The sequence below is a fragment of the Bacteroidota bacterium genome, from assembly GCA_026391695.1.
In the GTDB taxonomy this organism is placed as follows: Bacteria; Bacteroidota; Bacteroidia; order Bacteroidales; family JAGONC01; genus JAPLDP01.
In genome coordinates this window covers 1-57,671 of the sequence record JAPLDP010000070.1, presented here as the reverse complement: position 1 = coordinate 57,671, position 57,671 = coordinate 1, and the positions used below count along the sequence as shown (strand labels likewise).

General features: G+C 41.5%; 44 protein-coding genes, 1 tRNA gene and 1 pseudogene (1 of these 46 running past the window's edge). 23 read left to right on the top strand and 23 right to left on the bottom strand.

Annotated elements, in window-relative coordinates; all coding sequences use genetic code 11:
* On the top strand, positions 1-123 hold the final stretch of the coding sequence (locus tag NT175_09775) for a tyrosine-type recombinase/integrase (protein ID MCX6234991.1). The gene continues 522 nt to the left of window position 1, outside the view; only the last 123 of its 645 coding nucleotides appear in the window; the start codon falls outside the window, past its left edge; it ends in the stop codon at positions 121-123.
* Positions 110-1,123 carry a site-specific integrase gene (locus tag NT175_09770; protein ID MCX6234990.1) on the top strand — a complete coding sequence of 338 codons (1,014 nt, stop codon included), beginning with the start codon at positions 110-112 and terminating at the stop codon, positions 1,121-1,123. Before NT175_09775 ends, NT175_09770 begins: the two co-directional genes overlap by 14 nt.
* 35 nt (positions 1,124-1,158) lie before the next feature.
* Here the strand turns inward: NT175_09770 and NT175_09765 are convergent, their stop codons facing one another.
* From NT175_09765 to NT175_09755, 3 genes are all read right to left on the bottom strand, one after another.
* A complete protein-coding gene (locus NT175_09765; protein MCX6234989.1) occupies positions 1,159-1,587 on the bottom strand; it encodes an ATP-binding protein in 429 nt (142 codons plus the stop codon).
* A gap of 95 nt (positions 1,588-1,682) precedes the next feature.
* Complete coding sequence (locus NT175_09760; protein ID MCX6234988.1) at positions 1,683-2,639, bottom strand: hypothetical protein; 957 nt, start codon at positions 2,637-2,639, stop codon at positions 1,683-1,685.
* On the bottom strand, positions 2,563-3,213 hold the full coding sequence (locus NT175_09755; protein MCX6234987.1) for a hypothetical protein: 651 nt from the start codon (positions 3,211-3,213) through the stop codon (positions 2,563-2,565). The genes NT175_09760 and NT175_09755 overlap by 77 nt, the downstream gene beginning before the upstream one ends.
* 505 nt (positions 3,214-3,718) lie before the next feature.
* Between NT175_09755 and NT175_09750 the strand changes: the two genes are divergently transcribed.
* The 6 genes from NT175_09750 to NT175_09725 all read left to right on the top strand — a co-directional run bounded on the left by NT175_09750 (position 3,719) and on the right by NT175_09725 (position 11,012).
* A complete protein-coding gene (locus NT175_09750; GenBank protein MCX6234986.1) occupies positions 3,719-5,014 on the top strand; it encodes a phage integrase SAM-like domain-containing protein in 1,296 nt (431 codons plus the stop codon).
* A 31-nt stretch (positions 5,015-5,045) separates the two neighbouring features.
* On the top strand, positions 5,046-5,762 hold the full coding sequence (locus tag NT175_09745) for a hypothetical protein (protein ID MCX6234985.1): 717 nt from the start codon (positions 5,046-5,048) through the stop codon (positions 5,760-5,762).
* Between the two features lie 99 nt (positions 5,763-5,861).
* Positions 5,862-6,155: a helix-turn-helix domain-containing protein gene (locus NT175_09740; protein MCX6234984.1), complete on the top strand. Its 294-nt coding sequence runs from the start codon at positions 5,862-5,864 to the stop codon at positions 6,153-6,155.
* A gap of 170 nt (positions 6,156-6,325) precedes the next feature.
* A complete protein-coding gene (locus NT175_09735) occupies positions 6,326-7,594 on the top strand; it encodes a hypothetical protein (GenBank protein MCX6234983.1) in 1,269 nt (422 codons plus the stop codon).
* A 1,338-nt stretch (positions 7,595-8,932) separates the two neighbouring features.
* A complete protein-coding gene (locus tag NT175_09730; GenBank protein ID MCX6234982.1) occupies positions 8,933-10,255 on the top strand; it encodes a tetratricopeptide repeat protein in 1,323 nt (440 codons plus the stop codon).
* A 79-nt stretch (positions 10,256-10,334) separates the two neighbouring features.
* On the top strand, positions 10,335-11,012 hold the full coding sequence (locus NT175_09725) for a hypothetical protein (GenBank protein MCX6234981.1): 678 nt from the start codon (positions 10,335-10,337) through the stop codon (positions 11,010-11,012).
* Between the two features lie 174 nt (positions 11,013-11,186).
* On the opposite strand, the gene NT175_09720 is transcribed toward NT175_09725, so the two are convergent.
* Both NT175_09720 and metG read right to left on the bottom strand, forming a co-directional pair.
* Positions 11,187-11,258, bottom strand: a tRNA-Arg gene (locus tag NT175_09720).
* A gap of 218 nt (positions 11,259-11,476) precedes the next feature.
* Positions 11,477-13,537 carry a methionine--tRNA ligase gene (gene metG / locus NT175_09715; GenBank protein MCX6234980.1) on the bottom strand — a complete coding sequence of 687 codons (2,061 nt, stop codon included), beginning with the start codon at positions 13,535-13,537 and terminating at the stop codon, positions 11,477-11,479.
* A gap of 165 nt (positions 13,538-13,702) precedes the next feature.
* Between metG and NT175_09710 the strand changes: the two genes are divergently transcribed.
* From NT175_09710 to NT175_09700, 3 genes and pseudogenes are all read left to right on the top strand, one after another.
* On the top strand, positions 13,703-14,605 hold the full coding sequence (locus NT175_09710) for an LD-carboxypeptidase (GenBank protein MCX6234979.1): 903 nt from the start codon (positions 13,703-13,705) through the stop codon (positions 14,603-14,605).
* A gap of 237 nt (positions 14,606-14,842) precedes the next feature.
* A complete protein-coding gene (locus NT175_09705; GenBank protein ID MCX6234978.1) occupies positions 14,843-15,205 on the top strand; it encodes a YraN family protein in 363 nt (120 codons plus the stop codon).
* 255 nt (positions 15,206-15,460) lie between these two features.
* Positions 15,461-16,183, top strand: a pseudogene (locus NT175_09700) (pseudouridine synthase).
* A 145-nt stretch (positions 16,184-16,328) separates the two neighbouring features.
* On the opposite strand, the gene NT175_09695 reads toward NT175_09700, so the two are convergent.
* The 8 genes from NT175_09695 to NT175_09660 form a co-directional block, all read right to left on the bottom strand.
* Positions 16,329-17,786: an alkaline phosphatase gene (locus NT175_09695; protein ID MCX6234977.1), complete on the bottom strand. Its 1,458-nt coding sequence runs from the start codon at positions 17,784-17,786 to the stop codon at positions 16,329-16,331.
* Positions 17,787-17,848: 62 nt separating this feature from the next.
* Complete coding sequence (udk, locus tag NT175_09690) at positions 17,849-18,466, bottom strand: uridine kinase (protein ID MCX6234976.1); 618 nt, start codon at positions 18,464-18,466, stop codon at positions 17,849-17,851.
* A 9-nt stretch (positions 18,467-18,475) separates the two neighbouring features.
* Positions 18,476-18,880, bottom strand: coding sequence for a methylmalonyl-CoA epimerase (mce, locus tag NT175_09685; GenBank protein ID MCX6234975.1), 405 nt, complete (start codon positions 18,878-18,880; stop codon positions 18,476-18,478).
* Between the two features lie 141 nt (positions 18,881-19,021).
* On the bottom strand, positions 19,022-22,381 hold the full coding sequence (locus NT175_09680) for an efflux RND transporter permease subunit (protein MCX6234974.1): 3,360 nt from the start codon (positions 22,379-22,381) through the stop codon (positions 19,022-19,024).
* Positions 22,382-22,450: 69 nt separating this feature from the next.
* A complete protein-coding gene (locus tag NT175_09675) occupies positions 22,451-23,626 on the bottom strand; it encodes an efflux RND transporter periplasmic adaptor subunit (protein MCX6234973.1) in 1,176 nt (391 codons plus the stop codon).
* A 31-nt stretch (positions 23,627-23,657) separates the two neighbouring features.
* A complete protein-coding gene (locus NT175_09670) occupies positions 23,658-25,001 on the bottom strand; it encodes a TolC family protein (GenBank protein MCX6234972.1) in 1,344 nt (447 codons plus the stop codon).
* An 18-nt stretch (positions 25,002-25,019) separates the two neighbouring features.
* Complete coding sequence (locus NT175_09665) at positions 25,020-25,640, bottom strand: TetR/AcrR family transcriptional regulator (GenBank protein MCX6234971.1); 621 nt, start codon at positions 25,638-25,640, stop codon at positions 25,020-25,022.
* 104 nt (positions 25,641-25,744) lie between these two features.
* Positions 25,745-26,401: a TetR/AcrR family transcriptional regulator gene (locus NT175_09660; GenBank protein MCX6234970.1), complete on the bottom strand. Its 657-nt coding sequence runs from the start codon at positions 26,399-26,401 to the stop codon at positions 25,745-25,747.
* A gap of 352 nt (positions 26,402-26,753) precedes the next feature.
* Between NT175_09660 and NT175_09655 the strand changes: the two genes are divergently transcribed.
* Entirely contained in the window at positions 26,754-29,687 is a 2,934-nt protein-coding gene (locus NT175_09655; protein ID MCX6234969.1) for an insulinase family protein, read from the top strand.
* A 20-nt stretch (positions 29,688-29,707) separates the two neighbouring features.
* Here NT175_09655 and agaR read toward each other — a convergent pair whose 3' ends face one another.
* Positions 29,708-30,493 (bottom strand): transcriptional repressor AgaR, encoded by a 786-nt coding sequence (gene agaR / locus NT175_09650; protein ID MCX6234968.1) that lies wholly within the window; start codon positions 30,491-30,493, stop codon positions 29,708-29,710.
* A 178-nt stretch (positions 30,494-30,671) separates the two neighbouring features.
* Between agaR and NT175_09645 the strand changes: the two genes are divergently transcribed.
* From NT175_09645 to NT175_09610, 8 genes are all read left to right on the top strand, one after another.
* Entirely contained in the window at positions 30,672-31,844 is a 1,173-nt protein-coding gene (locus NT175_09645; GenBank protein MCX6234967.1) for an SIS domain-containing protein, read from the top strand.
* 96 nt (positions 31,845-31,940) lie between these two features.
* Positions 31,941-32,891, top strand: a complete 951-nt coding sequence (locus NT175_09640) for a carbohydrate kinase family protein (protein ID MCX6234966.1) — start codon at positions 31,941-31,943, stop codon at positions 32,889-32,891.
* Positions 32,892-32,904: 13 nt separating this feature from the next.
* A complete protein-coding gene (locus tag NT175_09635; protein MCX6234965.1) occupies positions 32,905-33,726 on the top strand; it encodes a class II fructose-bisphosphate aldolase in 822 nt (273 codons plus the stop codon).
* 13 nt (positions 33,727-33,739) lie between these two features.
* Positions 33,740-34,828, top strand: a complete 1,089-nt coding sequence (locus NT175_09630; protein MCX6234964.1) for an amidohydrolase family protein — start codon at positions 33,740-33,742, stop codon at positions 34,826-34,828.
* Positions 34,812-36,890: an alpha-galactosidase gene (locus tag NT175_09625; GenBank protein ID MCX6234963.1), complete on the top strand. Its 2,079-nt coding sequence runs from the start codon at positions 34,812-34,814 to the stop codon at positions 36,888-36,890. The genes NT175_09630 and NT175_09625 overlap by 17 nt, the downstream gene beginning before the upstream one ends.
* Before the next feature lie 56 nt (positions 36,891-36,946).
* Positions 36,947-39,937: a SusC/RagA family TonB-linked outer membrane protein gene (locus NT175_09620; protein MCX6234962.1), complete on the top strand. Its 2,991-nt coding sequence runs from the start codon at positions 36,947-36,949 to the stop codon at positions 39,935-39,937.
* A 29-nt stretch (positions 39,938-39,966) separates the two neighbouring features.
* On the top strand, positions 39,967-41,487 hold the full coding sequence (locus NT175_09615; GenBank protein ID MCX6234961.1) for a RagB/SusD family nutrient uptake outer membrane protein: 1,521 nt from the start codon (positions 39,967-39,969) through the stop codon (positions 41,485-41,487).
* Positions 41,488-41,526: 39 nt separating this feature from the next.
* Positions 41,527-42,393, top strand: coding sequence for a PKD domain-containing protein (locus tag NT175_09610; protein ID MCX6234960.1), 867 nt, complete (start codon positions 41,527-41,529; stop codon positions 42,391-42,393).
* 24 nt (positions 42,394-42,417) lie between these two features.
* Here the strand turns inward: NT175_09610 and NT175_09605 are convergent, their stop codons facing one another.
* The 5 genes from NT175_09605 to NT175_09585 form a co-directional block, all read right to left on the bottom strand.
* Positions 42,418-43,281 carry a DMT family transporter gene (locus NT175_09605; GenBank protein MCX6234959.1) on the bottom strand — a complete coding sequence of 288 codons (864 nt, stop codon included), beginning with the start codon at positions 43,279-43,281 and terminating at the stop codon, positions 42,418-42,420.
* 39 nt (positions 43,282-43,320) lie between these two features.
* Positions 43,321-43,554: a hypothetical protein gene (locus NT175_09600; GenBank protein MCX6234958.1), complete on the bottom strand. Its 234-nt coding sequence runs from the start codon at positions 43,552-43,554 to the stop codon at positions 43,321-43,323.
* Between the two features lie 72 nt (positions 43,555-43,626).
* On the bottom strand, positions 43,627-45,900 hold the full coding sequence (locus NT175_09595) for a hypothetical protein (GenBank protein MCX6234957.1): 2,274 nt from the start codon (positions 45,898-45,900) through the stop codon (positions 43,627-43,629).
* A 54-nt stretch (positions 45,901-45,954) separates the two neighbouring features.
* The gene (locus NT175_09590; GenBank protein ID MCX6234956.1) at positions 45,955-48,060 is read right to left on the bottom strand and encodes a hypothetical protein; all 2,106 of its coding nucleotides are present in this window, start codon (positions 48,058-48,060) and stop codon (positions 45,955-45,957) included.
* A 119-nt stretch (positions 48,061-48,179) separates the two neighbouring features.
* On the bottom strand, positions 48,180-50,114 hold the full coding sequence (locus tag NT175_09585) for a hypothetical protein (protein ID MCX6234955.1): 1,935 nt from the start codon (positions 50,112-50,114) through the stop codon (positions 48,180-48,182).
* Between the two features lie 119 nt (positions 50,115-50,233).
* On the opposite strand from NT175_09585, the gene NT175_09580 reads away from it, so the two are divergent.
* A complete protein-coding gene (locus NT175_09580) occupies positions 50,234-51,556 on the top strand; it encodes an MFS transporter (GenBank protein ID MCX6234954.1) in 1,323 nt (440 codons plus the stop codon).
* 52 nt (positions 51,557-51,608) lie between these two features.
* Here the strand turns inward: NT175_09580 and NT175_09575 are convergent, their stop codons facing one another.
* Complete coding sequence (locus NT175_09575) at positions 51,609-53,195, bottom strand: acyl--CoA ligase family protein (GenBank protein MCX6234953.1); 1,587 nt, start codon at positions 53,193-53,195, stop codon at positions 51,609-51,611.
* 86 nt (positions 53,196-53,281) lie between these two features.
* Between NT175_09575 and NT175_09570 the strand changes: the two genes are divergently transcribed.
* Positions 53,282-54,157 carry an alpha/beta hydrolase gene (locus tag NT175_09570; GenBank protein MCX6234952.1) on the top strand — a complete coding sequence of 292 codons (876 nt, stop codon included), beginning with the start codon at positions 53,282-53,284 and terminating at the stop codon, positions 54,155-54,157.
* Positions 54,158-54,377: 220 nt separating this feature from the next.
* Positions 54,378-54,980, top strand: coding sequence for a YiiX/YebB-like N1pC/P60 family cysteine hydrolase (locus NT175_09565; GenBank protein MCX6234951.1), 603 nt, complete (start codon positions 54,378-54,380; stop codon positions 54,978-54,980).
* 539 nt (positions 54,981-55,519) lie between these two features.
* Here NT175_09565 and NT175_09560 read toward each other — a convergent pair.
* The 3 genes from NT175_09560 to NT175_09550 all read right to left on the bottom strand — a co-directional run bounded on the left by NT175_09560 (position 55,520) and on the right by NT175_09550 (position 57,278).
* Positions 55,520-55,819: a HigA family addiction module antitoxin gene (locus tag NT175_09560; protein MCX6234950.1), complete on the bottom strand. Its 300-nt coding sequence runs from the start codon at positions 55,817-55,819 to the stop codon at positions 55,520-55,522.
* A gap of 11 nt (positions 55,820-55,830) precedes the next feature.
* Positions 55,831-56,112: a type II toxin-antitoxin system RelE/ParE family toxin gene (locus NT175_09555; protein MCX6234949.1), complete on the bottom strand. Its 282-nt coding sequence runs from the start codon at positions 56,110-56,112 to the stop codon at positions 55,831-55,833.
* A 398-nt stretch (positions 56,113-56,510) separates the two neighbouring features.
* Positions 56,511-57,278, bottom strand: coding sequence for a tetratricopeptide repeat protein (locus tag NT175_09550; GenBank protein ID MCX6234948.1), 768 nt, complete (start codon positions 57,276-57,278; stop codon positions 56,511-56,513).
* Positions 57,279-57,671 lie beyond the last annotated feature (393 nt).

Sequence of the window (57,671 nt, the reverse complement as noted above, 5' to 3'; positions counted from 1 at the left end):
TCAATAAGCTCAACTAATACTTATGTAAGGCTGACTGCAGAGATGTATCCAGGACTGCTCAAAGACGTTGATATGGTTTGTTTGAATGTGTTTCCTAATGTAGAAAACTATGAAGCCGACTGATTTTTCTAAATATCTGACAGACTACCTCACAAGATATCTGTCTCACGAACGAGGTTCCAGTTCCAATACGATTATAGCCTATAGAGACACTTTTGTCCTTTTTATAACCTTTATGAATCAAGTAAAGAACATAAAGGCTGAGAAACTATTAATGAAATTAATAACTAAAGCTACAGTTGTTGAGTTCCTGGATTGGCTACAGTCGGAAAGGAAATGCAGTGATACAACGAGAAACCTGCGACTTGCAGCGTTACATTCCTTCTTCAGATACGTTCAATACCAGAATCCAGACAACTTGTTCGAATATCAGGAGATAATGTCTATCAAAGTGAAGAAAGCCAAGAAAATAACGATAAATTATCTCACTGTAGACGGCATTAAGTTACTCCTTGAACAACCATGTGTAACCACAAAAAGAGGGCGCCGGGATCTTGCATTATTATCTCTAATGTACGATACTGGAGCACGAGTGCAAGAACTGATAGACCTAACTTCCTCGGCAGTCCATCTTGACAAGCCTTATACTATACAAATTACTGGAAAAGGTAATAAAACCCGAATTGTTCCTCTGTTGGAGGAACAAGTAAAAATATTACGGAATTACTTGACCGAATTTGGTCTGCTCAAGCCACAGACAAGATCATATCCTTTGTTTTCCAATAGTCGACATGAGAAGTTGACGCGTCCTGGTGTCACTCATATATTGTTAAAATATGCAGATAAAGCGCGAAAAAGGGATCCAAAGCTTATGCCGGGCAAATTAAGTTGCCATTCTTTGCGCCACTCAAAAGCTATGCATCTGCTACAGGCTGGTGTGAATCTGATATATATAAGGGACATTCTTGGACATGTATCTGTTCAAACGACTGAAATTTATGCCAGGGCTGACTCAAAACAGAAGCGGGAGGCACTTGAAAAGGCATATGTTGATGTTTCTCCTAAGGAAGAACCGGTTTGGGAAAACAATGAGAACCTGCTTAGTTGGTTGAAGAGTTTTTAAGTTGCTCTAAAATATTATGCAAAGAGATATGCCCTTTATATGATATTAATGTGCTGATTAATAGCAAAAACAGGAATTTCGCTTTGCATAATCATTTTGTTTGCATAACCGAGTGCAGATGCGATATAACTCTTGCCGATACCTGTGCTTCCCGTAATGAGGATATTTTCACTTTTTTCAATAAAAGTGCATTCAGCAAAACGGTTCATCAGATTTTTTTCCAGGTTGCGGTCTATCGTAAAGTCGATCTGTTCAATATTGGCTTTATATCGGAAGCGGGCAGTACGAATGCGACGTTCAATGCAGCGGTTATTGCGATCATCCCATTCCGATTCGATCAAAAAAGAGATCATCTCATCGGTTGTAAGATGAACGTTCCTGCCATCTTCCAGGCTTGTTTTAAAAGCGCCGGCCATGCCGCGCAGCTTCATCTGTTTCATTTTTTGCAAAATTGTTTCATTCATAACTTATCTGTTTTTAGGTTGATTGTTTTCAAGGAAACTCACCCTATCCGATCAACGATTGATGGATCGGATAAGGTGAGAGAGTCCATCTGACATTATGCATAATAAGTGTTACCACGGATATTACCATGAACTGGCATGGATGCACAATCGTGGTCCGGATCTAACAGAACACTGTCAAGATGTTTATCCAGTATGGCCAGGATGGTCTTATAACTGTAGTCTTCATAGAAGTTTGCCCGGTGACAGGCTGCGTTGAGCCGTTCATTGCCGACTTTAGCTGCATAGTTTAATATCCCCTGACAGGTTTTATAAGCCTGCTCGGGATGCTGTCTCAGGGTGAGTATTTCGGTAATGTATTTTTTAGTTTGCTCTCCGACAGCCTTGGCCCGTTCAATAAACTTCTCCGGAGTCCAGTCTGACTGATATTTATGTTTGGTCGCCAGGTGATCCTCAACCGTGGTGAACATGAATGCCCTGCGGTTGCGATTGTGAGAGGCAATGTGTTCATAGCGGTAATAAATGTCTACTTTGCTCTGGCTGTAAAGGATGCTTACCTTCTTGCCGATATAATGGTACGGGACACTGTAATAATGCTTGTCTTCACCAAGACATACATAGTTGTTCTTTGATACTGTTGCAATCCGCTTGTTTTTCAGTTCGTAACGATACACCGATAAAGGTTGAAGCGTTGACCGTTCGATTTCTTCAAACATCTGGCGTCGACTATAAGGGCGACCCTTAAGCAGGTTGTTGTTATGAATAGCCAGCAGTTCCCAGATCGCATTGTTCAACGTCTCAAGCGAGGTAAAGTCTGTCTCCCTGATGACCGTATAAATCACCTGATAGATAATTTTGACAGCTCCTTCAACCAATGCCTTATGGCGTGGCTTATAGGGTCCTGCCGGAAGGGCAACCATGCCGTAATGCTCCACAAAGTCACGGAATGACTCATTGAGCGTTGGCTCGTACTTATCACTCTTGATAACGGGCAGATTTAAGGTTATCCGGAACAATAGCCTGGGGAGCTCCTCCGAAGTAATACAAGGCATTTTCGCATGCTCCAATAAAGTCTTCCTTACGCTGGGTCATCGTCGCTTTCACATAGGTTAGTTGGCTTGCACCAAGAATGGCTACAAAAACTTCCACCTTGTATATCTCGCCAGTGTCCGGATCTACGAACTGTAACTTCTCGCCGGCATAATCCACATACATCTTGTCACCTGCCTTGTGATCCACATGCATCGTGGCATTAGTTCGCTTAGACCATTGCCGGTAATGCTCATTGAACTGGGTGTGTTTAAAACCATCCGGATACTTTTTCAGGTATTCCTGCCAAAGTTTATATAGCGTATTACCCTTCTTCTTCAGGGCTTTGTCGACTTCCGGAAAGTAGGCTATAAGATCTTTATACCGATGATCCGGCTCTTTGACCTGTTTGGCTAAAAATAGCTTCTCCAGGTCAGAATCTCCTAATCTCAAGAGCTCTTCCAGCGACTTGTCCATCGCGATAAACTGACGAATATAACTCTTGACAGAGTTGCGTGACACGCCTGCTTTTTGGCTGATCTTCAATTTAGGAACACCCTCGGTGTACCATTGCAAAATCTGTTTAACTTTGTTCATAACGATTAAGTTGTTTGGCATAAATAGTTAGTGTTGAGAAATTAGTTGTTCGCAACATTAGCTATTTATGCTGTCCTTAATCGATAAAATCAACGAAAATGTGTGGTCAGTTTCCTCCGGAAACCAGGTGGTCAGTTTCCTCCGGAAAACAACCGGTAAGTATCCTGTTTAGAGGTGGTCAATTTGTTCCGGAATCAGGTGGTCAATTTGACCGGATTCTCCATAATGTCCATAAAACAAAAATCCCTTATAGTAAGGGATTTAGGAGTAAACTAAGTTTAGGTGAAAAATATGTTTTGTAGCCCCACCAGGGGTACAACCTTACCTTGTTTTACTTATTCTCTATTGTTAAGTTATACCGTTAATATTCACAAAAACAGCAATATGTTAATTTTTATAATTAAACTGTGTAAAGGAAAAATTAAGAAAAATAAAGAAAATTCGTCACCTGATTCGTCACCTCTATAAATATTAACTATCTTTGTATTGTTCAAACCTAACTTACATGGCAAACATCAACCCCTATTTCAGATTAAAAAATCCCAAATTTGAAAAACCGACTTTAATTTTCCTTGTCGCAAATTCCAATTATCAGAAGCTCATTTATTCGACAGGTGAAAGTATATTAACTGAATACTGGGATCAGAAAAACCAACGCGTTAAGCAAGTCAAAGACGACATGGCAAAGAACCAGTCACACAAGGAGATAAATAAGACGTTAACAAGGTATCTGTCCAAAACGGATGAAATCTTGACCGACTTTAAAAAATTAGGTATTTCTCCCACCTTTGAGGAGGTACGAAAAGAATTGGATAAAGAATTTAAAAAGAACATACAAACAAAAATAGACTTTGTCAGTTTTATTGAAACGTTAATCAAAGAATCCGAAAACGGTGAAAGATTAACTATTAAAGGAAAAAGGATTAGTCCTTATACTATCAAAGGCTATTACACAACCCAGAACCACCTGAAAGAATACCACACCACGACAAAAAACCCCATTGACTTTAGATTTATTGATCAAAAATTCTATGTTCAATTTGTGAAATACTTTCAGAGTAATAAAAAGTCAACGAACACAATCGGAAAGAACATAAAGAACATAAAGGTTTTCATGCACGAGGCACTCATAAGAGGGCTAACAGATAATAGGCAATTCCAGGAAAAAGAATTTAGAAAACCATCAGAAGACACCGATCAGATTTATTTAAACTTTGACGAACTGGATAAAATTCACAAATTAGACCTCCAGAGTAAACCAAGACTTGACAGGGTTAGAGATATTTTCCTGATCGGTTGTTATACTGGATTGAGATTTTCAGACCTTGCACAACTACGACCGATAAACATTATAAAGGACGGCACTCAGTTAAAAGTCCAAACCCAAAAAACCGATGAAATTGTAGTTATTCCTTTACATCCTATCGTTAAGGAAATACTGACTAAATACATTGGAATCCCTCCGCGGGTAATATCAAACCAGAAATTTAACGTATATCTGAAAGAGATCGGAGAGCTGGCAGGAATTAACGACCAGGTGGAGGTATCAATAACTAAAGGAGGGATGACTGTTAAGACTACACCCCGGAAATATGAACTGATCACAGTACATACATCCAGGCGATCCTTTGCGACAAATGGTTTTTTAATGAACATTCCAACCCTTGCAATAATGAAAATAACAGGACACCGCACCGAAAAGGCATTTTTGACTTATATACGCGTATCTGCGGAGGAAAACGCAGACAAGTTAATGGAACACCCATTTTTTCAAGCTCACTCTAATTTAAAAGCAATCTGATAAATCAATTATTCATACCAGAATAAATACTATGGAAAACAGTGAAATACAGCTTACACCCTTTGACATTAGTTCTTTTGAAAGGATTTACCAAAAAAGTAGAAATGAGTTTTTTAATAACATATTTTCTGCATTCCTTGCTAAACCATTAACAGACAAAACTGAACACTTGTTATATATTGTTCAAAAAAAATTAAGCGGGAATTTAATGGAAGAAGATGAACAAAAAACATTTATAGAATGGGAAAAAGATTCAGAACTTGACTTTATATCTGTGAATATAACTTATTACGAAAAGGAAATTAATAGATTAGAAGATAAACAAATGGAAATGTTAATGGATGGATTTCCCGATGCAAAAACTATGCAGGAACTTGAATCAAATTTGAAAAACCATGAATTGTACAAGAGGAAATTTTTAGAGGTGAAAAATGGAGATTTTTACGGACAAAATAATGAAATTGAAAATCCCACTAACAAACCAACAAAATATGAAAAAATAATATGGAAGGGAACACCTTCAGTATTTGGATATTTATTTCATGAATTAATAGCTAAGGGATTTATTGAACCACCATTGCATAATGGGGAGATAAATTATACAAAATGTGCAAGATTATGTCTTAAATATTTTGATATTAAAACAACTGAAGGTACATTAATTAATATGATAAATCCAGAGAAATGTAATCTTTCAGAAACTAAAAAAGCAAAATTCACCATTCCAGAAATTAATGATTTATCCTAAAGAGTGAATAGTCCGGAATGTTTACGGAATGTTTACGGATCGTAAAGAGCGATAAAACCAGAATAATTTAGCGACATTAAATTCATTAATTATGTCGCTATGAATACAATTCAAATTACGGATTTATCTGTTAATGAACTCCGGGCGATCATTTCCGAAACCTTAAAAGAGGGATTAAAGGAACAGCTCCCTTCTCCCGAACCTCCACAACCTCGGTATCTTACTCGAAAAGAAGCAGCAAAACTTTTACAAATATCACTGGTCACCCTCCATAACTGGTCAATTAAGGGAATTCTAAAGGGGTATCGGATAAATTCCAGGATCAGATATAAATCTGAAGACATTCAGGCAGCACTCAAAGAAATCCATTCGTTAAAATACCGGCGTGATTAACCACAAAAGGAGCGTTTCCGCCCCCTTCGTGTGTTCAAACCACACTGGCAAATGTCTAATGTGGAGGTACAAAGATAGTGATTGACTTCATAAAAATAGTTATTCGGGATCAGAATTTTACTGATAGCTTGAAAAATAACGGAACTCTGAATTTCCCCTCACAGGCTATTATGGATGAAAATTCAGGTGAACATAAAGGATACAATCCTGTTAAATACCGGAACTTGACGTTTAAAATTATTAACCGTCATACCGTTCTGATCTCCGGCAGTCCGCATAAATACAAATACAACCGCAACGATAATGATTTTTATTTTTCAGAATTATTAGGTTTTATAATTGACCTGTTTACAGAATTCAATTTGAATCCATACCAGACAATAATACAAAATATAGAATTTGCCGTTAATTTAGAAATCCCTATCACTCCCAGACAATTTATTCAAAGAATAATTTCTCATAGAGGAAGTTTTCCAAATATTCAAACTTTTAATGGGAAAGGGTATTTTGTAGAATTCACTCACCAACAATATTATATCAAAATATACGACAAATATTCATGGGCATTAGCTAAAGGGAAACACCCGTTACCACCGATTAACACCCTCCGCTTTGAAATCAAAGTAATAAAAATGGAATATGTTTCAAAAGTAGGAATCCGAACCCTTGCAGACTTGTTGAACATATCCAAATTGAGACAATTAGGGGCAATTTTGGTGACCATATTCAATGAATTGCTAATAGATGATCCAGGTATTGACCCAGAACAAATAAACGCAACAGAAGGGCAAATTTTAACTAATGGCAGGAATCCCCGGTATTGGGAACAACTCAAACCGGATAGTAAGAAATTCCCACAAAGAAAAGATGATCCAAATTATCAAAGACGTAGAAATATTTATGACTACACCCGGGAAAGATTTATAAAAATCATTCAAAAATATTCAAACAGGAATTTACAGACTGAAATTTCGGAGATGATCCTTAATAAGTGGGATAAATTATTGACTGTTGATAATGAAATATCCGGCAAATTAACCGACTTTTTAAGACAATTTAGAAAACCAGTTTTTCGGCAAATTAATATCTTGACTATAGGATCAGATTGCCAAAATTACATCTCAACAGAAGTACGTATTTGTCAGGTCACCGGAATTAATATTTCTGATCAGAAATCAGGCAGCCATTCATTAAGTGAACAAAGTGTACGAAGGATTTTTTTCATTGACAAAAAAACGTTTTATTTCCTCTACGAAAAATTCTTACCCCAAAAAACAAATTTAGAATTTGCTGAAGTTTGTTATCGGATCGCTCATAACATTAGGAATTCAAAATACAATCCTCACAACAATTTAACGAACCGGATCAAACGATTGAATAAAGATGCATTGTTTGCCTCTGATCCATACATTGTCCTGCAAGCTGCAAACCAATATTAACTGTATTTTGTACCGGGTACTATCTAAAGTAGAATAAAATAGACGAAAAATGGCAAAGGGGGAAAAAACAGGAGGCAGGGAGCAAGGCACGCCTGACCTATTAACAAAAGAAATGAGAGCAATTTTAAAGAGAATCATTGCCAAAGAATTAGAGTAATTTCTGATTTTGCCACCCCATGTTATTTTCAAGACAACTCAAAAGTTGAGGTTTCCGGTTTTTGTGAGGAGATCATCACGAAAGAGTATGATAATAGATGCAAGAATACGTGCATTTATTTGCTTTTTTAATTAAGGATAATGATAAATGCAAGAATACTCGATAAAACTTGCACTATTAATAATGTTGTTAAGAAAACATTGATTTTCTTGCATTTCCTTTATTTACATAATGAATAATATGGAATATTACTTAATTATTGCTCCCTGTATCGAGTTTTCATATCACTCCGTATAGGAGTTGCTATATCATCTGATTTTTGATTGTTATAGAACACGTTTGTAAAATCCTGTATGCACATATTATATAAGTAATGCATGAGATTTATACAGTACTCCGGCACTTTTGAAGCACATTTGCTTATTATAGATGGATAAACATCATCACGGATACCTTGCTATATAATATATTCCGAATTTTTTTTACAAATCAAAATCATGAGTTATGCTTTAAAAGATATTACCCTCAACATCCCACTTCATTTAATTCGATTTATCAGAAGATATTTGCACTTTTAATAAATAATTGATGCCAGGCGGGTTCGTAAAAATACTTTCGGAATTGAAAATCTGACACTCGTAATTAACTATTAAGTGTAGAGCTCGATTCGTTCAGAAAAAAATGCTTAGTTGGCTAGGTGAATTTCTTTTAAAAAGGATTAAATTTTTTGCTTTGATAAATAATATCTTTCAGTTGCTCTCGTAATTCAAAGGATTCCTTTTTTTGATACCACCATTCCAAGTCATACAAGAATTCTTTATTGTTCATAGCCTTTTTATGTTAATCCAGAAAAAGGGAAAATATGACTCTATGCCAGGGTAATGATATTGGAAGAACTGATAAAATTTTGAAAGAGTACCAGAAAATAAAAAATGTAAACATTTAAAAAATATACAAATAGCAGAAAATCAAGCTATCTTTATATCACAAATGATTAAGAAAACCACCTTAGATATTGATCCTTATTTGTACAGAATAGGCAGACGACATACGGAGTAACCTAACAGACTGAATGAAACAGAGGAGTCTAAGGAGCCAGAGAATAGGGAGGTCTATACTAATTACTGAGAATAATATCAGGGAGTTTTTAAATAAAACATAACCTATTTAATTAATCAAAAATGAAAACTACAACCATTATAATTTTTAGTCTTTTGATTATTTTAACAAGTTGCCACCAAACAGAAAAGGAATATTATAATAGAGGAAACGCTAAAGCTGAATTAGAAGACTACAGCGGAGCCATAGCAGATTACAACAAGGCTATTGAAATTAATCCACAGGATGCAATGGCCTATTTTAATAGAGGAAACGCTAAAGCTGATTTAAAAGACTACGACGGAGCCATAGCAGATTACAGCAAGGCCATTGAGATTAATCCACAGGATCCAACAGCCTATGACAATAGAGGAAACGCTAAAGCGAATTTAGGAGATTACAGCGGAGCCATAGCAGATTACAATAAGGCTATTGAGATTAATCCACAGTTTGCAGAGGCCTATTATAATAGAGGTAGCACTAGAGCGAATTTAAAAGACTACAGTGGAGCCATAGTAGATTACAACAAGGCTATTGAGATTAATCCAAAATATGCAGAAGCCTATTATAATAGAGGACTCGCTAATGATGGCCTGCAAGATTACAGCGGAGAAATAGCAGATTACAACGAGGCTATAGAGATTAATCCACAGTTTGCAGCGGCTTATAATAATAGAGGAGCCTTTAAAGCGAATTTAGGAGACTACAGCGAAGCTATAGCTGATTATAACATGGCTATAGACATTAATCCACAGTTTGCAGCGGCATATTATAATAGAGGAGTCGCTAAAGATGGCCTGCAAGACTACAGCGAAGCTATAGCAGATTACAGCAAGGCTATTGAGATTAGTCCACAGGATGCAGAGGCCTATTTGAATAGAGGAGTCGCTAAAGCGAATTTAGGAGACTATAGCGGAGAAATAGCAGATTACAGCAAGGCTATTGAAATTAATCCACAGGATGCAACTGCCTATAACAATAGAGGAAACGCTAAAACGAATTTAGGAGACTACAGCGGAGCTATAGCTGATTACAACAAGGCTATAGACATTAATCCTCAGTATGCAAAGGCCTATTTTAATAGAGGAAACGCTAAAGCTGATTTAAAAGACTACAGCGGAGCCATAGCAGATTACAACAAGGCTATTGAAATTAATCCACAGGATGCAGAAGCCTTTGACAATAGAGGAAACGCTAAATACAACCTGAAAGACTACAAAGGAGCTATAGCAGATTACAGCGAGGCTATTGAGATTAATCCACAGGATGCAAAGGCCTATCTTGGTAGAGGACTCGCTAAAATATTTTCAGGTGATAAAGATAACGGATGTTTAGACCTTAGTAAAGCTGGAGAATTAGGAGATGAAAGCGCTTATGATGCCATTAAGGAACTTTGCAACAAATAATATGAACTTTTATAAATGTTACATTTCTGAAGTAGAAAGTGAGTAATATAGACAGAATAAACACCACCGACGAGCTAATATGAAAACACTAACACTAATTATTGTTATTCTTTTTCTATGCTCTTGCACAGGGAAAAAGGTTGAAAACTCCCTATCACGTGACAATATAAAGGGGAAGGTAAGTACTATTACAGAGTATGAGTATTCTGCCGTTGAAAAATTTGGTGAAGCTCAGACGGATAGTTTAAACGCTAAACATACTTACAAATATGATGACAAGGGAAACATGACACAGGGGAACCGGTATAGCTCAGACGGTAGCTTAGAATATAAATGGACTTCAAAGTATGATGACAAGGGAAACGAGACAGAGGTAAACGTTTATAACTCAGACGGTAGCTTAAGCTCTAAAAGGATTTACAAATATAATGACAAGGGAAACGCAACAGAGGGGAACAGTTATAGCTCGGACGGTAAATTAGATTCTAAATGGATTTATAAATATGATGATAAAGGAAACTTGACAGAGGTAAACGATTATAACCCAGATGGTAGCTTAAAGATGAAAGTGACTTACAAGTATGATGACAAGGGAAACCTGATCGAGACAAATCGGTATAACTCAGATGGTAATTTTGACGCTAAATTGACATACAAGTATGATGAGTACGATAAAACAGGCAACTGGCTAAGAAAAATAAAGTTTATGGATAATAAACTGACAGAAATTTCAGAGCGTGAAATAGAATACTATTAAGACTTAAAATAAAGACCTATAATAAACGATCCCCTTCAAATAATCGATATTATTACCTCCACAACGAAAGTCGATATAAACGAATAAAAGGGTTATTTCGTCACCTTTTACGTCACCTCATAAAAAAACCATGTGTTAACAACCTGTAATACATGGTTTTCTATTTAATACTTGTAGCCCCACCAGGGATCGAACCTGGATTTAAAGTTTAGGAAACTTCCGTTCTATCCATTGAACTATAGGGCCGGTTTCAATGTGCTAATTAGACAATTAGTCAATTAGTTAATTTGAAAATTTGAAAATGGTTTTTTATACCGGAGTGCAAAGGTATTAAGTTTTATTCAGAAATGAAACACAGAGAGTTTCGAGATTCTGTTTGTCCATTCACTGGTATATTGACAAATTAACACTCTAAGATGATACTACCACTCAATGATCATTGATCCTTGGTCATTGATCATTGATTATTTGACCGGGCTTCCATTGTCAAATTTCCCCTCCGGGCCTATCAGGCTCAGCGTGCCATCAGTATTCTCAGCCATAAGAATCATGCCCTGCGATTCGATGCCACGTAAAGGCCGTGGTGCCAGGTTGACCAGGATAAGAACCTGTTTACCGATGATATTTTCGGGGCAGAACTGTGCTGCAATGCCGGCAACAACCGTCCTCTGGTCAATGCCGGTATCGACCTTCAGCTTCATCAGCTTATCGGATTTCGGCACCCGCTCAGCTTCAAGGATGGTGGAGACCCGGATATCAATTTTCGCAAAGTCATCATAGGCGATGATCTCCTTTTGCGATGGCAGCTTACTGGCTGCAGCAGCATTCTGTATTTTGGTGTCCATAAGTTTTTTCACCTGTTTTTCAATGACACTGTCTTCAATTTTTTCAAATAAATATTCCGGTGTTTTCAGCATGTGACCGGGACTCAATAGATCGGTGGCACCGGCGTTGTCCCATTTCAGATCGGGCAGATTCAGCATCTTCACCATTTTTTTCGCTGTGAAGGGGAGAAATGGAGCTGCCAGCACAGCCAGATTGGCGCATATCTGCAATGAGATGTTAAGGATGGTTTTTACCCGTTCTTCGTCGGTTTTAATGAGTTTCCATGGTTCGGCATCAGTGAGGTATTTATTACCCAGACGGGCCAGGTTCATCATTTCGCTGAGTGCTTCGCGGAACCGGAAACGATCGAGGCTGTCGCCGATCCTAGCCGGGAACTCCGGTATTTCTGACAGCACATTTTTATCCAGGTCGGTCATAGTGGATATTTCCGGTGTCTTACCCTCAAAGAACTTGAATGCCAGCACCATGGTCCGGTTAACGAAGTTGCCAAAGATGGATAGAAGTTCATTGTTGTTACGTGCCTGGAAATCTTTCCATGTGAAGTCGTTGTCTTTTGTTTCGGGAGCATTGGTCGTGAGGACATACCTGAGTACATCCTGTTTGCCGGGAAATTCCTCCAGATATTCATGCAGCCACACAGCCCAGTTCCGTGACGTGGATATCTTGTCGTTTTCGAGGTTCATAAACTCAAAAGCGGGGACATTGTCGGGCAGGATATATGTTCCCTCTTCTTTCAGCATAGCCGGGAAGATGATGCAATGGAAGACGATGTTATCTTTTCCGATGAAGTGGAGGAGCCGAGTTTCCTTGTCTTTCCACCACAGTTCCCAATTCTGGTCATGTTCCCGGGCCCACTCCCTGGTGGCGGAGATATACCCAATGGGTGCATCGAACCAGACATAGAGAACCTTGCCTTCGGTGCCGGGCAGAGGCACCTTCACACCCCAGTCAAGGTCGCGTGTGACAGCCCTGGGTTGCAAACCCTGATCGAGCCATGATTTACACTGTCCATAGACATTGATTTTCCAGTCATCTTTGTGGTCTTCGAGGATCCATTTTTTCAGCCAGCCCTCATATTTATCGAGAGGCAAAAACCAATGTTTTGTTTCTTTCATCACCGGAATATTGCCGCTGAGAGCAGACTTCGGATTAATCAGGTCGGTGGCATTTAAGGAAGTGCCGCAGTTCTCGCATTGGTCACCATAGGCTTTGTCATTTCCACAATGCGGACAGGTACCGGTGATGTAACGGTCGGCCAGGAATTGCTGGTGCTCCTCATCATAATATTGTAATGAAGTTTTTTCAATAAATTCACCTTTATTATAAAGGGTCAGAAAAAATTCAGAGGCGGTTTCATGGTGAATCTGATTTGAAGTCCTCGAGTAGATATCGAAGGATATGCCGAATTTCTCAAAAGAATCCTTAATCATGACATGGTACCTGTCGACGACCTGCTGCGGCGTGATGCCTTCCTGGCGGGCTTTGATGGTAATAGGTACGCCATGTTCATCAGAACCGCCGATATAGATGACCTGCTGGCCTTTGGAGCGCAGATAGCGGGCATAGATGTCGGCCGGGACATATACACCTGCAAGATGACCTATATGGATGGGGCCATTGGCATATGGCAGTGCAGAAGTGATCGTCGTACGTTTGAAGCGGGAAGGAGAATCGTTCATAAGAGGCTGATAATTAAAAATTCATATTTAAATTCACCGGCAAAGTTAAGAATTTATGGGTATGTACAGTGTCGATATTGTATCTTTAAAGGAAAGTAGTCATTGTAGTGCCGATAATCTGCGGTGATGTAGTACATTTGCTGCAACGGCATAAATCTGAACTGAATGATAACTCCGGCGTATTTAAAAGAAAATGACAAAGTGGCCATCGTGGCTCCTGCAAGAAGGGTATCAAGGGATGAACTGGAACCGGCAATAAAGATTTTAAAGAGCTGGGGACTTGAAGTTATCCCAGGTAAGAACCTTTTCAAGTCATTCCATCAGTTTTCCGGCACTGATGAAGAGCGCGCTTTCGATATACAGCAGATGATGGATGATGCATCTATAAAAGCTATATTTTGTGCCAGGGGCGGTTACGGAACAGTCAGAATCATCGATAAACTGGATTTCAGGCAATTCGTCAGGGATCCCAAATGGTTTGTCGGATTCAGTGATCTGACGGTCTTGCATTCCCATATCCAAAGTCATTTTGGTATTGAGACACTTCATGCAGAGATGATGGTAAACCTAGGCCGGGCAGATGTCACAGCCGATACTCTTGAATCCTTGCGAAAAGCATTATTTGGTGAGAATATCAATTACGAAATTGCCGGATTTAACTTAAACCGAAGAGGACGTAGAGAAGGTGTTTTAACCGGGGGTAATCTTTCGCTGCTTTGCAGTCTGGTGGGGACACCATCAGATATTGACACCAGCGGGAAAATCCTCCTCATTGAAGATCTGGATGAATACCTGTATCATATTGACCGGATGATGATGAACCTGAAACGGTCGGGTAAGCTGGAGAGGCTGGCAGGATTGATAGTTGGGAGCATGAATGATATAAAAGACAATGATGTACCATTTGGAATGACGGCATATGAGATTATCGCTGATGCGGTTGCATCGTATGATTATCCGGTTTGTTTTGGATTCCCCAGTGGCCATACCGATAACAATTATGCAATGATACTCGGTAGAAAAATTTCTTTGAATATTGATGATACTGTGAAGATTCAATTTTTATAGTTGCTGGATTTGTAATGAGGTTGTCTCAAAAGCCCTTAGTGTCTCCTGGTGATTACCTTCGTGTTCCTTTATGGTTAATCTAATTAATTGTATCACAAAGGATCACAAAGGATACACAAAGTCACACAAAGACAGAAAAGCAATTTTCAAGCACTTTTATTAAAGCCTTTTAATTTTATGGGTCACATTTTTTGTGATTTCTGATAAATATATAAACGCTGGTTATCCGGTTTATATATGTCAGAGATTCACGAACTGGGCAAGCAGGGGGAACAGTTTGCCATCAGCCATCTCCTGAAGCAGGGTTACAGGATCCTTGAACAGAACTGGAGGATAGGAAGGAATGAGATTGATATCATTGCCAGGGATGGTAATTTTCTGGTTATTGTTGAGGTGAAGACCAGGAGCTCATCCTATTCCGGCGAGCCGGAGATGTTTGTGACACGACAGAAGCAAAAAACCCTGATAAGGGCTGCTAATGCTTATATTAAATGGCATAAGATCGATCTTGAAACGCGGTTTGATATTGTAGCCATCATTATTTCATCTGCAGGCATCGAGATCAATCATATCAAAGATGCGTTTTATCCTACCTTATAAATCAAAATGTCCCGATAATGCCTACCTTTGAACCCTTATAACACAGATATGCAAAGACATTCTGAAAAAGGGAAAATTGTCAGGAAGAAATCCATAGCGCCCAAATCCGGATTTGACCGGGATAAAAGCAAAAAAAAAGGACCCTCTAGAAATGAATCTGGAGAAGGTTATAAGGAGAAAAGGTCTTTTTCGGCAGGGACAGTTAAAAGATTTCAGAAAAAGAAAATTCAAAAACCGGGATCCTCGCCGAAGGCTGATGACGGCTTGATCCGGCTCAACAAATTCATTGCCAATGCCGGCATCTGTTCACGTCGTGAGGCCGATCAGCTCATTGTTGCCGGAGCAGTCAAGGTAAATGGAAAGATTGTAAAGGAGCTTGGCACCAAGGTATCTGTTGACGACAAAGTGCAATACGGTGACATGACCATTCGTCCTGAGAAGCCTGTTTACGTTTTGCTTAACAAACCAAAGGGATATATCACCACCACCGATGATCCGTTTGAACGTAAAACCGTGATGGTGCTGGTCATGGATGCCGGTAAGGAGAGGATATATCCCGTGGGCAGGCTCGATCGAAACACCACTGGTTTACTTCTTTTTACAAATGATGGTGAGTTGGCAAAGAAACTGACTCATCCCAGTCATAATATTGAAAAGCTCTACCATGTCGTGCTTGATAAGGCGTTGAAAAAGAGCGATATGGTCGCGATTGTCAAGGGGATAGAACTGGAGGACGGATTCATTCAGGCTGATGAGGTTGCTTATGTGGAAGGACTTGATGATAAAAAACAGATTGGAATACGGCTTCATTCGGGGAAAAATCATATTGTCCGCCGCATCTTTGAACACCTTGGCTATACAGTATCCAGGCTCGACAGGGTTGTTTTTGCAGGGCTCACCAAAAAGGACCTGCCCCGGGGCAAATGGCGCTTTCTGAAACAGGAGGAGATCAACAGGTTAAAGATGTTGCGCAAATAGTCAGGCGCATAATTACATGCCCCTCATCCATTCCTCTCTTAAACCGGTATTACAATGAAGTGGCTTCACTGGGAGGCCTGTAAACAGGGTAATCATATTGGACAGGAAACCACATACCCGATAAAGGTATAATGAAAACTATGTATCAGAGTCCGGCAGCTGTTAAGATATTTTTAGCCACATCTGTATTATCCTGAAAGCCCATAAACAGTTCCTGCCCTCTGCCAAGAGCCCTTAAAGGAACCGGAATGGCGGTATGGCCGAAGGTGGTCCATCCTATGCCGGATTTGGAGGCCAGAAGTTTTGCCGCTGCTATGGCCAAAGGTTCCTTTTCGTCATATAAAATATTGTTTTGTTCATTATTTGGCAGTGATGACGGGAGCTGCATGCTAAGCTTGAAAGCATCTTCAAGTTGTTTTTTCTCATAATCTGAAAGCTTTAATGTCTCAGTTCCCAGACCAAAATTATCCTTTATGATACCGAGCATCTCATCGAAATTTGCTTTTCCCCCCGGATGATCCTCGCGATATTTCTTAACGATAAGGGAAAATGCCTCCATCGACATTTTCTGTTCCTGAAGCGTTGAAAATGCCTGCTCTTCATTTGTGATAGTGGTTCCCATGGTCATCCCTCCTGTTTCATGGTCGGCAACGACAATGATAAGTGTTTCATCGGGATGGAGCCTATAGAATTTCACAGCCTCTCCTATTGCTTCATCAAAATCAATGACTTCTCTGACTTCACCTGCTGCATCATTGGCATGGCACAACCAGTCGATACTTCCTCCTTCAACCATAATGAAAAATCCATTTTTATTATCCAGCATTCCAATAGCTTTTGATGTAAACAGGGTCAGCGTGATATCATCTTCATTCTGATCGATGGCATAGGGTTCAGATTGTCCCGGGATCAACCGTTGATTCATGACAATCACTTTACCGGCAGAAGGTTCAAGTTTTTCAAAATCGGTTTTCTGGTTTATAATGTGATATCCATTTTTTTTCGCCAGATTAATTATGTTTACAGTATCTCCATTTTGTACTTTAACAGGATTTCGCAGACCACCGCCACCGAAGAATTCGAAATTGCTGTTTACAAGGTCTATGGCAATTTCATGGTAATTGTTTCGCGAGGGTTGATGAGCATAAAAGGCAGCTGGTGTTGCATGGTCGATGGAAACGGTGGTGATTATACCTACTTTCATGCCGGCCTGGTATGCAATTTCTGCTATCGTTTTCAGAGTGTCGACATGGCTGGAATCCATTGATAGAGTGCCATTGGAGGTCTTATAGCCTGTTGCCAGTGCAGTAGCGGCAGCAGCAGAACAGGTATAAAAATTATCCTGGCTGTATGTTGTGCAAAATGTCTGAACCGGAAACTGGCTCATATTCAGTTTTTTGAAGCCGATGATACTATCTTTTGCACCCAGAAAGGCTTCAGCCGCTGATGTTTGGGCCAGGCCCATCCCATCGCCGATGAAAAGAAATATATATTTTGCTTTCCCGGTCTTCTGAAAATCCTGCCCGAAGGAATTCAGAGAAAACAAAATAGTAATCAATCCCAGAAGGGCGAGTGATTTTAAATAAAGTGACGGTTTGCTCATGATGGAAATATTAAAATTCTTGAGGTTCATACCTTTTATTGAAACGAAATTCAGATCAGTATTCAGATTTTTGCATCGAGTTTTATTTTTATCCTGGATGCCAGAATATCAATAGCCACCAGATTTGTACCTCCCTGCGGGATAATGATATCGGCATACCGTTTTGAAGGTTCGATGAATTGAAGGTGCATAGGCTTGACAAAATGCTCATAATGATTCAGCACATCAATATATGATCGTCCGCGTTCCTGGATATCGCGATGAATGATACGCATCAGCCGGTCATCGGCATCGGCGTCGACGAAAACCTTGATGTCCAGACACTTCCTTAATCTTGGATTGGTCAGGATAAGTATACCTTCGATGATGATTACTTTGCAAGGTTTAATGGGTATCGTTTCTTTTGCACGTGTGCAGGTCAGGTAGGAGTAAATGGGCATGTCGATCTCCTGATTTTTTTTGAGCTTACCGATATGGTTGACCAGCAGGCTGAATTCGATGGAGGAGGGATGGTCAAAATTGATTTTTTTACGTTCTGCCAGCGGGAGATGGCTGTTATCCTTATAATAGGCATCCTGCGGAATGATGGTGACAGAATCTTCGGGCAGAAGGCTGGCAATCCTATTGACGACTGTTGATTTTCCGGATCCTGAGCCTCCGGCAATGCCAATGATGAGCATAGATGTCAATTACTTCTTTTCGCACAACTCTATTAACACCCCGTAAGTCGACTTTGGGTGCAGAAACCCGATATTCAATCCCTCAGCGCCCTTGCGGGAGGTTTTGTCGATAAGTTGTATCCCTTTTTCTTCCGCTTCTTTCAATGTGGCATCCACATCTTTAACGGCAAAGGCAATATGATGAACGCCTTCCCCTCTTTTTTCCAGAAATTTGCCAACAGGACCTTCCGGGTCAGTGGATTCGAGCAACTCGATCTTGGTTTTGCCGATCATGAAAAAAGCGGTTCTCACCTTCTGGTCTTTTACTTCTTCGATGGCATAGCACTTCAATCCCAGAATGTTTTCATAAAACCTGATGCTTTCGTTTAAGTTTTTTACGGCTATACCAATATGTTCAATGTGAGATGAAATCATATAACTGATTCTTTCATTTTTCTGAAAAAACAAATGTATTAGTTTTTCACCTTACTTTAACATGATATTCCCAATCCCATGCACTATTTTACCATCAACTGCTGGACATTCAGAATCATCCCAAAGGAATTATTCTGAAATTTAGTTCCCGCTTTTCTTGACCTTAACGAATACCGAATACATACACGGCACCAATATCAGTGTAAGGAAAGTGGCGAATGAGAGGCCAAAGATGATCGTCCATGCCAGAGGTTTCCAGAAGGTGGCGCTGGGGCCGCCAAAGAAAATTTCAGGATCCAGTTCAGTGAAGAATGTCATGAAGTTGAAGTTCAACCCTATAGCCAGTGGCAGCAAACCCAAAAGGGCAGCTCCCGCTGTCAGCAAAACAGGCGTGATCCTGACAGCTCCGCCCTGTATGATAGCCTGTTTCCTCTCCACGCCCCGGCTGATCAGCACATTTGTGAAGTCGATGAGCATGATACCGTTTTTAATCACAATACCTCCAACTGCAATGATCCCCATACCGGTCATCATGATGGAAAAATCAATTTTGAATATAATTGTACCCAACAAGACGCCTATCATGCTGAAAATAATCTGGGTCATGATGATCAGTGGTTTGACAATAGAATTGAACTGTGCTACCAGGACGATCATGATAAGGAATATAGCCATCAGAAAGGCCATTGATAGAAACTGGGCATTCTCCTGTTGTTGCTGCTGTTCGCCAGTAAACTTGATCGCATAACCTTCTTCGAGTTTAAAGCCCTTAAGTTCTTTTCTGAGTTTGGCGACAATTTCGTTGGCGTTGTATCCGGTCAGCACATTTGAGCTGAGTGTGATCACACGTTTATAATCCTTACGGAGGATACCACCATACGTGGATGCATAATCGGCATTAACGACAGAGGAGATGGGAACCATTTTTGGTCCGCCGCCGCCCCGGTTGCCATTGCCTCCCTGTCCGTTGCCACCACCTTGTTGTGCGGCCACATTTACATTCAAGAGGGTTTCCAGATTCTCGCGATAGGGTTTCTGGAGCCTGAGCCGGATATCATACTCATCTTCACCTTCCCTGATTTTAGAGATATCCTTGCCATACAGGGCTGTCCGCAGGTTCATACCGATAGCCGCTGTGCTGAGACCCAGCTTATTAGCTTTGGCACGGTCAATATTTAAAACCAGCTCAGGGGTATTTATTACAAGGTCCATCTTCATTTGTTCAATACCCTGAATATTAAGTGAGTCGATATAATGCTGAAGACGGGTGACTGTGGGGATGAGTCTGTCGAAATCTTCCCCGCTGACCTCAATATTGATAGGTTTACCGGCAGGTGGACCCATACGTGCTTGTCCAACAGTGATACCGGCACCGGGTATGTCTTTCAGTTTTTCCCTGATCTGGTCCAGATAATCGGTGGTATGGGGTTTTGCCCTGTATTTATATTCAACAAAGGAGATGGCCACCCGGCCTAATTTCTCCTGAGTTGACCTCTCGAAAATACTTTCACCCGCATTCATAGCTACATTAGAAATAACCGACTCAACATCCGGATTGTTTCTGCCGATGACCTCGAAGACCCGGTTTTCAACAATTTTTGTGACAGAGTCGGTCACTGCAATATCGGTGCCTGCCGGCATTTTCACATATACATAAATTTCATTGGGATCACCACTGGGAAATAAAACAACTTTCGGAGGAAAAACACCCATGAGAAAGAAGGTAAAAAAGAATAGTACGACAACACCCGAGATCAGGTAATATGGTCTTTTCCCTGTCAGGAAATAGCTAAGTTGCTTCTTGTAACTCTCGATGAGAAAAGGATATATTTTTTTCTGGAAGACACGGATCATGGGAATGATGATATATTTTGTCATTACATACATGATCAGAAAGAACAGCAGGATGTGGGTCATGAACCTGACTTTGACAAAGGCAAACAGGATAGCAAATAAAACCAGTACTGCGGATATAATGAGAATTTCCTTATTTCGTTTTTTATTATCCTGCACAGCATCGTCCCGGTATTTCATAAAAGAAGCAGCAAAGACAGGATTGATGAAGAAGGCCGAGACTAATGAAGCCATCAGGCTGATGATGATGGTAATGGGTATATAGAGCATAAATTTTCCAGCCACGCCCGGCCAGAAAGCCAGAGGGAGAAACGGGGCGATGGTAGTGATTGTCCCTGTAAAGACAGGTCCGGCAACTTCGGCTGTGGCCAGCTTGGCAGCCGGCCCGATGGGCAGGTTAGGCGTGTGCATAAAGTGCCGGTATGTGTTTTCAACTACCACTATGGAGTCATCGACGACCAGACCAAGCACAAGAATGAAAGCCACGAAAACCACCATATTCATGGTGAAACCTACCAGTGGAATCATGATAAATGTCATTAGCACGGATAATGGAATGGATGTGGCCACAAATAGCGCATTATCAACACCCATGAAAAACATCAGGATCAGTACAACGACCATGAATCCGATAATCATGGTGTTGAAAAGCTCGCTGAGGTTATTCCTGGTCGTGGTGCTTTGGTCACCTGTTGTTGTGATGACAAGATTGGACGGTGCTACTGTTTTGAAATCTTCAAGAATGACCTTAATTTTATCGATAGCGTTAATAAGGTTCTTACCGCTTTTTTTAACGACGTTTAATGTAATGACATCCTGTCCGTTAAGGCGTGAATAACTGGTCCGGTCGGCAAAACCATCCACCACCTCAGCGATATCTTTGAGATATATGCCATTCTTTATCAGGATATTCTGAATATCTTCCACTCCTTTAAATTCACCGAGGATTCTGAGAGTTCTTTTCATGCCTGCCATTTCTACCTGCCCGCTGGAGATGGTCATATTTTCGTAGGCCACTTTCCGGTCAATATCATCAAAAGTGATATCTGCCGCCTGCATTTTATAAAGATCGACATTGATCTGGAATTCTCTTTCAAGGGCACCGACAATATCCACCCTGGTGATCTCTTCCATTCCTTCGATACGGTCCTTGAGATCATCGGCATATTTTTTCATTTGAGCCAGTCCTATATCACCAGAAAGATTAATATACAAAACAGGTATTTCCGACAGATCGATACGAGTGACTTCAGGGCTATTAGGAAGATCGCTTGGAAGATCTTTTTTTGAGCGGTCCACAGCATCCTTCACATCCTGCTGTGCAGTCTTATTATCGACGTTCGTTTCAAATTCGATGAAGATCATGGAGTAATCCTGCAGGGAATTGCTGTATATCTGTTTGATTCCCTTAACGGTTTTCAGTTCTTTTTCGATGTGGCGGGTCACGAGGTTTTCCATATCAGCCGGAGACGTTCCAGGATAAATGGTGGTGATGGAGAAGTAGGGGAACACAATCTCCGGGAAACTCTCCTTTGGAGTCGACCGGTATGAGTAAATACCGAATACGATCAGAATGGCTATAAAAAAATAAACGGTTAGCCTGTTATCGATGGCAAATTCTGTTGGTCGGAATCGTCTGGTTTTCATGCTGCCTGTTTTTCTGATAACATTATATATAAATAATAATCGGATGTAAAAAATATAGAGGTTACCATTTTAATCAACAACGTTTACGGTTTGTCCGTCTGCCAGATCCTGGTATCCTGCTATAACGATTTTTTCACCTGGTGTCAGATTTTCGATAATCTCAACACGGTTGTTGTAATATTGTCCTGTCTTTACAATTTTCTTCCGGACCTTCCACTGATTTCCATCATTAACCGCTACAAAAATGAATTCCTGTTCACCGGTGTTTTGTACCACATTGACTGGGACAGTTGTTGCATTCTGTTTAGCGTAGTCATTGATCTTCAGTACGGTCAGCATATTATTGGCGGCAATATTGTAATCCGGGGGTACCAGGACTTCGATGTTGAAGGTTCGTGTTTCGGGATCAATCACGCTTGAAACCGCAGAGATGTCTTTCTTAAATTCCACGTTTATACCGGGAATATTGATGAAAGCTGTGTCACCAACTTTAATGTCCTGGATGTATTTTTCAGAGACCTGAGCCCTAATTTTCAGGTTTGATTTCTGCACCACACGAATGGTCCCAAAACCAGCTGCAGCAGCTTCGCCTTCCTTTATGGCCACTTTATCGACTACACCATTGATGGGTGATTTTATCCTGGTTTTATCATATTGTTCCTCCATTGTGGACAGCCGGCTTTCAAGGTTCTCCTTGGCATTCTTGGCCTGCAGGAACTGTATCTCGCTGCCTATCTTCTGGTCCCATAACCTTTTCTGCCGTTCATAAACATCGTTGGCCAAAGTGAGGTTTAATTTTATCTCATCAATGGTTTTCTTTAAAATGGAAGCATCCAGTTCGGCTAAGACCTGACCTTTTTTCACAATATCACCTTCTTTGACATAAATCCTCTGTACGATCCCTGGCGATTCAGCCGGAATGAAGATATCCTTATCGGATTCTACAGTGCCTTGAACTTCAATATAATGCAAGAAATTCACCGGCACAACGGTTTCGATTTTAATATTTGGGATATGAGCAGGATCGTTCACAACACCACCCTGGGCTATAATCACTTTTTCCAGTTCGGCAATGGAGGCATCAATGGCGCGAACTTTTTCCTGGTATTGTTCCTTCTGTTTTTGAAGACTCTGCAGTTTTGCCTGGTTATCAATGCTTTTCGTACATGCAAATGCAAATACGACTAAAACCAGGATGAAGAACAGATTTCTCATGAATATGCTTTTCTTTATTATCTTTTTCATATGGCCACTTATTTGTGTGATAGTGTACAAACTAATTTTTTGTCAGCACCTTTTCAAGTGTCGATTTTGCAGCGAGCAGTTCCCTCATGGAGCCAAATAAAGTAGTAAGGGATGTCAGGTACTGATTATATGATTGCTGGATGTCCATACTGGATGCGACACCTTCCCGGTATTTAAGTAAGGTTTTCGTATATATTTTATAGGCAATATCAGTACTTCTTTTTTTATTGGTATAAACCTGTAGCGCATTCTGAAAGTTTGACCGGGCAGTAGAATATTCCAGAAGAAGACCTTCTTTGACTTGTTCGTCCAGTACCATAACCTTATCAACCTCCAGCTTAGCCTGTTGCAATGCAGCATTCCGCATGCCAGAACTTAAAATCGGAATACTCAGGGATATCCCAAACTGGGAAGTACGAAACCAGGGTTCATTTGCTGTAAAAAAGTTGAAGGAGGTACGCTGCGCATTCTCGGAAAGGCTTATATATCCGGCAAGAGATGGCATATAGGCAGCCCTTTTAACTTTCATATTCATAGTTTTCAACACCTGCTGGGTTTGTATTGCACGATAATCGACATTCTGTGTAAAATCAAAAGGTGAATCCAGAAGGATGCTTTCATTCATATTTTGAATAAGGGTACTGATATTATCCGATAATTTGATGAGTTGGGATATTTTCATTCCCATTGTGAATTTAAGGTAATTATAGGCAATATCCAGTTGTTTGTTAATATTGAGCACGCCGGTTTCAAGATCCTGTACAAGCAATTCGATCTGGTCAACATCCGTGTTCTCAATAAAACCGCTTTTAAAAGTCTCCTGAACTTCAAATAACATCTGCTTCAGTGTGGCCAGTGTGCTGTCGGCGATCTTCTTCGATTCTTCGAGGATGATGACATTGTAATAGGCCGAGGATATATCTTCCCTGAGTTGTATCTGGTTTTTATGGAGTAAAGTTTTTGACATGTCAACATATACGCGCGATGCCTTAAGTCCAATAAGGTAGGATCCATCGAAAATCAACTGGGATAAAGTAATATTTCCCTCTGCATTATGCGGAGTTCCAAATTGTATCTCCACAAACGTTCCTGCAGGTTGTTGCAGAAACTCACCGGGTATCAGTGATGTTGGGAGTTCCAGGAAGTTAGTATATGAAGCTGAGGCAGAAATCTGTGGTAAGCCAATGGCTGTCATTTCCTGGACTTTCTTTTTTGAGATGGTGACATCAGTCTGGGAGTTTCTTATCCCATAATTATTGGTCAGCGCATATTGTATGGCCTCTTCAAGTGTAAACGAAGGTATCTGTTGCCCAAATAATAAACTGTCAGAACAGCACCATATAAAGATTGTAATCAAAAAACAGAGTCGTTTCATTCCTCTCAGAATTAAGTCCTAAAAACATTTATTTTGACACTTGGTTTCGAAATATTTTATTCCCGCTTCATTTGATATTCCTCTGATGTGATTTTCAAACATCGTATTGAAAATCTTCCTGAAGGAAAATTTTCCTTCAGGAAAAAATTCCGGGTCGAGAATGTCTTCCATTCTTGTGATATATAAATTGGCAATGAGTTCCGGGTTAAGATCATCGCGGTAATAGCCTTCTTTAATGCCTTGACGGACATTGTCTTTTATATGTTTGATCATTAATTTGTTCCGGCGTTCAGTATGTGTTTTGTAAATCTCGGGATAGTATTTCATGAGATCATGTTCCAGGGTCGGATTGGTTTTATAATCTTTCAGAAGCTGGCCAAGGCTTTTACTGAATTCAAGCAAGGTGTCAATGGCATTTAACTTTTCATTCTGAACCTTCTGAAATAATTCAAGGCCTGTTGAAAACTGGAAATCCAGCATACGGCTGATCAGATCGGATTTTGACCTGACATAAAAGTAAAGTGTCTTTTTTGAGATACCCATATCCCTGCAAAGGTCATCCATTGATATACTGCGTATACCGTATTTATTGAAAAGGCCAATGGCGCTGATCATTATATTACTGAATTTCTCATCCATAGAAAATCCCAGGAAAAAATGAAACGGCAAAATTAGAAAATAAATAATATTAAAATCGAGGGAAACGAAATAAATTTAAAATGTTTCCTCAGATAGGAGTAATGTCAACGAATTTCGAAGTCTACTAATTTAATTTTTTTCTCGAAATACCTAACTCCTTCGGATTTGGCAATACTACGGATGAGATTTTCGAACATGACTTCGAAGAGCATAGAGAAAGAAAATTTTTCCGGCGGGAAAAAGTCGGGATTATGGATATCAATAAGCCTGCTGATATAGAGACGGGCTACAAGTTCAACACTCAGATCATCACGATACATACCCTGATTGATGCCTTTTTCAATGTTGATCTTGATGTTATCGAAGATAAAATCGATCCGTTTCTGAAAATGATCCTGGTATATATCAGGGTAATATTTTTTAAGGTCAAAACTGATAGAAGGGTTGATATTTTTAAAATTCTGGCTGATTTCGCGGCTGACAGTCAGGAGGATATCAATGGCGTTAACGCCATCAAAGTCGTATTCATCAAAAATGACCTTAAAACTTTCACGCTCGAATTCCAGCACTTTTCTTACAAGGTCTGATTCATTTTCAATATAATGAAAAAACTCACTCTTGGAGATGTGAATGTTTTCACATATATCGTCAAATGTGAAATTTCTGACACCTTTCTTTTCCATGAGCTCCCTCACACACTCCATGATATTTTTATAAACCGGATCCACCGGTATGATCTGTCGTTTTTCAGCTTCCTTCATAATATATCTTTAATGATTGGTGAAAAGGTTGATTGGGTTATTAATGTTATTATAAAACCAGGATGGTCCTTTTTTGTGCCACAGCTAATAGGACTTTACAGCATAAAAATAAAAAAAATAAATTTTATCAGATCAGGAAGATCGTAAATTTTATTTCTTTATGAATTATCAGGCAAAGCTCGTAAAATTATCGTAAAATTTTCAAAACAGATTTCTGAAATGGAAGTTAATAGTGTTTTTTAGTTTATATCTGATCCCGACCTTGTATATTTCTAAAATTTCTATATTTTTGATACCTGTTCAGTTCCACCACCTGGTTAATTTACTATTAATTCTAAAAATGTAAACCAACATGAAAAGAGTACTGTTTTTTTTAATGCTGATTATTGTTATCAGTATGTTCTCCTGCACACAGGGGAAGTACAGGACCGTGATGAAAACGGATAATAACGGTTATAAATATGAGACCGTTACCAACGATCCATTGCAGGCCAGGATGTATAGCCTGAGCAATGGACTGAAAGTGTATCTGACCGTCAACAAGGATGAACCGCGCATTCAAACCATTATAGGCATCAGGGCCGGATCGGCTTCTGATCCTTTAGAAACAACGGGGCTGGCACACTATTTTGAGCACCTCATGTTCAAAGGAACACATAAAATTGGTACCATAAACTGGGAAGAGGAGGAGCCATTATTGAAGGAAATTTCTGATCTGTTCGAACAGCATCGGGCCACTACCGACACAGCAGCAAAATTGGCGATCTATCGCAAGATTGACAGCTTGTCAGTTATCGCAGCCAAATATGTCGCCACCAATGAATATGATAAGCTGGTTTCCAGCATTGGCGCCAAAGGTACCAACGCTTTCACCGACTATGACCTGACAGGCTATATCAATGATATCCCATCCAATGAGCTCGAAAAATGGTTAAAGCTTGAAAGTGAACGTTTCGGACAGGTTGTTCTCAGACTTTTTCATACCGAATTGGAGACTGTATATGAGGAGTACAATATGTACAATGATATGGACCAAACCCGGGCCGAGGAAGCACTTATGGCGAGCATTTTCCCAAAGCATCCTTATGGACGCGATGTGCTTGGCCTACCGGAGCATCTGAAAAATCCTTCCATGGTGAATATTTACAATTTTTATAATACTTTTTATGTTCCTAATAACATGGCTATTGTTCTCTCCGGTGATTTTGATCCGGATGAAACCATAAAGCTTATTGATAAGTATTGGGGTACAAAAGAGAATAAGCCTTTACCTGAAATCACTCAACCAAAGGAAGATCCGATCACTGCACCGATTATCAAAGAGGTGTCAGGACCTGATGCGGAATCTGTCAGATTGGCTTACCGGTTCAATGGTGTAAATTCGGAAGATGAAAAATATATCAGACTTATTGACCAGATCCTCAGCAACAGCCAGGCCGGCCTTATTGATATAGACCTGAATCAGCAGCAAAAAGTGTTACGGTCGGGGAGTTATTCGAATTTCATGAGAGATTACGGCCTGCACGAGTTTTATGGAAATCCACGCGAAGGGCAATCACTTGAAAATGTTAAAGACTTACTCCTTGGTGAAATACAAAAGGTTAAAAACGGAGAATTTGACGACTGGATGCTTCAGGCAGTCATCAACGACTTACGTCTCTCTGAAATACGTCAGCAGGAGAATAACATGAGCAGGGCATTTGTTCTTATGAGTGGGTTTATTGATGGGACTCCCAGGATTAACCAGATAAAATTCCTTGATGATCTGGAAAAGATATCAAAGGAGCAGGTTGTGCAGTATTCCAAGGATAAATTCAAGGACAATTATGTGGTCGTTTACAAACGAACCGGAGAAAAGAAGGATGTTAAGAAGGTGGAAAAACCCCCCATCACTGCTGTTCCAATTAACCGTGAATACCAGTCGGAGTTTTATAAAGAATTTTCTGCCATCTCACCGGAAGAAATTAAACCCGTATTTGTCGATTTTGAAAAAGAAATCGGCAGGGACAAGATCACGGATGGAGTGGATTATTTTTACATGAAAAACAATACCAATGAGCTTTTCAGTCTGAATTACATCATTGATATGGGCAAGAATCATGATCTGAATCTGCCCATTGCCGTTAATTATCTTCCTTATCTGGGGACCGACAAGTACACACCGGCACAGCTCAGGCAGGAATTTTTCAAACTTGGTATATCCATGGGTGTCAGTACAGGTGCCGATCGTTCCTATATCTATATTTCCGGCCTTGAAAAATCATTTGAAAAAGGAATTGAACTCCTTGAGCATGTATTGTCAAATGCCAAGGCTGACCAGGAAGCCTATGATGAATATGTCAAGGGCATATTGAAAAAACGTTCTGATAACAAGCTGAACAAGAATGCGATTCTTTGGAATGCCATGTTCAATTATGGTAAATATGGAACTAAATCACCGACTACGGATATTCTGACAGAAGAACAGTTGAAAAGCCTGAATCCGGAAAATCTGACCAAAATGATTAAGGAGATGTATTCGTACAAACATAAAGTATTTTATTATGGTCAGAACGATATGGCGGCATCCAAAGCCATCATTGAAAAGTTCCACAAAATGCCTGCAGAGCTGAAGGATTATCCAAGTCCAACCCAATATACTGAGCTGGATTCTGATAAAAACAAGGTCTATTTTGTTGATTATGACATGACCCAGGCTAATATCGTTTTCCTGTCGAAAGACCAGCTTTTCAGCAAGGATCTTTTGCCGCCGGCACGGCTGTTCAATGAATATTTCGGAGGCGGGATGGCATCCATAGTTCTCCAGGAGATCAGGGAGTCGAGAGGCCTTGCCTATTCAGCCTTTGCCGCATACGCTCAGCCCGACAGGCCTTTCAAACATAACTTCACTTACGCTTTCGTAGGGACTCAGGCCGACAAGCTGAAGATCGCCACCGATGCCATGCTGGCCATGATGAATCAAATGCCCAGAGCCGAAAAACAGTTTGATCTGGCGAAAGAAACAATCGTCAAGCAGATTAATTCCGAAAGAATCATCAAAGAGGATATTTTCTGGACATATCTTTCACTTTTGGATCTTGGAATCAATTACGACAACCGGAAAGATGTATATAATAATATCCCGGCCATGTCGCTTGACGATCTGAATAAATTCTTCGATGAACACATACAAGGGAAAAAATATACTTTCCTTGTCCTTGGTAAGAAGGGCAGTGTGGATATGAATGTCCTCGGGCAGATCGGGGAAGTGAAAGAGTTGACACTCAAGGAGATATTTAACTATTAATCTTCGGGTTGGTTGTGGTATTAAGCCACAATTACCATTATACCGGCATCTTCAAGGCGTTTTTTATCATCACCTGAGATGCCGGTATCTGTTACCACAGTGTTGATTCGGGTGGTTTTACAAATGAATGCAAGGCTCCGGCGAAGGAATTTGGATGAATCTGTCACAACAATCACTTCTTTGGCTATTTCGATCATGATCTGGTTTAGGGAAGCTTCCTCAATGTTAGGTGTTGAGATACCATGACGTGTATCGAAACTGTCTACTCCCAGAAAAGCTTTATCCACGAAAAAGCTCCTGAAGTTATTTTCAGCGAGAGGCCCAACTAATGAAAGGGATTTTCTCCGGAGTGTACCGCCAGGAATAATCAGATTAATATTTTGGTGAGAACTCAGGTAGTTGACGATATTAAGAGCATTGGTAATCACAGTAAGGTCGCTGATGTCGGGCGACAGGTTTTTTACCACTTCCAGTGTAGTTGTCCCAGAATCGATGATGATGGTATCATGATCATAAATAAGCCGGGCTGCTGCCTGTCCAATACGGTTTTTCTCCTCGTGATGCAGCTTGGCTTTCTCACCCAAATGCTGATCCGTCCCTACCACATGATCAATGTGCATGGCACCACCACGCGCCCTTATCAATAGTCTTTTTAATTCAAGTTGTTCCAGATCATTACGGATAGTCACCTCACTCACACCAAATTCCCTGCTGAGATCCTGTACAAATACCTGATGATCAGTTGATAATATCTTCAGGATTTTCATCCTTCGTTCAACGGTACTCTGTTTATTCCCTCTTACCATTTGCACATGAATATTGGATTGTTAATGAAAATTTATGCAAAGTTACATTTTAACTCGTGTTCATTTTTTTAAAATTAATAATAAAAAGAAATTTTTTATCAATTATTTCGAAACGATTTATAACTTTTTTAAATTTGTATAATAATATAATGAAAGATTAAAAGTATTTTTTTCGATCATGAATATCTGGGGTTATTCAGAGGAAGCCCTCGCAAAAAGAGGAGCCCTTCACACTGCTACTGAAATTTGCAAGCAGCCTCTGGTATGGCAAAGTGTCTATAACAGTATTGTTGCCTCAAGAGATCAGATCAGAAGCTTTATGGACCATGTGCTGTCACATGAGCCACTTCAAATTATACTGACAGGAGCCGGTTCCAGCGCATTTATCGGACTATCACTTCATGGAACCTTTGCCCGGAATTTCGGTAACTGTATATCCAGCATTGCGACAACCGATCTGGTAACACATCCGCAAAATTATTTTTCTGCCGGCAGACCAGTTCTTTTGATATCGTTTTCCCGTTCAGGCGATAGTCCGGAAAGTGTTGCTGCTGTGAGCCTTGCTGATCAGGTTTGTTCAAAGGTCTTTCATCTGATCATAACCTGTGATGCAACGGGCAAGCTGGCCAATTTGGCGACATTATCCGAAAAATATGTATTTGTGCTTCCTCCGGAAGCCAACGACCAGAGTCTGGCTATGACCAGCAGTTATTCAGGCATGCTTCTCGCGGGTTTGCTGATAGCGCGTCTCAGTGAAATCGACCTACTTTCCGGCCAAATGGGTATACTTAACACTTATGCGATAAAATTGCTTGATCATTATGCCAATGATCTCAGACAAATGGCTGATCTCGATTTCCGCAGGGCAGTGTTCCTTGGATCAGGACCCTTATATGGCACTGCCACCGAATCGCATCTCAAGTTACAAGAGCTCACAGATGGGAAAATTATCTGTAAAAACGATACCTTTCTCGGTTTCAGGCATGGTCCCAGGGCTGTGATTAACCCTAAAACACTTTTATTTTACCTGTTTTCAAATCAGGCCTATGTAGCACATTACGAGCACGACCTGGCTGATTCGATAAAAATGAACGGCAAGGCTCTATATGAGGCCGGATTAATGGAAACCAGGAATAGACAGCCTCATCTTGACAAAGAGTTTGTGCTGACCGATAACGACAGTCAGCTTGAAGAAGATTTTATGCCTGTCTGTTGCATTATCCCGGCACAGATGCTTGGTTTCTTTAAATCATTGGAACTGGGATTGACCCCTGACTCACCTTCGTTGAGCGGGGCCATTTCCAGGGTGGTTAAAGGAGTAGTTATTTACCCTTTCAGTCAGAAAGCATGAAACAGAAAATCAGGTTAATAGTTTTTCAACGATTACAAGAACTTATCGCCTTGATATGAACTGAAATAGGAATTGATAATTCATAATTAATAATTGATGAATGCTTTTGATGTAGTAGTCATCGGAGAGCTTAATGTAGACATTATTCTAAACAGGATTTCCAAATTTCCGGAGATGGGTAAGGAGGTCATTGCCCATCACCTTGAGCTGACCCTGGGAAGTTCATCGGCCATTTTTGCTTCCAATCTGAGCTCTCTTGGTTCACGGGTAGCTTTTATCGGTAAAATCGGAAAAGACAGCTTTGCCTCCACAGTGCTTGGAAGCCTTCAGTCAAAAAAAGTCGATACATCGCATATTTTTCAATCGGATATATTGAATACCGGAGCCACCATTGTCCTGAATTTTGATCAGGACCGTGCTATGGTCACCTATCCGGGGGCCATGGAAGACCTGAAATTGGAGGATATAGATTTTGAATTTATTAAGCATGCCCGTCATCTTCATCTCTCTTCCATTTTTCTTCAGCCAGGCCTCCGGAAAGATATTCCCATTCTTTTTCGTAGGGTGAAGGAACTGGGTCTCACCACTTCAATGGATCCACAATGGGACCCGGCTGAGAAATGGCAGGTTAATCTCCCTGACCTGTTGCCGTATCTGGATGTTTTCATGCCCAATATGTCTGAACTATTATTCCTCACCCGTACAAACTCTATGGAAGAGGGCATTCAATGTATTAAGCCCTTTGCTCAGCATTTGGTAGTCGTTGTCAAGGATGGAAGTAACGGTGCCTGGCTCTGGGATGGCAGCACGATTTTGCATCAGCCTGCTTTCCTGAACAGGAATGTTGTGGATTGCATTGGGGCGGGTGACAGCTTTAATGCCGGTTTCATCAGTAAATTCACCAGTGGGGCGTCGCTTCCACAGTGTCTGGCATTCGGGGCATTAACAGGTGCAATATCAACTACAAAAGCCGGCGGGACCGGGGCATTTTCCAGCATGGTAAAAATACGTGAGGTAGCTTTGAAAATGTTTAATGTAAAAATCTAAACTGTACAGAGATATGAAAGTGAAGGATAAACTATTGGAATTCAAAGCTCAGGGCAGGGCATTGCTGGCGGTTAACTTTTACAATTACGAAACCCTGGCCGGAATTGTAAAAGCTGCTGCGGAAATGAAAGAACCCATCATACTGCAGTTATCCGGAAGTTCCATTCAATATTTGGGACTTAACGTTGCGATAAAAATGGCCCATGCAGCTTTGGAACAATATGATGTGGAAGGCTGGCTGCATCTCGATCATGGTTCATCAGTGGAAATGGCACGGCTTTGTCTGGCTGCCGGCTTTGATAGTGTGATGATTGATGCCAGCGAGAAGACATTTGACGAAAATATCCGTATTACCCGAAATGTTGTTGAGATGGCTTCTGCAACAGGTTCTTGTGTGGAATCGGAGCTGGGTTATGTCGCCAAACTTGGACAGCAGCAAAACAGCAGTGGTTTTACCAGACCTGAGGAGGCCATGGAATTTGTCGAAAAAACTGGTGTTGACATGCTGGCAGTTGCTATTGGCTCTGCACACGGATTTTATAAAGAAGAGCCACATCTTGACCTGGATCGGCTGGAACAGATCAGGAAAGTGACGGCTGTTCCGCTGGTTTTGCACGGTAGTTCAGGAATACCTGACCAGATGCTGCGTGATGCTATCAGCCACGGAATTGTCAAGATAAACCTGGCGACAGAATCAAAAAATGCTTTTATGAAAGAGCTGAAAATCGTGTTATTGAATACTAATGAGATCGACTTGCGCAAGACCTTTCCTCCAGCAATAGAAGCGGTTAAAAATGTCATTATACGTAAGCTTAAACTGATCAGCATGACGTAATTATCTCGGAAAGATGAAAAAAAATAGATATATTTTGTTTGTTTTATTTTCTCATGCCCTGTTTTCGGTAGCACAAAACAATGCAGATGATCTTCTGCTGAAAGACTACAAGCCTGTCTCTATATATAATATTCCGGTCACTATTCCTGCAAAGGCCCGTTATCAGGTTATCGATATACATTCTCATCCCTATGCCTCAAGTGAAACTGAAATAAAGCAATGGGTCGAGACCATGGACAGGTTGGGTATCAGTAAAACCATTATCCTGACTGGAACGAGTGGAAGGTCATTTGATTCCCTGGTGGCGGTATATGGAAAATTCCCCGGTCGTTTTGAACTCTGGTGCGGATTTGATTACACCGGCTATGATCAGCCCGGATTTGGCCCGGCAGCAGTAAAAGAGCTGGAACGTTGTCACAGCATAGGCGCACGCGGTGTCGGGGAACTGGGAGATAAAGGAGCCGGAGAAGTGTATTCCAAACCGGTAGCCGGAGTCGGCATGCATATCGATGATCCCAGAATGAAACCATTGTTTGAAAAATGCGCTGAACTTCAAATGCCTGTCAATGTTCATGTCGCAGAACCATTTTGGATGTATCTGCCGCCTGACAGCACCAACGATGGACTGATGAATGCTGCCGATTGGAATGTCGTAATGAAGTCCGGAATGCTTGATCACGGACAGTTGATCACAACTCTTGAAAATGTCGTGCGTAATAATCCAAAGACCGTTTTCATCGCATGCCACTTTGCCAATTGTGAATATGATCTTTCAATCGCAGGAAGGCTTCTTGACATGTATCCAAACCTCTTTTTAGACAATGCTGCCCGTTATGCCGAAACCGCCACTATACCACGGTATATGAGCAGGTTTTATGAGAAATACCAGGACAGGATTCTTTATGGCACCGATAACAACCCGGATTCTCATATGTATCAGACCACTTTCAGAATACTTGAAACTGATGATGAACATTTTTATGAGACGGAAATGTTCAATTATCACTGGGCGTTAAATGGTTTTTGCCTCCCCGACAAAATCTTAAAAAAATTATACCACAGTAATGCACAAAAAATCCTGCATGATGAAATTAAATACTAGGACCAACTGGCTCTTATTACTGTCAGTTTTATTGCCAGTGTTTCTGGCTTCCTGCTATAAAAAGCCCGTTGTCATTGAAACCGGACAGATGACCATCGGTATCAACGGTCAGATGCAGACGCGGATCATAATGACGGGAACACCTGTATATCAGTTTATGGATGATTATCAAACATCGGAATACCTGGTTACAACCTCGGATACCATCAGAAGCTTCAGACTGAATTCAACATTGGTTAAGAGCATAAGCGAATTTGCCGGAAATGGCAAAGCCTGGACATTCAAGGGGAGTTGTGAAGAAGAAAGCAGAAGTATTGTCAAAATCCTTACTATTAAAATGTACAATGATTTCCCAGGGATGGCATTTTTTCTTGTACAATATATAAATGAGGGCAAGGAAAATGTGACTGTGAAAAAATGGGTGAACCATGCCTATAAGATCAAAAGCGCGAAGGATAAACCCGATTTTTGGTCGTTCCAGGGAAGCTCTACCGGTGAACGGAAAAATTGGGTGCTACCCGTTAACTATGGATTTCAGCAGAGGAATTATCTGGGAATGAATGATCCGGATTATGGCGGAGGAATCCCAGTAATTGATCTTTGGCGCAGGGATGCTGGCATTGCCATTGGGCATACCGCATTGGTACCGAAGCAGGTATCCCTTCCAGTGGATATGACAAAGGATTCCCTTGCTGCTGATATTTGTATTGATTATGGATACAGCGAAGAATGTGTGCTTCACCCGGGAGACACCCTGAGCACTCTTGAGACTTTTGTCAGCCTGCATCACGGTGATTTCTTCAAAACTCTTCGCCAATATAGCCTGTTTATGCAGAAAAAAGGCATTCATATGCCCGAATCTGAGCCACTGGCCTTTGAACCAATGTGGTGTGCCTGGGGTTACATGCGGAAGTTTACTGTCGATGAAATTATCGGTACGTTGCCCAAGGTAAAGGAACTGGGATTCACATGGGTAACCGTCGATGACGGATATCAGCAAGCAGAAGGTGACTGGGATGCCACTCCGGTGAAATTCCCACGAGGGGATGCTGACATGAAGAAACTTGTAGAAACCATCCACTCGTATGGCTTCAAAGCGCAGATATGGTGGTCGCCCCTGGCAATTGACCCTGAAAGCAAGCTTTTAGCACAGCAGCCCGATCTGTTATTAAAGAATGCCGATGGCAGTCCACAGCTCATTTCATGGTGGGACAGCTATTATATGTCGCCGGTCTATCAGAAAACACTCGATCACACCAAAGCCATGGTGCAAAAGTTTATAGGGTTATGGGATTATGATGGATTGAAGTTAGACGGTCAGCATCTGAATGCCTGCCCGCCTGACTATAATCCGTTACACGGACTGGCACATCCCGACGATGCACCCGAGAGCGTTCCGGCATTTTTCAAGATGATTTTCGAAACAGCCCGCCAAATAAAACCTGATGCACTGGTTCAACTGTGCCCTTGCGGTGACGCTATGTCGTTCTATAATATCCCATATACCAACCAGTTCGTCGCATCTGATCCTGTTGGCAGCGTGCAGATCAGGTCAAAATGTAAAACCTATAAGGCTCTCGCGCCTCAAACCGCATACTTTGGCGATCATGTGGAACTGAGCGACAATGGCAGTGATTTTGCCAGCACCATCGGTGTTGGCGGCGTCCCTGGCACTAAATTCACATGGCCAAAAGATAATCCCTATTCCGATGAATCCAACCTTTTAACCCCGGAACGTGAAAAAGATTGGAAGAAATGGATATCCCTTTATAAGGAACGGATGCTATCCACCGGCGAGTACCTTGGTAAACTATACGACATAGGCTATGATATACCCGAAACCCATGTTATTCGAAAGGCTGATACCTTGTTTTACGCATTTTATTCCGGTAAATGGCAAGGTACGCTGAAACTGAAAGGTCTTGATAATTACACGTACAGGATTTTTGACTATGTTAACAAACGTGATCTGGGTATCATCAAGCCCGACAATCCTGCCTTGGAGATCACGTTCAATAACTATCTTTTAATCCTGGCATTTCCAGATAAAACATTGAAATAGAATTAATTATATAGACATCATCACACAGCTTAAACATCAAATTAAAACCTACAATTATGAGAAATGTTCTACGAAAACTACATGTGATAATGACAATGCTGCTTGTGACAGCCTTTGCAGCATCGTCATTTGCACAAACTGTTATCCAGGGCAGGGTAACCGATGCCGGTAATAACATGACCCTGCCAGGTGTCAACATTGCCATAAAAGGCACTATGCTGGGCACCGTAACAGATGTAGATGGTAATTACACCATCATTATTCAATCCTCCAATGATGTATTGGTATTCAGTTTTATCGGCTACCGCACTGAAGAGATCGTTGTTGGTAACCAGCTGCAGATCGATGTGGCTATGGAGCAGGATGTGGTCGACCTGGGTGAAATAGTTGTAATGGGTTACAGTGAAAAGACAAAACGTGAGATAGCCAGTGCTGTAACCGTTCTTCCAATGGAAAAGGTGAAAGACATTACCACCAGCAGTGTTGCAAATATGTTACAGGGAAAAGTGGCCGGCGTCGAAGTGGTAAACGCTAACGGGCAACCGGGGAGTGAAGCGGAAATCAGAATCCGCGGTATCGCCTCTGTGAATGCTCCCAAGGGTCCGCTATTCGTTGTAGATGGCATCATCGGTGGAAATTATGATCCCAATGACGTGGAAACCGTGACGGTGCTGAAAGATGCAGGTGCAACCGGTATGTATGGCTCACAGGCCAATGGTGGTGTTATCCTGATTACCACAAAAAAGGGTAAAAGCGGTAAAACCCAATACGATTTCAAGGCTTCTGCAGGGATTAGGATGGCGGATCAAGGACATCTGAATATGTTAAGCGGATCTCTGTTGTACGACGCACAGAAAGAACTTTACCGTGATTATTCTTCAGGAAAGATCGATATCCTGAAGTTTTACAATGAACGCCCTCTGGAACTAAAATCACGGAATTATGACTGGGAGAAAGAACTCTTTCAGACCGCCCCGGTACAATACTATTATCTTTCAGCCAGTAAAAGCACTGATAACTACGCTTATTATATCGGCGGTACATACTTTGACGAAGGCGGTACTTTCGTTAACACAGGTTATAAAAAGGCTAATCTCCGTGCTAATACGACCTATAAATTTTCGAAAAGGGTTACCGTGGATAACAACATTAATATTAGCGCCAATATGGGCACATCTTATGATTATATGGATATGTATTACGCTTACCTGTCAATGCCATGGGATAATCCATATACAGATGGTGGCGATATCAGGTACGTTGATGGCACAAGCACCGGTTGGTGGTCGCGCGACAAGATAAATCCATTGCATACCATCAATAACTCCGACCATAACTATAAGGGAATGGATGTGAATTACGACTTTATCTTTGGCTTACGCATCACTGACTGGCTGACATTCACCTCCTCGAACCGTTTGAGTCTGTTCTCCGGCAAGTCGCATAATTTTGTTTCACGCCTGGCAGCAGGGACCTATCATGACAAAGGGTATATCCAGGAAAGCAGCGACCTGGGATATGGTGGCATCACTACGAACATGCTCAAATTCAATTATGAAGTGAAGGATCATTCATTTAGTGGACTGGCCGGATATGAAGCACAGGGTGACTACTTTGAGACTATGAGTGCGGAAGGCAAGGGCCTGCCTGAAGGATTCGATGTACTGAGCGTGGCATCGGGCGAATACCTGATAGGCGGCCGTAATGATAAATCAATCATGAATTCCTTTATTGCACAGTTTAATTACAATTACCGCGAAAAGTACTTTTTCACTGGTTCATACCGTTTGGATGCTACATCAGCCTTCCCGCCGGATAACCGCAAAGCCAGCTTCCCTTCGGTCTCGGCTTCATGGCTCATGAGCAACGAAAACTTCCTCAAGGAAAACAAAGTCATTGACCTGCTGAAGCTTCGTTTCAGTTATGGCATCACCGGCATGAAAGACATCGGGCCTTATCAGTATCTCGGACTCTTCAGCCTCAGCACACAATACAATAATCAAACGGCTGCTATTCCTTACCAGTTGCCCAATCCAAACCTGACATGGGAGAAAACCCATCAGATGAACTTCGGATTTGACCTCAGCCTGGTGAAAAGGATTTCATTGAATGTCGACCTGTATAATAATACGACAAAAGACTTACTCATACAGGTAGCACAACCACTGTCGATAGGTTTTGAGCAGAAATGGGAAAATATCGGGCAGGTTGATAATAAAGGACTGGAAGTCACACTTTCAACTATTAATGTCAGGACCTCTTCGTTTGAATGGACGATGGATTTTACTTATAGCATGAATTCAAATGAACTCAGTGGCATTGGCAAACCGATATTCAGGACTGTCAACGGCATTGCCCAGATATACAAGGACGGAGGCGAGTTATACATGTTCGTCCTGCCCAAGTGGCTGGGTGTGAATGTCAATACCGGAGCACCTGAATGGGAGCATGTCGAATATGATTCGGAGGGTAATGTGGTCAGTGTTTCTGCAACGAGCGATTATGCCCTGGCCACTCCCCAGGAAATCAAGTCAGCATTGCCAAAATTCCTGGGTGGCTTAAGTACAACATTGAAGTATAAAGGACTTTCGCTTTACATGAATTTGGCTTATATGGATGGGAATTATGTGTATAACTTCACCCGCAGGTTCATGGACAGCGATGGTCACGAACCTTATTACAATCTTATGGAATGGAAGGAGGGATGGACGCGCTGGGCCAAGCCCGGCGATGTGGCAACACACCCCAGCATCCAGAATTCAGCTCTATCCACTGAAAACTCTTCCCGCTATCTTGAAGAGGGCAGCTATCTGAAAATCAGAAATATCACCCTGAAATATGATCTCCCAAAGACCATCGTGAAGAAAATGAAACTTGAGGGGCTTGCGGTTTCATTAAGCGGGGATAATGTTTACACATTCACAAAATACTGGGGTCAGGATCCTGAGGTTACTATCAATCCGTCTGACTGGTCGATGCCCGGTGTTTCCGATTTCAGGTACCCTCCTAACAGGCAATTTGTCTTCAGTGTAGAGGTCAAGTTTTAATTGTCAGATTATTTTAAAATCGTAACATTATGAAAACAAGGATAATATATTTTTTCTCATTCATCGGCCTTCTGGTTGGATTTGCCGGATGTGAGCTCGATGTAGAACCGACGGATGCTATCAATACATCTTCACTGGCCAGCACGTCTGATGGTATACTTAATGTGACTAATGGCTGCTATGCCCTTTTCAAGGATAATGTGGAGTTTGGCGGCTTCGTTGATCAGAATAACAACTACCTGCGTCAATATTTTCAAATGTCGGATTTTGCCAGCGATGATATTGTCTGCGGGCAGGTTACCGAAGATCCCTTATTTTATAGTTTCACTCTGACACACTCACCGGATCAGGCCAATGCCAGGTTTTTCTGGTATATATCATACAAGATTATCAACAGCAACAACACGGTGATAGAGATTTCAAACCAGTTGACGAGCATGGATGACGCTACTCGTCAGCTAATCGGTGAAAATTATTTTCTGAGGGCATTCTGCCATTTCAATCTGCTGCGTTTTTATGCCAAGCCTTACTCTATTGATCCCAATGCTCCGGGTGTGATCATCCGTTCATCAACAAGTGATAATGCCCAGATGGCGCGTTCTTCGGTGAAGGAGTGTTATGATTTCATCATTACCGACCTGAAGATGGCTGCGGTTATGATGAACAGCCCCCGTGGACCACAATATGCTTCAAAGGAAGCAGCCTGGGCCATGCTTTCACGTGTGTATCTTTACATGGAAAATAACCCGCTGGCTATCTCGTATGCCGATTCGGTGATCAATTCAGGTGTGTATTCGCTCGAATCAGCGGAAGGTTTTAAGACCTATTTTCCCAATGCAGCCAGTTCAAGCGAAACCATTTTCCTTATCGCTTTTACACCTGCAGATAACAAGGGGAAATTTGGTTCAATAGCTTCGATGTTATATTCTGACGGTAATTCGGGATGGGGTGAAGAGTTTGCTACACAGACCCTCCGTGACGAGATGTCAGCTAATCCTGAAGATGTTCGCTGGTCTTATATCTCACCTCTTGATGACGGCAGCGGTGGCGTGGCTTTAAAGAATGGCATTGAGATTTATTATATCACCAAGTTCTCTTTCCAGGATGGGGATCCAAATCTCAGTTCACCAGTGATGTTCCGCCTGGCCGAAATGTATCTGAACCGCGCCGAAGCCTATGCAAAATCAGGACAGGATGTTAATGCACTGAATGATGTGGACGAGATCAGAAAGAACCGCGGTTTGGAGAATGCTCTCTATAACGGATCAGTCCCTCAGGGATTTAATGCCCTCGATGTGGTGCTTAAGGAGCGCAGGCTGGAACTGGCTTTTGAAGGACACCGGACATTTGATGTATATCGCAACAAAATGAACATGGACAGAACTTACTGGGGTTATCATCTTCCGGGACTTATCGAATCTGATATCGATCTTTCAGTTAAACCGCAAGGATATCCGAATGAGATTGTGGAATGGACGAATCCCAGGATTATCTATTATATCCCTGTTGACGAGGTCCTGGCAAATCCTCTGTGTATCCAGAATCCGTGATCAAAATAAAATAAATTATAATTGATTAAAAATATGATTATGAAAACATTGTTTAAATATGGTTCGTTAATTTCCCTCCTTGTAGTTTTTCTTGGAGGATGCGATAAAGACGACGAAAGCAATACTCAGGAGCAGGAAGCCTATTTCAGTTACACTTCCGATGGTTTCACCGTCACTTTTACCAACTTGTCAAAGCTTACCGGCATTTATCGCTGGGACTTTGGAGACGGGAACTCATCCACCGAGGGAAATCCTGTTCATACGTATCCGCATAAAGGCAAGTATGTGGTGACACTTTATGTCACCAGCGGAGGCACTTTGGCAGAAGCTTCAACGGTTTTACTGCTTGATAAATCATCACCGGTGAAGATGGATGATGGCACAGTATCCGACTGGGACAATGTGATAAAGAATGTTGTGATTTCAGGTCCTGACGGTGGAGCCGTAAAATTGGGTAAATTCGACTATGATGCCCGCAATATTTATATTTATCTGGAACAGGAGTCCACTATCAACGATCAAACGATATTCAGCATTTTTATTGATATCGATACTCTCCTTGCCACAGGATTTCAGATGGGTGGCTTCCCCGGGATGGGCGCTGAAGATTATTGCGAAGGACAGATTGCCACACCTGATGTATGGCTTGATGCTTATAAATATGTCGGTGATGGGACCAGCTGGGACTTTGCTTATGTTCAGGCCGGTGAGTTTTATCAGGCTGGACATTTTGAAGAAAGCGGCGGATTGCTGAAATATGAGCTGGCACTTTCACGGACAATGCTGACAGGGTTAACCAACGAAGCCGTTAGAATAGCTATCATCATCATGGACAGCGGATGGTCTGATCTGGGTTATATGCCTGATTCGGGTACGAGTGGATTTATGTTGATGATGAATGAATGACCTCGCCCCCGGTAAGGAGTGAGGTTATACTGACAAGATAAAAATTGCTATAACGGCCAGCACCAGCCCGATGGAGAGCATCGCTCCTGGTACAATCCCATAAATTGCCAGTGACAGAATAATAGTGATGAGCGGTGCGAGACCTGTAAGCGGCGTGACAATGATCGCCTTGCCATACCGCAGGGCATAAACCAGCGTAAGCGCACCAACAGAATTTAAAATATGTACCATGGCTGCCAGCCAGGGTCCTTTAAATCCCCAATTGACCGCCACACTGAAGTCGGTCATGAAGAAAGCGACAGGCGAAAGCAGAACAGCAGTAAGCGCCATATAAAAGAAAATGCTTTCGGCCTTCATGGTTTCATTTGAGAATTTCATCACATAAGCCTGCAGCCCCCAGGCAGCAAAGACCAGCATTGCCAGTAACAACCAGAGGTATCCATGTACGATGGATTCGCCAGGTTTCTGGTACGACAGGAAATATATGGCCACCAGGGCAATACTGATACCGCTCCATTTTAATAAGGTGGTTTTTTCTTTGAGCAAGATGACCGACAGCAGTATGGTCAGGGAGGGATAAAGTGAAATGAAAGGGAATATGATATAAGCCGGGCCTTCGCGGAGGGCCTCGAACAGAATCAGCTGTCCTCCAGCGCCAAGGAAACCTATTGTTGACCCAAGAAAAATGGATCGCTTATCATATTCAATTTTCCACCCTGCCAGACGCATAGCCACAACGGCACATGGGATCATTGTAAGTGACCAGACTATATAGCCCAGTGTGGGAGGAAATCCGGCCTTTTGCGGCACTTCAATCAGGGCACCCCATACTCCCCAGAAAACAGTGGTGATGATGGCATACGACAGCCATAAACGGGATGATTTCATGAATTAGTTTTTCAAAATACTAATGCATCAATAATTGGTTCACTCTCTTTTTTGCATTGGCCGGTTCAGGGAGTACCTTATCGGCATCTTGCCAAATGTACAAGAACCGATCTCTTTGATGAATTCGCCGTTGAACCGCCTGAGCGCAACCTGTTGTATCTCCCTGTTTTTGGCAGGGATCTGCAGGGCTACTAATTCATCTTTCGACATCAGAGCCGAATAACCGACAATATCGGTGAACATGATGGCGGCGAGTTTTCTCTGTTCTTTCATGTTTGCAAATTATCCAATCATATTACCGGATAAAAGTCTGTAAAGTGGTCGTTTTTTGTCATATGATATATTTTACTCTTTCGGTTTAAGCAATTCCCTGAAAGGTTGATAATCTTGCAGCGGTTCAAAATCTATGTCTCGGTGTATATTAATATCAAATGCTTTTCCCTGGGCGAAAGATTCCTGCAGCAGTTCCATTGCCTGCGCTAACTCACCAAGCTGGGCAGCTATACGGGCACGCCAACAGGTGTGTTGACCAAATAAATACGGGCGGTCTATGCGCTTCAGTTTTTCCGTAATATTCATGGCTTTTTCCCGTTCCCCTTTTCGTGCTGCCAAAGCTCCAAGATAGCCGAGGTAATCAATGTTTTCAGGATATTCTGCTGCCAATTGCTCATATTCTGTTTGCGCCTCCTCCCAGTTTTCGGAAATATAAAACCCAAATGCAAGGTATTCACGAACATCCACACTGGCAGTCCGGTTCCGGTACCATTCAACGGCTTTGCCGGCATATTCATGTGCTGCCTGAGCATATCCATGCGCACGAAGCTCCAAAGCCGCCTCGATGATCACATCGCCCACGTTTCCGGATCGTGAAGAAATGGTATGACACTTATCAATGACTTTTTTAATTTCCTCAACCTGTCCTATTGCTGCAAGTGCACGCACTTCATCGGCATATAACAAGAGCCAATCGGGATAATATTGCTGTCCTTTCCGAGCTTCCACCAACTCCTGCTGATAGTTGCCCAAAAGGTGAAGCGCCATGGTCAAGACTCCGATTCGCCACACACCTAAATCAGTAGTGCTCTGATAAGAATAGGAGATATCTAATTTTGCATACGTTTCAACAGTAATCCCTGGTTTGTTTAAGTTGACCGCTAAAAATCCAATTTCGTAATTGATTTCCCAGTCACCGGGAGAAATGTTTTCCGCAAGACGTAAATGACGCAGGCATTCAGCCCAATTGCCATTCAGATATGCGATTTGAGAATCAAAGTAGTGGCTTTCAAAAGGTGAAAGCCGCTCTCTGATTCGATTGATGATCTGAAGAATTGAATCAGCCCTGGTATATTCACCTAAATTTATATAGGCATAGGCTAATTCGAACTGTGGTGGACAGAAAAGCGAATCCATATTGATTGCCCGAATTAAGTGCTGAATGGCCCCTTCAATATCCTGGCTGTAAAGCCCCATCCCTGTTATATATTCGCTGTATACATCTTTATTAGGAGGTTTCGAAATAAAGCGAACATTTGAACGGAAATGATACTCCAATCCACCAATGATTTCACTGCTTAATTTTTCAATGATTTCCATCGGCTTCTGCAGCGATCCGGTAACTGCAGGCAGTGAATAAATAAGGCTGCCATCCTTAACATTCTTAACCTCAGCCTGAAATTGCAGTGTTTCTTTCTGCAGATAATAAGATCCGGACACCATAATATCTGCTTTTGCCCCCTCGGCAAGGTGCGATAAATAATTATTATGCTGTTTTCCGCTGGCAGGAGGCGATACCGAAGCTGATATTTGCAAAACCGTTGTAGTCGGTACAACATTGGCATCCACTGATTGCGAAAGACCCTGGGTAATCCAGTCGGCTGCCATTTTGCCCAGATCATCCAACGAGGCGTCACCGGTGCGGTTCTCAAATATTGCCACCACAATTCGTTGCTGAATGGGTTTTGATTTCGGTTTCGGTAAAAGAAACACAAGTAAGCCAACGGTAGTTAATAGTATGACACCGATCCCCAATAGCAGGAGCACTTTCGGGATCCGAATTTTTTTCTCCCCTTCAATTTTAATAGGTTTAGCCTGTTCCGATGGACGGGTGACAGGCTTTTTTATCAGTTCTTGAGCCCCCGTATCAATAGAATAAATCTTTACCGGGTGGTCGATATTCTTCAGCGTCTTCTCTCCGACAAATTCCACCTTGATATTATGCTTATTTTTAATGTCTTCATAAACCCGTTCCGAGACATAAATCCCTCCCGCTTTACCACCTGCCTCAATCCTGGAAGCTATATTGACACCATCACCAAAGACATCATTATCTGAAATGACAATATCTCCGATATGGATACCAATGCGCAGCTGAAAAAAAGATTCACGATTTACTATATTTTGAATATCTATGGCACAACTAACTGCATCCCATGAACTTTGAAAAATAGATAACGTCCCATCTCCGATCTCTTTGATGAATTCACCATTAAACCGGCTGAGTGCCAACTTCTGCAACACCCTGTTTTTGACAAGGATCTGCAGTGCTACTGATTCATCTTTCGACATCAGAGCCGAGTAACCGACGATATCGGTGAACATGATGGCAGCAAGTTTTCTCATAGGGTTAGCTCATACGACGTTTTGTCTTTTTTAAATATAATATGGTTTTACTAATTATTTTTCTAGTCCTACTTTTTTCATCAATTCAACGAACCGCGGATCTCCCCGTATGGGGTCAAAGTTCGGATCAATTTTCAGATACAACATTCCATAATCATGTTTCTCGATTGCCCGATTAAACCAGACAAATGCCTGATCTTTTTCACCAATACCAAGGTAGAGTGCTCCAATGAGATATGAGGATATATATTGTTGTTTTTCCAACTGTTCGAATTTTCTTAATATTTTCTTAGCTTCTTCCTTCTGTCCCAATAAACCGTAAGTATAACCGAGATAAGCGATATATTCAAGACTACTGTCAGAAAGTTCAATAGCTTTTCTAACTTCCAGGATCGCGTCGCCGCCTTTCCCTTTGAGGAGATATAATTGGCCCAACACAGCATGCGCCGTTGAAAAATTCTGATCAATTTCAAATGCCTTCATGATCTGCTGGATCCCTTCATCGTATCGATGCATTCCAGCGAGAAAATAAGCCATGACGACATATAATATAGGTGCCAGAGGATCAAGTTCTTGTGCTTTCTTTATTTCACTTAATCCATCATTAAATCTTCCCATTTCCACAAGAAATTCTCCGTACCAATGATGTCCAGTGGGATAGTTTGGATTGAGTTCCAGTGCGCGTTTAAATTCCTTCTCGGCATTAGTCCAATCCCAATCATTTTTAAATATAGTTGCAAGTGTTGTATGAGATTCTGCAAGAGTTTCATCGAGAGCGAGTGCTTTACGAGCGGCAACCTGGGCTTTATCACCCGATTCTTTTGGTGCCATAAAAAAGTAACCACCCATTGTTATATAAACGTCAGCAAGTCCAGCATATGCAATGGCATAGGATGAATCCTTCTCTATAGCTTGGTTAAAATATTGAATCGCCCTTTCAAAACCTTCTCTATTGCGTTTATTCCAATAGAAGCGCCCTTTGAGATAAAGTTGATATGCTTCCATATTTTCTGTCTGTTTCTTTTCTATCCGTTCCTTCTCTTCAGGTAATAGCCTGTTTTTAAGTGCGGTAATAATCGCTGAAGCAATCTCATCCTGAATAGCAAACACATCTTTCAGTTCACGATTATAGGTCTGCGACCAAAGATGGTAACCATTATTAACATCAATGAGCTGGGCACTAATGCGGAGTTGGTTGCCGGATTTTCGGACGCTTCCTTCAAGAATTGTTTTGACATTCAATTTCTCTCCGATATCCCGGACATCAATCTCTTTCCCTTTGAATGAAAAAGCCGATGTTCTGGCGACTACTTTCAACTCGGGGATTTGTGTCATTACATTGATCAGCTCTTCTGACATGCCATCGCAGAAATATTCCTGATCTTTTTCAGGGCTCAGATCAGTGAAAGGAAGCACAGCAATCGAATTCGTCCAGATAAATTCACCTTCTTTTTTTACTGATTCCTCCGTATCGGATAAGGATTTTTTTATTCCTGGTTTTTTATGGGATAATAAGTACCCCACTGAAAGGATAATAGCAATAATTATGGCAGCAGCAATTCCAATGTAAAGTTTACGGCCTGAGCTTACACGAGGGATATTGTGCTGAACCTTTTTAAATTGAGAATGGGTTTCTTTGGCTGACTTCTGCTGCTCTAAAATGCTTTCGGCACATTCGGAAGTAATTGTATAAATATTAACAGGCTGATCAATGTTTTTCAGCGATTTTTCCCCAATGCATCTTGCTTTTATCCCGGTTTTGTTTTTGATATCATTATATACTATTTCAGAAATAAAGATGCCTCCGGGCTCACATAAAGCCTGAATCCGGGATGCGATATTGACACCATCACTAAAGACATCATTATCTGAAATGACAATATCCCCGATATGAATTCCGATGCGCAGTTGAAAAGAAGATTCACGATTTACTATATTTTGAATATCAATGGCACAGTTCACCGCATCCCAGGAACTTTGAAAAATTGATAACGTCCCATCACCGATCTCTTTGATAAATTCACCATTAAACCGGCTGAGTGCTGACTTATGTAACTCCCGGTTCTTCTTAAGGACTTGCAGAGCTAAAGATTCATCTTTCGACATCAAGGATGAATAACCGACTATATCGGTGAACATAATGGCAGCGAGTTTACGCATTGTTTAATTTTTCAGACTTGCTTTGTCTTTGAAACCTGAAAGTCTAATATTAACTGCAAGTATTGAATCAGTTATAAAGATATGAATTTCCTCAATTGTAATAAAAAATCCAATCATTCTCAAACCTCAAAATGCTCCCACTCGTACTTCACCCGTTCGATTAGTTTTTTGAACCGCTCCTCTTCGCGAATATTGTCAAGATACGGATTTCGCTCGAGCTCCGGGTAATTGATGAAGCCTCTCTCGACCGCATTCTCCAGCCAATCGAGGGATTCCCTTCTCGCATCGATCAGGGCGAGCAAGGTTGCGACAATGTATGACCATTGATGGTCCCTTCTGCACGTTCTCTCGAAGTCGGGGGTCATTTCCCCGAATGCCTCTTCTCTGTTCTTGAGTAGTCCGTACTTCAGCAAGAGACCGAACTTCGTGAAGACACTATTCGGAGCCGCCTGTGCACTGTGGTCAATAATGGAAAAGGCCTCATCGATCTGCCCAGCATACGCTAGGGTCCAAGCATAGAAAAACCGAACAACAAGATTCTCCGGATCAAATTGATAGTGTTGACGGAATTGCTCGACGGCAAGCTTGTATTGACCATCGAAGAAGAATAGCCTTCCCTGGAGCCAATAATTCCATGGATCAAGCGGATCGATTTGCCTGACTCTCTGCACGAATGGAATTGCGGCGGCGAGCTTCCCGACTGACATCGTTGAAAGGCCCGCGAGAAGTATCAGCGCATCAACATAATTCGGATTCACAGCCAGCGCCATCTTGAGTTGGCGTATGTGCGCGCGCACATTTCCGTACACCCACCCGTTGATCATTCCAATAATAAAATGCGCCTGCGGAGATTCTGGATCCAGGGCCAAAGCCTTTTGAGCATGTTTTTCTGCTTCCGCGATATACGCCTCCTGCCCGGCGCCTATATTCACATATTGCCAATAAACAAACGCCATGGCCGAATACAGAAGGGCATTGTCGCCCAGAATGTCTAGACCCTTCTGGAGGTGGTCGAGGGCGCTGTCGAGAGAGCTCTTGTTGAACCGCCAGATTTCGGCGTTCGCCTTGAGATAGCATTGATACGCCGCGACATTGTCAATAGGCCGCTCGGCTATTTTCTGACTCTCTTCAGGCGTGAGCTTGAGCTTCAGAGCGGCGACAATCGAGCGGGAGACCTTCTCTTGAACATCGAATACATCATCCAGCGTGCCAGAGTACTTCTCGGCCCACAGGTGAGCATCACTCGCCGCGTCGATCAATTGCGCAGTAATCCGCAGACTGTTCCCTGCTTTCCTTACACTTCCTTCAAGGACATACTGCACGTTTACCTCTCGAGCGATCTCTGGAATCTTCTTCTTCGTCCCTTTGAACGTCATTGCAGAGCTGCGGGAGATCACTCGAAGAGAACGGACATTCGATAGATCAGAGATCACTTCCTCCGTCAATCCATCGCTGAAATACTCCTGGTCCGGATCAGGACTCAGGTTATCGAAAGGCAATACAACGATCGACTTTTCTTTTTTATCGGTCAGATCACTAACAATTAACTCCGCTATTTCAGTACCCGGTTTTCCTGTAGTAATAGAATAGATCCTGACAGTGTGGTTGATGTTTTTCAACGATTTCTCCCCGACATATTCTGCTTTAAATCCTTTTTTGTTTTTCATATCCTCATAAACCCTTTCGGAAACAAAAATACAGCCGGGTTTGCCCAGTGATTCGATTCTGGAGGCAATGTTAACCCCTTCGCCAAAGACGTCATTTTCTGAAATGACAACGTCTCCCATGTGGATGCCGATACGGAGAGTCATGGATGATTTGCCGGTTATTTTCTGGATCTCAAGAGCACAGCTCACCGCATCCCATGAACTTTGAAAAATTGATAACGTCCCATCGCCGATCTCTTTGATGAATTCGCCATTGAACTGCCTGAGCGCAGCCATTTGTATCTCCCGGTTTTTATCAAGGACCTGCAAGGCCAAAGATTCATCTTTCGACATCAGAGCCGAGTAGCCAACAATGTCGGTAAACATGATAGCGGCGAGCTTACGCATTATCAGTTAATATTATTAATTGCAAATCAGTTCTAAAGATATGTTGTTATCAGAACTATTCAAAGGAAATATTAAAAAAAATAGTTGTTGAGCAGTTTTAATTAATCCTTTTCCGATATTTGAATAGAAAAAATGATCGGTTTCAACTAATATTTATCGCTATTCCGGCAACACTCCTCAACGAATCCGAGAAAATCACCCGGCAGCATTACAAAATCTTGATAATGAGCTGGGCAGGATGGATCTTTGACTTTTATGACCTGATCCTTTTCACTTTTCTATTGATTCCTATATCAAAAGAATATGGTTTCAGTGACATGCAGATGTCGTACATTCTAGGTTCCACATTGGCTGCGACTGCTGTCGGCGGGGTGATATTCGGCATGTTATCCGACCGTTACGGGCGAAAGGCAGTGCTTCAGTGGACAATAGTGACTTATAGTGTGGGTACATTTTTTTCAGGTCTTGCAGGCAGTTTCTGGTTCCTGATGATCTTCAGGGTGTTGACAGGATTGGGTGTCGGTGGTGAATGGGCTACAGGACAGACTTACGTTGGCGAAACCTTTCCTGCAAATGTTCGCGGACGGTATTGTGCATTCATGCAGACAGGTGCTCCCCTGGGAATCGCGCTGGCATCCATCGTCGGCGGCCTGATCTCCCCTGTCATCGGATGGAGGTCATGTTTCTTTATATCGGTATTGCCGGCATTGCTTGTCATATATATCAGGAAAAAATTGCCCGAATCTGACCTGTGGATCCGGCAGAAAGAACTCCTTAAACAGGGCGGAATCGCTGTAAGGAGAACTGTTCCGGTTGTTAAGAATAAGTTTCTTGAGCTTTTTTCAAAGGAACATCGCAAGTACTTTTTGCTTGCATTGATCTTGGCCATTTTTGACATGACCGCCTACTGGTTTACTTATTCATGGATGCCGGGATACTTGCACAGCCAAAGGAATTTCACACTGACTAAATCGGCGTTGTGGATACTCGTTACCCAAACCGGCGGATTTACAGGGTATTTCTTTTTCGGTTTTATAGCCGATAAACTGGGAAGGAGGCCTGCCTACAGTATATACTCCGTCATCATGGCCCTGGGATTAGTGATGATTACTGTCTTTTGGGACAGCGTGGTGATGTATCCTCCCATTATTCTTGGATTCATGTTCCTGGTCGGATTTGGTACCGGCATGTTCGGTGGATATGGATCACTGTTTTCGGAACTCTTTCCGACATCCATCAGAAGCACAGCCATGGGCTCTGCATTTAATCTTGCAAGGGGAATTCAATTCTTTACGCCTGTGGTGATTTCACTCATAGCCACAAAATATGGTCTGGGCGGTGGTATATTCCTGGCAGCTATTTTTGCCTTACTTACGGGGATATGGGTATGGACATTCCCTGAAACACGCGGAAGGAAATTGTATGCAGACAGTTTCGGGTGATAAGTTTCTTCAAGAGAATTACCAGGTCACGTAAACTTAGGAAGCCTGATTGTCAGTTTATCCTTTTGGCATGCCCCGCCCACTCTTTTTCACGCAGGACATATTTCTGTACTTTACCAGTAGAGGTTTTAGGCAAGTCACAAAATTCAACAGATGCAGGACATTTATAATGTGCAATCTGTTCGCGGCAGAAGGCGATGATTTCTGCCTCAGAAGCCATAGCATCATTTTTCAGTGTGACAAAAGCCTTAGGCCGTTCACCCCATTTTTCGTCAGGGATAGCGACGACAGCACATTCCAGCACGGCCGGATGTCGCGCTACGGCTTGCTCTATCTCAATAGTGGAGATATTTTCTCCACCTGAGATAATGATGTCTTTGAGCCTGTCGCGTAGCTCAATATAACCATCAGGATGCCACACGGCCAAGTCACCCGAGTGAAACCAGCCTCCCTTAAATGCATCGCTGGTTGCTTCCGGGTCATGAAAATATTCTTTCATCACATTGTTACCGCGCATAACCACCTCACCGATGGTCATGCCATCTCGGGGAACATCATTCATATAGGCATCGACAACCCTGACAATTTCAGCGGTCAGATAGGCCTGACCCTGTCGTGCGCGAAGACGTGCCTGTTCTTCAGATGGAAAACTATCCCAGTCATGATGCCATTCGCATATCGTGATAGGTCCGTACGTTTCAGTCAGCCCATAAACATGAACAGGCTTAAAGTTAAGGGTTTTGATTTTTTCAAGCAGCGTAGGCGAAGGTGGTGCTCCGGCAACCGTTACGGTCACCGGATGGTCCAGTGGCCGGGCTTTGGGATGATTCAACAACATGATCTGAACGGTTGGAGCCCCGTTAAAGTGTGTAACTCCCTCATTCTTTATCAGATCCCAGATAAGTTCAGGGTCGAGTTTACGAAGACAAACGTGTGTGCCGGCCACTGCGGTCACAGCCCAGGTGAAACACCAGCCATTGCAGTGAAACATAGGTAGCGTCCATAAGTAAACAGTGTTAAAGTTCATTCCGGTCTCAATTACTTCACCAAGGGCATTGAGATATGTCCCACGGTGTGTAAAAAGCACGCCCTTCGGCCGGCCAGTTGTACCTGAGGTATAGTTGATGGAAATTGGCTCATTTTCATCTTCAGGTCCCATTTCAGGCGGTTCATCTGTGGCCTGTTGGAGGAAAAGTTCATAGGGATCATCCGCCATGCCGGTGTCGGCCACTATTATCACCTGGATATTTGGGTTATCTAAAGTGCTAACCAGCGGCATGAATTCTGCATCAACGAATAAGAACCGTGCGCCCGAATGATCCAGAATATAGGCGATCTCATCGGAGTTCAAACGGGTGTTAATGGCAACAAGAACACCTCCGGCAGCTGGAACAGCAAAATGCGCCTCAAGTAACGCCGGAATATTCGGACATAAAAATGCCACACGATCATGTTTTTGTAATCCACCATGCCTTAAGTGCGATGCCAGACGATTGACACGCTCTGCAAACTGGCGGTATGTATATCGCCTGCTACCATGTATAATTGCCGGTTTATCGGGAAAGACATAGGCGCTTCGCCGTAAAAAACTGACAGGCGAAAGCTCGCTGCGGGAAACAGATTTTGTGCTATTTTGCATAACTAAAAATTACTATTTTTATCAGGTCGAATATAAAAAAAAATGTTATGTCTTTGGATATTCGGGGAATTAAAGTTAACGGCGGTATGAAAAAGAACATTTGTCTGTTAGTTCTTTTGTTATTGCCGGTCTTTTTACTTTTTGGTCAGTCACAGAGCTGCAAAAGTGGATACGTCAATCTTGAAAAAGGCCGGATTTACTATGAGGAAAAAGGACAGGGCACGCCTCTGATCATGATTCATGGCGGAGGCCTGGATAATCGTATGTGGGACGACCAGTTTGATGTGTTTTCCAAAAAGTACCGTGTTGTACGTTATGATGTCCGCAATCATGGCCTTTCAGAAACAGAAGGCGGAATCTTTTCTTATCATGAGGATCTGGCAGCATTACTGGATAGTCTTGGTATCTCCAAAGCCATCCTGATGGGCTTGTCAATGGGTGGATTTATCGCCATTGACTTTACCCTGGCTTATCCTGACAGGGTTCTGGCATTGATCCCGGTATCGTCAGGACTCACAGGTTATGATATCAATGATCCACAGGTCAAAGAATATGAAGACAAAATGAGGCAGGCTGCCGAGGCCGGCTACCTGAACGGTATTATTGAATATATGCAGCGGTCCTGGACAGATGGCCCCTACCGCTCACCATCGGAAGTGAATAAAAATGTTCGCGAAAAAGTCAGGCAGATGCTCTTTGGAACCTATAGCACATGGAACGGGGATGCTGAAATGAAGAGACTTGATCCTCCGGCTGTTGAACGCTTACAGGAAATACAGGCACCAACGTTAGTTGTCGTCGGAGAACTTGACATGCCCAGCATACTTGCTATCGCCGATCTGATTGAAAAAGATGTACCCGGTTCACAGAAAATTATCATCAAAGGAGCTGCCCACATGGTCAATATGGAGAAAACAAAAGAATTTAATGCAGTAGTAAAGAAATTCCTGTCAAATCTCTGAAAAAGCATTCTCCCATTGGAACGTGTGACCTGGTATTTTGCCACTCACTCTGGTTTTCTTCAGTTTTTACCGATATTCACCATTCAGGGTCATTAAATTATTGTGTAGGGCTATGTCTGGTTGGAATAAAAAGTGTAATTTTATTGCCCTTAGGATACAACAGGCTTATACCTTTTGGTGAAGTCCATCCTTCAGCATATAATTTTCACCCATGCAATTGATGACCCGATCCTTTTATGTTATCAGGCGTACTGAAATGATTGCCACTTATGTAGTCATGTGCTTTATCCTGGTCATTGATAAAATAACCTGGCGTTTTGGCCGGCCATATACTTGTGCCGGAATTGATTATCAATGGATACGTCCCTATTTGGAACCAGGCATGATCATCCTGACCCGTAAAAATTTCAACTTATCGAATCTATTTATCAAAGGCTATTGGAAGCATACATCCATTGTAACTGACAGGGAACATATTATTGAAGCAACAAGCGAGGGTGTGATAAAAACATCTGTTTACCGGTTGCTGTCAAAATCGGACGATCTGGTCATATTAAAGCCACTATTTTGTGATCACCTCAGCATGATGAGAGCATCCGAAAAGGCGGAAAAAGTACTGGGGTATCCGTATAATTTTCTTTTCAGGAAGGAAAACGGGTCGTTTTATTGTTCTGAACTGGTTTGCTGGGCCTATACAACGGTGATCCCCATGGGCAATTCCTGGGAGATGATGAGATGGTATCATGAAGGAAAATACATCTATCCACACTATCTTTATGAAACGAAATCTATTTGGGAAGTCGTGTATGAAAGTACTGGCTGATGCTGCATTGCCGTATTCATTTCGGTCATTTTGCAGCGAAATGTCATTCATATTCGGTAAAATCCATTAAATCCCTTTCAACTCCTGTTACATACCAAAAGTAGGATTTCATCTATAAAGATGCCTGTCTTGTCGAATTTATTTGATTAAGTGATAATCATCAAATACTTTTGAATACTATCATCAGAGAAGATTATTCAGTGATGAATAAAAAATCCCCGGAACGAGCCGGGGATCAGTCATGAAGCATTTTCATGTAAGGCTTGCCACCATTTAACATGAAATGTAAGTGCAAAGATAAGAAAAATTAAGAAATATCCTACATTAATTTTTGTTTCCCAAAATCGTCTATTATTTCATGTGAACCCAGAGGGTTCACATGTTTGTAGAAATTGGCGCGGTATTGGAATGTTCGACCCCGCAGGGTCGGTTGTTTTATCTGTTGCCGTTCCATTCTACCAATATGCGATGCCTACGGCATCGAGTTCACCCTTTGAAACGTAGATAAGAAAATCCATATGCAGGCATCTGTATATCCGTCAGGCCACGCTTTCTTTGAATTTCTTAATAATTTCAAACTCCTTTTTCTTTGTAAGAATCTCTTCTTCAATATCATAATCGTCCTGCAGTCCTAGCCAAAATTTAGCTGAGTTGCCAAAATAATTACTTAACCGCAAAGCCGTATCAGCAGTAATCCTTCTGTTACCTTTTACTATTTCACTGACCCTGGTTTGGGGTATGTGCAGGTCTTGCGATAACCTGTAAGCTGAAATCTTCAAAGGAATCAGGAACTCCTCCTGCAGGATTTCACCGGGATGAATGTTTTCAAGTCGTTCCATTATATAATATATTAATGATAATCAATTATTTCAACGTCATAAGAATGACCTTTTTCCCATTTAAAAATAACCCTCCATTGATCATTGACGCGGATGCTATAAAAATCTTTCAGCTTTCCTTTTAGGTTTTCAAAATTATTGGATGGAGGCAACCTCAAATCGTTCAAATCAATTGAATTGTTTAGCATTCTCAACTTTCGCCTGGCAATTTGCTGAATTTCAGACGGTAATTTACTGGATCTGAAGCCACTCCATATCTTTTCAGTTTCTTTGGAGCCGAAAGATTGAATCATAATAACGTATTACAATACTAACGCCAAAGGTAAGTAGTCTTTTTAATATACGCAAGTGAAAAATGTGACTGAACACAGAGTGATGCTTCCGGCATCGATTTCAATCCTTTGAAGAGTGGACTATCTATAGCCCCGTGCAGGCCGGGAGATGAAGCATGAAGAATGAAAGATATACGATGAAAAATTCTTCATTTTGTATGCTTCATTCTTCATCCTTCATTTTATAGCTCCCATCCGTGAGCATTAAGGTGGTTGTATGATTGTTCTTTGGAGGTCATTTGGGAAAATTTAGCTATCAACTGGCGCGAAGAACCAGTACCGAGAAAATGTACACTATACCCGAAACCCTTATTTACATTGGTTTTGTGCGCTTGTTGGGTGCCGTTGAAATTAATTTTTTACTTTAATTCCTCAAACATTATTTTCAAAGTTTCTTTTTTCTTTTCTGAGTAAGAATATCCTTCTTTTTCAAGTTTCAATAGCCCCTCCATCCCTTTATTTAAAATAGGTTTAATTTGTTTTGCTTGATCAAGATATTTCTTAGCGTTTTGTTTATCATTTTTATAATAATAAGCCAGAGAAATGCCAAGGGTGGCATCTACCAAAACTCTATTGTTTTCAATCTTCAAACAATTATTAAATTTCTCAATAGCTTTATCGTAATTTTCTTTTCCCATGTAATAATAACCAAGATTATCAAGCAAGCCAGGGTCGTTTGCATCATTTTTTAAAGCTCTTTCTGATATTTCAATTGCTGCATCGTAGTTCTTTTGAATAAAATAAATCAATCCTAAATTTTGATAGGCCGTGGCATATTTTGGGTCGAGTTCGATGGCTTTTGAATAATCCGAAATGGCGCCCTGATAATCCTGCATCGCTTTTTTAGCTATGCCCCGGTTGTAATAGGCCGTGGCATATTTTGGGTCGAGTTCGATGGCTTTTGAATAATCCGAAATGACGCCCTGATAATCCTTTAGATCATCTTTAGCTATGCCCCGGTTGGAATAGGCCTCTTTTGATGGTCCAGTTTTTTCAATGTCTTTAGTAAAACATTCAATTTTTTCCTTTGGATTTTTTGCGTCAAGACCCTTTTGAAACCAATAATCATTCTGAGCATTAATCAAAAATGGAATAAAAAATATTAATAAGATTATCGTTGATTTCATAACTAATCAATTTTTTGTTTATAAAATTAATAGCACATCAGTCAATTATTTCAATGCCGCCCAACTATTTAGGATTTCATCTGCAAATTACGAAAAAAATAAATATTAAAAACAGATCGATGTTATTTGCAGATAAATCTGAGTTGAACGAAGCCGACTGTAAATCAATAAGATTACCCGTGTGAAAGCAATATTTAAAAAAACTTATTAATAAGGCACTTTTAGGATGTACAACAAGTTAAATAGTGTCTTATATAATACTCCCCAAAATTCAGACCACTGGTTAAGTTGAAAAAACAATTAAATTTACCAGTGATATGAAAAAAAGAAGAAGAAAATTTACAGCAGCCTTTAAGGCGCAGGTGGCCATTGAAGCGCTCAGGGAGCGTGAGA

What these genes read in the sequence shown, in the direction of transcription:
- NT175_09770 (MCX6234990.1), top strand. Translation starts at nt 110, where the DNA reads ATGAAGCCGACTGATTTTTCTAAATATCTGACAGACTACCTCACAAGA.
- NT175_09765 (MCX6234989.1), bottom strand. Translation starts at nt 1,587, where the DNA reads ATGAATGAAACAATTTTGCAAAAAATGAAACAGATGAAGCTGCGCGGC.
- NT175_09760 (MCX6234988.1), bottom strand. Translation starts at nt 2,639, where the DNA reads ATGCCTTGTATTACTTCGGAGGAGCTCCCCAGGCTATTGTTCCGGATA.
- NT175_09755 (MCX6234987.1), bottom strand. Translation starts at nt 3,213, where the DNA reads ATGAACAAAGTTAAACAGATTTTGCAATGGTACACCGAGGGTGTTCCT.
- NT175_09750 (MCX6234986.1), top strand. Translation starts at nt 3,719, where the DNA reads ATGGCAAACATCAACCCCTATTTCAGATTAAAAAATCCCAAATTTGAA.
- NT175_09745 (MCX6234985.1), top strand. Translation starts at nt 5,046, where the DNA reads ATGGAAAACAGTGAAATACAGCTTACACCCTTTGACATTAGTTCTTTT.
- NT175_09740 (MCX6234984.1), top strand. Translation starts at nt 5,862, where the DNA reads ATGAATACAATTCAAATTACGGATTTATCTGTTAATGAACTCCGGGCG.
- NT175_09735 (MCX6234983.1), top strand. Translation starts at nt 6,326, where the DNA reads ATGGATGAAAATTCAGGTGAACATAAAGGATACAATCCTGTTAAATAC.
- NT175_09730 (MCX6234982.1), top strand. Translation starts at nt 8,933, where the DNA reads ATGAAAACTACAACCATTATAATTTTTAGTCTTTTGATTATTTTAACA.
- NT175_09725 (MCX6234981.1), top strand. Translation starts at nt 10,335, where the DNA reads ATGAAAACACTAACACTAATTATTGTTATTCTTTTTCTATGCTCTTGC.
- metG (MCX6234980.1), bottom strand. Translation starts at nt 13,537, where the DNA reads ATGAACGATTCTCCTTCCCGCTTCAAACGTACGACGATCACTTCTGCA.
- NT175_09710 (MCX6234979.1), top strand. Translation starts at nt 13,703, where the DNA reads ATGATAACTCCGGCGTATTTAAAAGAAAATGACAAAGTGGCCATCGTG.
- NT175_09705 (MCX6234978.1), top strand. Translation starts at nt 14,843, where the DNA reads ATGTCAGAGATTCACGAACTGGGCAAGCAGGGGGAACAGTTTGCCATC.
- NT175_09695 (MCX6234977.1), bottom strand. Translation starts at nt 17,786, where the DNA reads ATGAGCAAACCGTCACTTTATTTAAAATCACTCGCCCTTCTGGGATTG.
- udk (MCX6234976.1), bottom strand. Translation starts at nt 18,466, where the DNA reads ATGCTCATCATTGGCATTGCCGGAGGCTCAGGATCCGGAAAATCAACA.
- mce (MCX6234975.1), bottom strand. Translation starts at nt 18,880, where the DNA reads ATGATTTCATCTCACATTGAACATATTGGTATAGCCGTAAAAAACTTA.
- NT175_09680 (MCX6234974.1), bottom strand. Translation starts at nt 22,381, where the DNA reads ATGAAAACCAGACGATTCCGACCAACAGAATTTGCCATCGATAACAGG.
- NT175_09675 (MCX6234973.1), bottom strand. Translation starts at nt 23,626, where the DNA reads ATGAAAAAGATAATAAAGAAAAGCATATTCATGAGAAATCTGTTCTTC.
- NT175_09670 (MCX6234972.1), bottom strand. Translation starts at nt 25,001, where the DNA reads ATGAAACGACTCTGTTTTTTGATTACAATCTTTATATGGTGCTGTTCT.
- NT175_09665 (MCX6234971.1), bottom strand. Translation starts at nt 25,640, where the DNA reads ATGGATGAGAAATTCAGTAATATAATGATCAGCGCCATTGGCCTTTTC.
- NT175_09660 (MCX6234970.1), bottom strand. Translation starts at nt 26,401, where the DNA reads ATGAAGGAAGCTGAAAAACGACAGATCATACCGGTGGATCCGGTTTAT.
- NT175_09655 (MCX6234969.1), top strand. Translation starts at nt 26,754, where the DNA reads ATGAAAAGAGTACTGTTTTTTTTAATGCTGATTATTGTTATCAGTATG.
- agaR (MCX6234968.1), bottom strand. Translation starts at nt 30,493, where the DNA reads ATGGTAAGAGGGAATAAACAGAGTACCGTTGAACGAAGGATGAAAATC.
- NT175_09645 (MCX6234967.1), top strand. Translation starts at nt 30,672, where the DNA reads ATGAATATCTGGGGTTATTCAGAGGAAGCCCTCGCAAAAAGAGGAGCC.
- NT175_09640 (MCX6234966.1), top strand. Translation starts at nt 31,941, where the DNA reads ATGAATGCTTTTGATGTAGTAGTCATCGGAGAGCTTAATGTAGACATT.
- NT175_09635 (MCX6234965.1), top strand. Translation starts at nt 32,905, where the DNA reads ATGAAAGTGAAGGATAAACTATTGGAATTCAAAGCTCAGGGCAGGGCA.
- NT175_09630 (MCX6234964.1), top strand. Translation starts at nt 33,740, where the DNA reads ATGAAAAAAAATAGATATATTTTGTTTGTTTTATTTTCTCATGCCCTG.
- NT175_09625 (MCX6234963.1), top strand. Translation starts at nt 34,812, where the DNA reads ATGAAATTAAATACTAGGACCAACTGGCTCTTATTACTGTCAGTTTTA.
- NT175_09620 (MCX6234962.1), top strand. Translation starts at nt 36,947, where the DNA reads ATGAGAAATGTTCTACGAAAACTACATGTGATAATGACAATGCTGCTT.
- NT175_09615 (MCX6234961.1), top strand. Translation starts at nt 39,967, where the DNA reads ATGAAAACAAGGATAATATATTTTTTCTCATTCATCGGCCTTCTGGTT.
- NT175_09610 (MCX6234960.1), top strand. Translation starts at nt 41,527, where the DNA reads ATGAAAACATTGTTTAAATATGGTTCGTTAATTTCCCTCCTTGTAGTT.
- NT175_09605 (MCX6234959.1), bottom strand. Translation starts at nt 43,281, where the DNA reads ATGAAATCATCCCGTTTATGGCTGTCGTATGCCATCATCACCACTGTT.
- NT175_09600 (MCX6234958.1), bottom strand. Translation starts at nt 43,554, where the DNA reads ATGAAAGAACAGAGAAAACTCGCCGCCATCATGTTCACCGATATTGTC.
- NT175_09595 (MCX6234957.1), bottom strand. Translation starts at nt 45,900, where the DNA reads ATGAGAAAACTTGCTGCCATCATGTTCACCGATATCGTCGGTTACTCG.
- NT175_09590 (MCX6234956.1), bottom strand. Translation starts at nt 48,060, where the DNA reads ATGCGTAAACTCGCTGCCATTATGTTCACCGATATAGTCGGTTATTCA.
- NT175_09585 (MCX6234955.1), bottom strand. Translation starts at nt 50,114, where the DNA reads ATGCGTAAGCTCGCCGCTATCATGTTTACCGACATTGTTGGCTACTCG.
- NT175_09575 (MCX6234953.1), bottom strand. Translation starts at nt 53,195, where the DNA reads ATGCAAAATAGCACAAAATCTGTTTCCCGCAGCGAGCTTTCGCCTGTC.
- NT175_09570 (MCX6234952.1), top strand. Translation starts at nt 53,282, where the DNA reads ATGAAAAAGAACATTTGTCTGTTAGTTCTTTTGTTATTGCCGGTCTTT.
- NT175_09565 (MCX6234951.1), top strand. Translation starts at nt 54,378, where the DNA reads ATGACCCGATCCTTTTATGTTATCAGGCGTACTGAAATGATTGCCACT.
- NT175_09560 (MCX6234950.1), bottom strand. Translation starts at nt 55,819, where the DNA reads ATGGAACGACTTGAAAACATTCATCCCGGTGAAATCCTGCAGGAGGAG.
- NT175_09555 (MCX6234949.1), bottom strand. Translation starts at nt 56,112, where the DNA reads ATGATTCAATCTTTCGGCTCCAAAGAAACTGAAAAGATATGGAGTGGC.
- NT175_09550 (MCX6234948.1), bottom strand. Translation starts at nt 57,278, where the DNA reads ATGAAATCAACGATAATCTTATTAATATTTTTTATTCCATTTTTGATT.